The sequence below is a fragment of the Cryobacterium mannosilyticum genome, from assembly GCF_004402705.1.
In the GTDB taxonomy this organism is placed as follows: Bacteria; Actinomycetota; Actinomycetes; order Actinomycetales; family Microbacteriaceae; genus Cryobacterium; species Cryobacterium mannosilyticum.
In genome coordinates, this window is record NZ_SOFM01000010.1 from 169931 (window position 1) to 226366 (window position 56436).

At 63.8% G+C, this 56436-nt stretch carries 57 protein-coding genes, 1 tRNA gene and 4 pseudogenes (1 of these 62 running past the window's edge); 27 read left to right on the forward strand and 35 right to left on the reverse strand.

The features are described 5' to 3' along the window. Positions 1 to 119 precede the first annotated feature (119 nt). The 5 genes and pseudogenes from E3O32_RS04700 to E3O32_RS04720 all read left to right on the forward strand — a co-directional run. Positions 120 to 380 carry a hypothetical protein gene (locus tag E3O32_RS04700; RefSeq protein WP_134507366.1) on the forward strand — a complete coding sequence of 87 codons (261 nt, stop codon included), beginning with the start codon at positions 120 to 122 and terminating at the stop codon, positions 378 to 380. 152 nt (positions 381 to 532) lie between these two features. Then, positions 533 to 1735: a sensor histidine kinase gene (locus E3O32_RS04705; RefSeq protein WP_134507367.1), complete on the forward strand. Its 1203-nt coding sequence runs from the start codon at positions 533 to 535 to the stop codon at positions 1733 to 1735. Between the two features lie 35 nt (positions 1736 to 1770). Then, on the forward strand, positions 1771 to 2409 hold the full coding sequence (locus tag E3O32_RS04710) for a response regulator (protein WP_134507446.1): 639 nt from the start codon (positions 1771 to 1773) through the stop codon (positions 2407 to 2409). 557 nt (positions 2410 to 2966) lie between these two features. Then, a pseudogene (locus tag E3O32_RS17540) lies at positions 2967 to 3244 on the forward strand (transposase); the annotation flags it as partial. Between the two features lie 13 nt (positions 3245 to 3257). Then, positions 3258 to 3803, forward strand: a pseudogene (locus E3O32_RS04720) (integrase core domain-containing protein); the annotation flags it as partial. 95 nt (positions 3804 to 3898) lie between these two features. On the opposite strand, the gene E3O32_RS04725 reads toward E3O32_RS04720, so the two are convergent. The 9 genes and pseudogenes from E3O32_RS04725 to E3O32_RS04765 all read right to left on the reverse strand — a co-directional run bounded on the left by E3O32_RS04725 (position 3899) and on the right by E3O32_RS04765 (position 12066). Next, positions 3899 to 4708 carry a hypothetical protein gene (locus E3O32_RS04725; RefSeq protein ID WP_134507369.1) on the reverse strand — a complete coding sequence of 270 codons (810 nt, stop codon included), beginning with the start codon at positions 4706 to 4708 and terminating at the stop codon, positions 3899 to 3901. Between the two features lie 325 nt (positions 4709 to 5033). Beyond that, positions 5034 to 6440 carry a DJ-1/PfpI family protein gene (locus tag E3O32_RS04730; RefSeq protein ID WP_134507370.1) on the reverse strand — a complete coding sequence of 469 codons (1407 nt, stop codon included), beginning with the start codon at positions 6438 to 6440 and terminating at the stop codon, positions 5034 to 5036. 359 nt (positions 6441 to 6799) lie between these two features. After that, entirely contained in the window at positions 6800 to 7393 is a 594-nt protein-coding gene (locus E3O32_RS17870) for a PadR family transcriptional regulator (protein WP_420898092.1), read from the reverse strand. Between the two features lie 93 nt (positions 7394 to 7486). Further along, positions 7487 to 8095: a cysteine hydrolase family protein gene (locus tag E3O32_RS04740; RefSeq protein ID WP_134507372.1), complete on the reverse strand. Its 609-nt coding sequence runs from the start codon at positions 8093 to 8095 to the stop codon at positions 7487 to 7489. Next, positions 8092 to 8316 (reverse strand): annotated as a pseudogene (locus E3O32_RS04745) (N-acetyltransferase family protein); the annotation flags it as partial. The gene E3O32_RS04740 and the pseudogene E3O32_RS04745, both read right to left, overlap by 4 nt. Continuing rightward, a complete protein-coding gene (locus tag E3O32_RS04750; protein WP_134507373.1) occupies positions 8310 to 9578 on the reverse strand; it encodes an NAD(P)-binding domain-containing protein in 1269 nt (422 codons plus the stop codon). The pseudogene E3O32_RS04745 and the gene E3O32_RS04750, both read right to left, overlap by 7 nt. Beyond that, positions 9575 to 9961: a hypothetical protein gene (locus tag E3O32_RS04755; RefSeq protein ID WP_174776484.1), complete on the reverse strand. Its 387-nt coding sequence runs from the start codon at positions 9959 to 9961 to the stop codon at positions 9575 to 9577. Before E3O32_RS04755 ends, E3O32_RS04750 begins: the two co-directional genes overlap by 4 nt. A 336-nt stretch (positions 9962 to 10297) precedes the next feature. Beyond that, on the reverse strand, positions 10298 to 10780 hold the full coding sequence (locus E3O32_RS04760; protein ID WP_134507374.1) for a hypothetical protein: 483 nt from the start codon (positions 10778 to 10780) through the stop codon (positions 10298 to 10300). 410 nt (positions 10781 to 11190) lie between these two features. After that, positions 11191 to 12066: an alpha/beta hydrolase family protein gene (locus tag E3O32_RS04765; protein WP_166790771.1), complete on the reverse strand. Its 876-nt coding sequence runs from the start codon at positions 12064 to 12066 to the stop codon at positions 11191 to 11193. A gap of 79 nt (positions 12067 to 12145) precedes the next feature. Between E3O32_RS04765 and E3O32_RS04770 the strand changes: the two genes are divergently transcribed. Further along, positions 12146 to 12826, forward strand: a complete 681-nt coding sequence (locus E3O32_RS04770) for a TetR/AcrR family transcriptional regulator (RefSeq protein WP_134507376.1) — start codon at positions 12146 to 12148, stop codon at positions 12824 to 12826. Here E3O32_RS04770 and E3O32_RS04775 read toward each other — a convergent pair. Next, positions 12823 to 13776, reverse strand: a complete 954-nt coding sequence (locus tag E3O32_RS04775; RefSeq protein WP_134507377.1) for an ArsR/SmtB family transcription factor — start codon at positions 13774 to 13776, stop codon at positions 12823 to 12825. The genes E3O32_RS04770 and E3O32_RS04775 overlap by 4 nt on opposite strands. A 55-nt stretch (positions 13777 to 13831) precedes the next feature. Between E3O32_RS04775 and E3O32_RS04780 the strand changes: the two genes are divergently transcribed. Beyond that, entirely contained in the window at positions 13832 to 15088 is a 1257-nt protein-coding gene (locus E3O32_RS04780; protein WP_134507378.1) for an MFS transporter, read from the forward strand. 110 nt (positions 15089 to 15198) lie between these two features. Then, the gene (locus E3O32_RS04785; protein WP_134507379.1) at positions 15199 to 15987 is read left to right on the forward strand and encodes a glycoside hydrolase family 16 protein; all 789 of its coding nucleotides are present in this window, start codon (positions 15199 to 15201) and stop codon (positions 15985 to 15987) included. Positions 15988 to 16089: 102 nt separating this feature from the next. Here the strand turns inward: E3O32_RS04785 and E3O32_RS04790 are convergent, their stop codons facing one another. The 3 genes from E3O32_RS04790 to E3O32_RS04800 all read right to left on the reverse strand — a co-directional run bounded on the left by E3O32_RS04790 (position 16090) and on the right by E3O32_RS04800 (position 18201). Beyond that, positions 16090 to 16944: a carbohydrate kinase family protein gene (locus E3O32_RS04790; RefSeq protein WP_134507380.1), complete on the reverse strand. Its 855-nt coding sequence runs from the start codon at positions 16942 to 16944 to the stop codon at positions 16090 to 16092. Positions 16945 to 17182: 238 nt separating this feature from the next. Then, complete coding sequence (locus E3O32_RS04795; protein ID WP_134507381.1) at positions 17183 to 17404, reverse strand: hypothetical protein; 222 nt, start codon at positions 17402 to 17404, stop codon at positions 17183 to 17185. A gap of 44 nt (positions 17405 to 17448) precedes the next feature. After that, the gene (locus tag E3O32_RS04800) at positions 17449 to 18201 is read right to left on the reverse strand and encodes an MBL fold metallo-hydrolase (RefSeq protein ID WP_134507382.1); all 753 of its coding nucleotides are present in this window, start codon (positions 18199 to 18201) and stop codon (positions 17449 to 17451) included. A 362-nt stretch (positions 18202 to 18563) separates the two neighbouring features. Between E3O32_RS04800 and E3O32_RS04805 the strand changes: the two genes are divergently transcribed. Continuing rightward, positions 18564 to 19994, forward strand: a complete 1431-nt coding sequence (locus E3O32_RS04805) for an MFS transporter (protein ID WP_134507383.1) — start codon at positions 18564 to 18566, stop codon at positions 19992 to 19994. A 149-nt stretch (positions 19995 to 20143) separates the two neighbouring features. Then, positions 20144 to 20899, forward strand: a pseudogene (locus E3O32_RS17445) (IS3 family transposase); the annotation flags it as partial. A 58-nt stretch (positions 20900 to 20957) separates the two neighbouring features. On the opposite strand, the gene E3O32_RS17185 reads toward E3O32_RS17445, so the two are convergent. The 10 genes from E3O32_RS17185 to E3O32_RS17695 all read right to left on the reverse strand — a co-directional run bounded on the left by E3O32_RS17185 (position 20958) and on the right by E3O32_RS17695 (position 28930). Continuing rightward, positions 20958 to 21098 carry a hypothetical protein gene (locus E3O32_RS17185; protein ID WP_166790772.1) on the reverse strand — a complete coding sequence of 47 codons (141 nt, stop codon included), beginning with the start codon at positions 21096 to 21098 and terminating at the stop codon, positions 20958 to 20960. Between the two features lie 47 nt (positions 21099 to 21145). After that, complete coding sequence (locus E3O32_RS04820; protein ID WP_134507385.1) at positions 21146 to 21457, reverse strand: metal-sensitive transcriptional regulator; 312 nt, start codon at positions 21455 to 21457, stop codon at positions 21146 to 21148. A 452-nt stretch (positions 21458 to 21909) separates the two neighbouring features. Further along, a complete protein-coding gene (locus tag E3O32_RS04825) occupies positions 21910 to 22182 on the reverse strand; it encodes a YHS domain-containing protein (RefSeq protein ID WP_134507386.1) in 273 nt (90 codons plus the stop codon). Between the two features lie 52 nt (positions 22183 to 22234). Then, positions 22235 to 24502, reverse strand: a complete 2268-nt coding sequence (locus tag E3O32_RS04830; protein ID WP_134507387.1) for a heavy metal translocating P-type ATPase — start codon at positions 24500 to 24502, stop codon at positions 22235 to 22237. A gap of 46 nt (positions 24503 to 24548) precedes the next feature. Further along, positions 24549 to 25505: a heavy-metal-associated domain-containing protein gene (locus E3O32_RS04835; protein ID WP_134507388.1), complete on the reverse strand. Its 957-nt coding sequence runs from the start codon at positions 25503 to 25505 to the stop codon at positions 24549 to 24551. Further along, positions 25502 to 25714: a heavy-metal-associated domain-containing protein gene (locus tag E3O32_RS04840; protein WP_134507389.1), complete on the reverse strand. Its 213-nt coding sequence runs from the start codon at positions 25712 to 25714 to the stop codon at positions 25502 to 25504. The genes E3O32_RS04835 and E3O32_RS04840 overlap by 4 nt, the downstream gene beginning before the upstream one ends. A gap of 212 nt (positions 25715 to 25926) precedes the next feature. After that, a complete protein-coding gene (locus E3O32_RS04845) occupies positions 25927 to 26418 on the reverse strand; it encodes an FBP domain-containing protein (protein ID WP_134507390.1) in 492 nt (163 codons plus the stop codon). A gap of 30 nt (positions 26419 to 26448) precedes the next feature. Further along, positions 26449 to 27018, reverse strand: coding sequence for a TetR-like C-terminal domain-containing protein (locus E3O32_RS04850; RefSeq protein ID WP_134507391.1), 570 nt, complete (start codon positions 27016 to 27018; stop codon positions 26449 to 26451). 70 nt (positions 27019 to 27088) lie between these two features. Then, positions 27089 to 27304 carry an SGNH/GDSL hydrolase family protein gene (locus E3O32_RS17190; RefSeq protein ID WP_166790773.1) on the reverse strand — a complete coding sequence of 72 codons (216 nt, stop codon included), beginning with the start codon at positions 27302 to 27304 and terminating at the stop codon, positions 27089 to 27091. Positions 27305 to 28336: 1032 nt separating this feature from the next. Continuing rightward, positions 28337 to 28930 carry a DDE-type integrase/transposase/recombinase gene (locus E3O32_RS17695; protein ID WP_134507392.1) on the reverse strand — a complete coding sequence of 198 codons (594 nt, stop codon included), beginning with the start codon at positions 28928 to 28930 and terminating at the stop codon, positions 28337 to 28339. Positions 28931 to 29122: 192 nt separating this feature from the next. Between E3O32_RS17695 and E3O32_RS17700 the strand changes: the two genes are divergently transcribed. The 3 genes from E3O32_RS17700 (at position 29123) to E3O32_RS04875 (ending at position 31296) form a co-directional block, all read left to right on the forward strand. Continuing rightward, positions 29123 to 29293 (forward strand): Ltp family lipoprotein, encoded by a 171-nt coding sequence (locus E3O32_RS17700; protein ID WP_198417527.1) that lies wholly within the window; start codon positions 29123 to 29125, stop codon positions 29291 to 29293. 514 nt (positions 29294 to 29807) lie between these two features. Next, the gene (locus tag E3O32_RS04870; protein WP_166790774.1) at positions 29808 to 30029 is read left to right on the forward strand and encodes a helix-turn-helix domain-containing protein; all 222 of its coding nucleotides are present in this window, start codon (positions 29808 to 29810) and stop codon (positions 30027 to 30029) included. After that, positions 30022 to 31296: a type II toxin-antitoxin system HipA family toxin gene (locus tag E3O32_RS04875; protein WP_166790775.1), complete on the forward strand. Its 1275-nt coding sequence runs from the start codon at positions 30022 to 30024 to the stop codon at positions 31294 to 31296. Before E3O32_RS04870 ends, E3O32_RS04875 begins: the two co-directional genes overlap by 8 nt. Before the next feature lie 354 nt (positions 31297 to 31650). Here the strand turns inward: E3O32_RS04875 and E3O32_RS04880 are convergent, their stop codons facing one another. Both E3O32_RS04880 and E3O32_RS04885 read right to left on the reverse strand, forming a co-directional pair. After that, positions 31651 to 33165 carry a bifunctional metallophosphatase/5'-nucleotidase gene (locus E3O32_RS04880; RefSeq protein WP_198417528.1) on the reverse strand — a complete coding sequence of 505 codons (1515 nt, stop codon included), beginning with the start codon at positions 33163 to 33165 and terminating at the stop codon, positions 31651 to 31653. A 643-nt stretch (positions 33166 to 33808) separates the two neighbouring features. After that, the gene (locus E3O32_RS04885; RefSeq protein WP_134507396.1) at positions 33809 to 34390 is read right to left on the reverse strand and encodes a PDDEXK nuclease domain-containing protein; all 582 of its coding nucleotides are present in this window, start codon (positions 34388 to 34390) and stop codon (positions 33809 to 33811) included. 114 nt (positions 34391 to 34504) lie between these two features. Here E3O32_RS04885 and E3O32_RS17705 point away from each other — a divergent pair, with 114 nt between their 5' ends. Further along, positions 34505 to 34888 (forward strand): Ltp family lipoprotein, encoded by a 384-nt coding sequence (locus E3O32_RS17705; RefSeq protein WP_255455482.1) that lies wholly within the window; start codon positions 34505 to 34507, stop codon positions 34886 to 34888. Between the two features lie 161 nt (positions 34889 to 35049). Here the strand turns inward: E3O32_RS17705 and E3O32_RS04895 are convergent, their stop codons facing one another. Then, positions 35050 to 35745 carry a TetR/AcrR family transcriptional regulator C-terminal domain-containing protein gene (locus E3O32_RS04895; protein ID WP_134507398.1) on the reverse strand — a complete coding sequence of 232 codons (696 nt, stop codon included), beginning with the start codon at positions 35743 to 35745 and terminating at the stop codon, positions 35050 to 35052. Positions 35746 to 35844: 99 nt separating this feature from the next. Here E3O32_RS04895 and E3O32_RS04900 point away from each other — a divergent pair, with 99 nt between their 5' ends. The 9 genes from E3O32_RS04900 (at position 35845) to E3O32_RS04935 (ending at position 42904) form a co-directional block, all read left to right on the forward strand. Then, on the forward strand, positions 35845 to 36357 hold the full coding sequence (locus E3O32_RS04900; RefSeq protein ID WP_166790776.1) for a DUF6326 family protein: 513 nt from the start codon (positions 35845 to 35847) through the stop codon (positions 36355 to 36357). Between the two features lie 21 nt (positions 36358 to 36378). Next, the gene (locus E3O32_RS04905; protein WP_134507399.1) at positions 36379 to 37371 is read left to right on the forward strand and encodes an NAD(P)-dependent alcohol dehydrogenase; all 993 of its coding nucleotides are present in this window, start codon (positions 36379 to 36381) and stop codon (positions 37369 to 37371) included. Between the two features lie 5 nt (positions 37372 to 37376). Then, complete coding sequence (locus tag E3O32_RS17195) at positions 37377 to 37586, forward strand: hypothetical protein (RefSeq protein WP_166790777.1); 210 nt, start codon at positions 37377 to 37379, stop codon at positions 37584 to 37586. Then, positions 37583 to 38308 (forward strand): DUF2306 domain-containing protein, encoded by a 726-nt coding sequence (locus tag E3O32_RS04910; RefSeq protein WP_166790778.1) that lies wholly within the window; start codon positions 37583 to 37585, stop codon positions 38306 to 38308. Before E3O32_RS17195 ends, E3O32_RS04910 begins: the two co-directional genes overlap by 4 nt. Positions 38309 to 38357: 49 nt before the next feature. Next, the gene (locus E3O32_RS04915) at positions 38358 to 39053 is read left to right on the forward strand and encodes a hypothetical protein (protein ID WP_134507401.1); all 696 of its coding nucleotides are present in this window, start codon (positions 38358 to 38360) and stop codon (positions 39051 to 39053) included. A 363-nt stretch (positions 39054 to 39416) separates the two neighbouring features. Further along, on the forward strand, positions 39417 to 39698 hold the full coding sequence (locus E3O32_RS04920; protein WP_134507402.1) for a type II toxin-antitoxin system RelE/ParE family toxin: 282 nt from the start codon (positions 39417 to 39419) through the stop codon (positions 39696 to 39698). Positions 39699 to 39707: 9 nt separating this feature from the next. After that, positions 39708 to 40004, forward strand: coding sequence for a HigA family addiction module antitoxin (locus E3O32_RS04925; RefSeq protein WP_134507403.1), 297 nt, complete (start codon positions 39708 to 39710; stop codon positions 40002 to 40004). Positions 40005 to 40237: 233 nt separating this feature from the next. Next, positions 40238 to 40831: a dihydrofolate reductase family protein gene (locus E3O32_RS04930; RefSeq protein WP_134507404.1), complete on the forward strand. Its 594-nt coding sequence runs from the start codon at positions 40238 to 40240 to the stop codon at positions 40829 to 40831. Positions 40832 to 41002: 171 nt separating this feature from the next. Next, positions 41003 to 42904 (forward strand): ABC transporter ATP-binding protein, encoded by a 1902-nt coding sequence (locus E3O32_RS04935; protein WP_134507405.1) that lies wholly within the window; start codon positions 41003 to 41005, stop codon positions 42902 to 42904. Between the two features lie 284 nt (positions 42905 to 43188). Here E3O32_RS04935 and E3O32_RS04940 read toward each other — a convergent pair whose 3' ends face one another. Then, positions 43189 to 43452, reverse strand: a complete 264-nt coding sequence (locus tag E3O32_RS04940; protein ID WP_241974571.1) for a helix-turn-helix domain-containing protein — start codon at positions 43450 to 43452, stop codon at positions 43189 to 43191. Between the two features lie 532 nt (positions 43453 to 43984). Here E3O32_RS04940 and E3O32_RS04945 point away from each other — a divergent pair. Further along, on the forward strand, positions 43985 to 44470 hold the full coding sequence (locus tag E3O32_RS04945) for a cupin domain-containing protein (RefSeq protein WP_134507406.1): 486 nt from the start codon (positions 43985 to 43987) through the stop codon (positions 44468 to 44470). 31 nt (positions 44471 to 44501) lie between these two features. On the opposite strand, the gene E3O32_RS04950 is transcribed toward E3O32_RS04945, so the two are convergent. The 4 genes from E3O32_RS04950 to E3O32_RS04965 all read right to left on the reverse strand — a co-directional run bounded on the left by E3O32_RS04950 (position 44502) and on the right by E3O32_RS04965 (position 49095). Next, on the reverse strand, positions 44502 to 45530 hold the full coding sequence (locus tag E3O32_RS04950; RefSeq protein WP_134507407.1) for an aldo/keto reductase: 1029 nt from the start codon (positions 45528 to 45530) through the stop codon (positions 44502 to 44504). Positions 45531 to 45837: 307 nt separating this feature from the next. Continuing rightward, positions 45838 to 46980, reverse strand: a complete 1143-nt coding sequence (locus tag E3O32_RS04955; RefSeq protein WP_134507408.1) for an enoyl-CoA hydratase/isomerase family protein — start codon at positions 46978 to 46980, stop codon at positions 45838 to 45840. A gap of 352 nt (positions 46981 to 47332) precedes the next feature. Further along, on the reverse strand, positions 47333 to 48112 hold the full coding sequence (locus E3O32_RS04960) for a hypothetical protein (RefSeq protein ID WP_134507409.1): 780 nt from the start codon (positions 48110 to 48112) through the stop codon (positions 47333 to 47335). Continuing rightward, entirely contained in the window at positions 48109 to 49095 is a 987-nt protein-coding gene (locus E3O32_RS04965; RefSeq protein WP_134507410.1) for a hypothetical protein, read from the reverse strand. Before E3O32_RS04965 ends, E3O32_RS04960 begins: the two co-directional genes overlap by 4 nt. 92 nt (positions 49096 to 49187) lie before the next feature. Between E3O32_RS04965 and E3O32_RS04970 the strand changes: the two genes are divergently transcribed. Then, the gene (locus E3O32_RS04970; protein ID WP_134507411.1) at positions 49188 to 50363 is read left to right on the forward strand and encodes a DUF4238 domain-containing protein; all 1176 of its coding nucleotides are present in this window, start codon (positions 49188 to 49190) and stop codon (positions 50361 to 50363) included. A 591-nt stretch (positions 50364 to 50954) separates the two neighbouring features. Here the strand turns inward: E3O32_RS04970 and E3O32_RS04975 are convergent. Then, positions 50955 to 51031, reverse strand: a tRNA-Pro gene (locus E3O32_RS04975). 290 nt (positions 51032 to 51321) lie between these two features. On the opposite strand from E3O32_RS04975, the gene E3O32_RS04980 reads away from it, so the two are divergent. After that, the gene (locus tag E3O32_RS04980; RefSeq protein ID WP_134507412.1) at positions 51322 to 51795 is read left to right on the forward strand and encodes a hypothetical protein; all 474 of its coding nucleotides are present in this window, start codon (positions 51322 to 51324) and stop codon (positions 51793 to 51795) included. Between the two features lie 73 nt (positions 51796 to 51868). Next, the gene (locus tag E3O32_RS04985; RefSeq protein WP_241974572.1) at positions 51869 to 52462 is read left to right on the forward strand and encodes a GNAT family N-acetyltransferase; all 594 of its coding nucleotides are present in this window, start codon (positions 51869 to 51871) and stop codon (positions 52460 to 52462) included. A gap of 99 nt (positions 52463 to 52561) precedes the next feature. Here the strand turns inward: E3O32_RS04985 and acs are convergent, their stop codons facing one another. The 3 genes in view from acs to E3O32_RS05000 are tightly spaced (each overlapping or abutting the next) and all read right to left on the reverse strand, a layout consistent with a single transcriptional unit that may run on beyond the window. Continuing rightward, positions 52562 to 54538, reverse strand: coding sequence for an acetate--CoA ligase (gene acs / locus E3O32_RS04990; RefSeq protein ID WP_134507413.1), 1977 nt, complete (start codon positions 54536 to 54538; stop codon positions 52562 to 52564). Beyond that, entirely contained in the window at positions 54538 to 56151 is a 1614-nt protein-coding gene (locus tag E3O32_RS04995) for a solute symporter family protein (protein ID WP_134507414.1), read from the reverse strand. Before E3O32_RS04995 ends, acs begins: the two co-directional genes overlap by 1 nt. Next, a protein-coding gene (locus E3O32_RS05000) for a DUF485 domain-containing protein (RefSeq protein ID WP_134507415.1) crosses the window boundary here: on the reverse strand, positions 56148 to 56436 show its 3' portion. It continues 86 nt past the right edge of the window; 289 of the gene's 375 nt are visible here — the last part of the coding sequence; its start codon lies off the right edge, out of view — the gene reads right to left on this strand; the stop codon is at positions 56148 to 56150. The genes E3O32_RS04995 and E3O32_RS05000 overlap by 4 nt, the downstream gene beginning before the upstream one ends.

The window sequence follows — 56436 nt, forward strand, 5'->3', positions numbered from 1 at the left end:
AGTCTGTGAGGTTGCGGTTGTTGGAGCAGGAGAACCGTGTAGTGCCGGGCCTGATCACAGCGGACCTGGAGTGGGGTTAGCCGGCCCTGAGCCGGGTCATCGTTCCCGGCGCAACAAGCGTGAATTCGATCGACCCGCAGCTGGCAGAATGGGCGACAGCCCGCAACATCCCGGCAGACGCGCTGCACGGCCCGACCGGCTCGACGGGCTTCGACGGCGCTCTGGAGGACCTCACCGCGCACACGAATCGTGGCACCGCGATCGCCGCCGCAAATATGATCGACTACCCGACCGCGGGTCTTGAGTTGGCGGCCGGCGGCCTCGCGTGGCGAGCGCCGATCCCGCTCTTCCTGAGCCTCCTATTCTCGGTGGGGGTTTGACTAATTCCGACCATGATGAGGCGAGTGAAGCGAGTGAAGCGAGTGAGGCAGCAAGTAGCCCAGATTTTGCTACTGCCAGCCCGCCGGAACAGCGTCGCATCGCGGTCGCGTGTTCGGGCGGGCTTCTGGTCTCTGGCGATAGAGTTCAGAACATGAGCGGGTCGAGAACTGAGCCGGAACGATCGGCCGCGCCGCGTCCGCCGTCTACGGGCTGGCTCGCATCCCGGCCCGGCGTGACCGATCTTCTCGTTGCCCTCGCGTATGCGCTGCCCGCGTTCGCGGTGGTCCTGGCAGTTGCGTTTGGCGATCACGACGCAATCCAATTCGCCATCACTTCATGTGCAGTTGCGGCTTCAGGGCTGGCGCTGCTCTTTCGCCGCAGGGCACCCGTGCTCGTCTTCGTGCTGACGACGGCAGTGATGTTGGCCACGTTTTGGACTCCGGGTAGTATCGCCGTCATCGCGGTCGGTTGCGCGCTATATGCGGTTACGGTCTACCGCAGCGTGCGCGGCGCAGTCATCGGTTGGGGGGTCGTCGGCGTCCTGCTGGTCGTCGAGGGAGCCCTGCTGCCCCAGTCGGTGGCGAGCGTCGGCGAATCGGTGCAGGCAATCGTGGTGCTCGTTGTCGCCGTACTGGTCGGCCTCAGCGTCAGGAGCAGCCGCCATTTCGCCGCCGTGCAACTCGCCCAGCTGGCCCGCGAGCGCGAACAGGATGTGGCCGCCGCCGCCGCCGCCGAGCGCACCTCGATCGCTCGCGAGATGCACGACATCGTGTCGCACAGCCTCTCGGTCATGATCTCACTTGCTCATGGATCGGCCGAAATTGCGACCAAGGAACCGGATCGTGCCGTTGAGGGGATGCGCGAGGTGGCGCGGACCGGGCGTGGTGCGCTGGGTGACATGAGGCGGATGCTGGGTGTCTTGCGAGACGCCCCCGACGGCAGACCCGCAGACGGAGCGACTTCAACCCCTGGAATCGAGGACTTGCCCGCACTGCTCGAACGTTTCCGTGCCACCGGGTTGCCCGTGAACATGCGCTCCACCGGCGACGCTCCACCGGATGCAGTCATGCAGCTGACCGTGTACCGCATCGTGCAGGAGTCGTTGACCAATGCGCTCAAGTACGCGCGCGGCGCAACACGGGTAGCGGTCACGATCACGTTCGCCCCAGACCTGGTGACGGTGATCGTCGATGACGATGGAACCGCGGATGAGACTGCCGGCGATGATCTGGGTCGTGGTCTTGTCGGCATTGGTGAGCGCGTCGCGCTCTACAGCGGGAGGGTGACCACTGGACCACGTGACGGCGGTGGCTGGGCAATGCATGCCCAACTCATCCCCCAAGTGGCGGCGTGAGCGGGACAGGCGAGGCGGCGGCGCCCATCCGGGTGATGCTGGTCGACGACCAGACGCTCGTTCGAATCGGGTTTCGAATGGTCCTCGACGCGGCGGACGGGGTCGATGTGGTCGGCGAAGCCGCGGACGGAGCCGCCGCGATGGAACTGGCGAACGCACTCGTACCCGACGTTGTCCTCATGGACGTGCGCATGCCACGACTTGATGGGATCGAGGCAACTCGACGGATCGTCGAGGACCAGCCGACCGTGCACGTCATCGTCCTGACGACCTTCGACCTCGACGAGTATGCGTTCAAGGCTCTCCGGGCGGGGGCGAGCGGATTTCTGCTCAAAGATGTCGAACCCGCCGAACTGCTCGCGGCCATTCGTGCCGTCGCGGCTGGTGAGGCGGCGCTGTCATCCCGGGTCAGTCGCCGAATGCTGGACTTGTTTGGCCAGCGACTACCCGCGGATGATCCGGACGGCGGCGACCAGGCAGTCGCGGCGCTCACGCCACGGGAACGGGACATCCTGTTTCTGATCGCGCGCGGAATGTCGAACACCGAGATTGGCGAGCAGCTATTCGTCTCGGAATCCACCGTGAAGACCCACGTCGGTCGGGTACTCATGAAGTTGGGCCTGCGCGACCGCGTTCATGCTGTGATCTTCGCCTACGAACACGGCCTCACCTAACACCGACCGTCATAGAGAAGGCCCTGGCGCTGGGAGCGTTGACCGAGGAAGCCGCACCCTCCCGGTTCATTCAGCTGGCCGCTCCAGACTCGGCAGCGCTGGTTCAGCCCTGATCACCCGGTCGTGCCTAGAATCCCGGCGTCCTGGGCATGGTGATACCGCTTAAAAGACGCTTTGCAGCGGAGCTACATCCGGAGCCGTTTCACGTCTGACATGGAGGAGATCGTCTCCGGCATTCGCTGCGACACAATCAATCGACGATATGGCTCTCCTGACGTAACTGTCGGCGCAGATCACGTATTTTTCCGCGGACGGTGCGGCCTGGATCGCAAGTGTCGTCGCGGAGAAAGCCCCCCAAGGCCATCCGCTGCGCTGATCGTCAACGACGGTTGAATACCCAGCCAGAATCGACGGTTGAAAACCAGTCCACTCGACCACGATTGGATGTGTCCGGACCCTACATCTGGAAGTCCACGGGCCCCCAGAATAGTCACACACAACACTGGACTAGTTTTCGCCCGTCGATCTCGGCCTACTTTTCAACCGTCGTTGACACTGATCCGTTTCACGTCGCGAAATGGGCCACCGACGCCCTCGACGAGGTCCGCCGGACCGCGTGGAACGATGCCCGCAAAGCGGCCCGGCAACACGATGCCCGCTGCACGCGCTGCCGGCCCGCCGTACCCGCGGCCGGCCCGCCGCCGACGCTCCGGCCCGACCGGATAGTGCTCGAGCTGCCGGCATCAAGAACTGCCGCTACGCGCTCAGGAAGAACCCGGAGAACCTGACCGAGAAACAGCAAGCGAAGCTGGCCTGGATAGTGCAGACCGACCCCGGCTGGCCCGCGCTTACTACACGTGGACGTGAAGAAACTCGGCCGCATCCCCGACGGCGGCGGCCACCGCACCCTCGGCCGGCAGGCCGGCAAGCGAAACAGGCGCGCCGGGGTCGGCCATTCCTTCCTGCACTCCGCGATCGACGACCACTCCAGGCTGGTCTACTCCGAGATCCTGACCAACGAGACGAAGGAAACCGCCGCCGGGTCCTGGCAGCGCGCCAACGCGTTCTACGCCTCCCACGGCATCACCGTGCTGCGCGTGATGTCCGACAACGGGGGCCTGCTACCGATCCCGGTTCTTCAACGACACCCTCGGCGACATCAGGCACAAATTCACCCGGCCCTACCGGCCGCAGACCAACGGCAAGATCGAGCGCTTCCACCGCACCCTCGCCGCCGAGTGGGCCTACGCCCGGCACTACAGCTCAGACCAGGCTCGAGCCAACACCTACCAGGACTGGATATCCATAGCTACAATCACCACAGACCCCATACCGGCTTCGGCGGCAAATCACCCATCGACCGCGTTCACAACGTCAGTAGGAACAACAACTAGTCCGTTGGGTATCCGTATTGACTCGAACTGTTCCGCCGGGTGACGGCAGGCAAGTTGATGGTCTTGCCCCGTGATGTCCCTGGGTGCCGAGATCATCAGTTGTCCCACGTGATCCCGTGTCCCAGTGTGGCGGTGAAGAGCACCCATATCACGGCCGTTAGGACAGGTAGCATCGCGTTGCTGGTGAATGGGGTTCCGGTGACCGGCGATGTTCCGCGATGCGGCAGAAACACCAGGAGTGGAAGTCCGGCGAGCCCGATCGCCAATACCGTGTCGAGGAGATTTGTCGGGCCGAGTGGAGAGATCGAAGCGGCGATCGTTACCGCAAGTGTGCCGGCTAGCCAGGAAGATCGAGAGACCTGGCTGGCGAGCGTGGCATGGCCCGCGATCGAAAGTAGGGCGGCGCGCGTGACCGCTGCATTGATGATGTAGAGGGTGGCACCAGCGAGTGCGATAAGTATGCTCATACCGATTCCGGGGGGTCCGAGGGTGTGTGCCAGGAGATCATAGAGGTCTCCGCGGCGAAGGAGCATCGCTTGGATTGCGTAACCTCCTTCCCAGAACCATGCGAACGCGGTCACCAGCGCGAGGTACAACTGCAGCGCGGGTGCGGGCGTGCGCAGTCGAAGTCTGAGCATGAGACATATGAGGCCCACGAGGAGGTTGGCGGCCGGGCCGCCTGCTGCGACGACGGGCGTGGGGACCGTGCACCAAAACATGGACGTCGAGACGACGGTCGGGTGTCCTCCCACGGCGAGGCACATCGATCCGTGTCCGATGAATTCGTGTATGACGGCCGGAGTGATCGCGGCGAGCACCGCCACTGGTAGCACTACTAGCGCCGGGAACCGCAACCGCGTCGCAATAATACCGGACGAGACATGGTCGCCCGATTCGGCCTTCATCGCGGCCGACCATTGGCGATGGACGCGTTGAGCGCGGCGACGACGAATCGGGTTGCGCTCTCCTCGGTGTCCCTGCTCGGCACAGGGAACCGTCCGGATGCATGACTGGCCGCCTTGTCGAGCGCGGGCATTGTTACGAGACGTTCGACATCGCACACACAAACCTCGGGAACACCTGATCGCTTGAGTAGCGAGTACACCTGCTCACGGACCAGCCGTGATATGCCTGTCCTCGCGGGACGTGCGAGGAGCGAGGCTGCGTGATAGGCCCGCCTGGTCGCTCCGACAGGCGGATGTTCCTGAGGAGCGGATCTCGGAACGGTGTTCATGAACTGGACTCTACTGACTCTGCGAGGCGCGAGGTCCCGATCCGTCGCCGACGGATGGCGAGGCGAATGGCTGCGGGAAGGAAACCAACCGCAATGGCCAGGAGGACGCTGGTGAGCAGCAGGAGCGGCGCACGCCAGGAGGTGCCCTCGGGGCTCAGGGCCAGGTGCTTGGTCGGGTAGTCGATCATCTTCGCGGCGCTTTCCGCTGTCGCCTGGTCAGTGTCGTGAGCAATATAGCGAAGTGCAGCGTCGAACCCGTTCTCGCCGGCGGACCGGTTGATGGTATCGATAGGCACGGTGTGTTCGGCGGCCCAGTCGATCATCGCTGGATCCACCTCATCTGCCGGCGTGGTGCCGGGAATGATCAGCCGGTCGATGGTGGGTCCCGTGCCGAGCGCTCTGGTGGAGAGGACAAGTCCATGGCGGGTAGTGATTGTATCTCCCGCTGACACCGCGACGGCTCGCGCCGCGAACGAGACGTTGTAGACCTCGAACAGGCCGGCAATGTCGATTTCGCTGTCACCGTCGCTGAGCCCGACGCCCAGCGTTGGTCGCAGCCACGGCAGAATCGCGTTCAGTGCTACCGGTGCGTCGGCGACGGTAAAGTGTTGGGTCGGGATGTCGGCTGGGCCTTCCAGGGACCACCCCGGATAGTTCAGCGCCTGTCCCACTCGTTCGGCTTCCGCGGGTCCGGCCAGGTCAGCCATGACCTTCAGGGCACCGGGGATGCCCGACGTCACACCTGCAGTGGTGGTTACTGAACCGTCTTGCACGTATCGTTTTCCACGCACCCAGTCAACCTGCGGTCGGCTCTCCTCGAGTGCGCTGATCCTGGACCAGTGGGAGGTTGCGTGCAGGCCGTCAAGGATGCCGGTTTCGGCTAATACCAACGCGCCGCTGCAAATTCCGAGGATCCGAGCCCCGCGATCAGATTGGTCCGTGATGAAGGTGCGCAGCGCGGATTCTTTTGTTCCGGTGGGCTCTTGGACTGCCGGAACCACAACGACGTCCGGGCGGGGAGCCTCGCCTGATTCGACCTGGTCGAACGTGTGCACTGGTAGCACGGCCGGTCCACCCTCCAGCTGAGCGGGCGAGGCGCTAGCCGCGACCGCGTACACCGAGAACTGTGGCGAGCTGGCGAAAACCTCGTACGGTGCCAGGAAGTCGCTTGCGACCGTGGGAGTAGCGCCCAGGGCGATTGCAACAACGATCGGCCCGGCAGAGTTATAGGCGCTCGGGGTGGGCCACACCAGGCCCGGATCCACTGGTGTGGTAGCGGCGGCCTGGCTGGTTGTGACCAGCGCCCCGCCGACTGCAATGGTGGCGATCGTGACGGCTGACAAGCCGATCGCGCCGGTGACGCGAAGCGTGCGGCGAAGAGAAAATGGCATCAAGTACTCCAAGGTGATGAGGGGGAAGGGGCCGCTCCTGGCGTAGCCGCGAACGTAATATCAAGCTACGGAACGGCCATTTCCAGTGAGTCCTCCTCACGGGTGGAGTTAGCGCCCCGTTATGGTCCCTGGGTACGACACCGGGCTTTTCTTCAGAACCCGAATCCTCCAGCCGGTGCGGTGCAAGAGCTGATTGCCGCCGCCGGACGGCGTGCGGTGGGTGAGGGGCGGACTCATCAGGTGACGCGCGCAATCGCGGGGAGTAGCCGTTTAAACACGTGGTTCGAATCGAACCCGTCTAATCGGACAATGCTGGCGTTCCAATCGCCGTGTGACTCACGTTCGACATCCGCCGATAGGGTCCTGCAGGTTCACGGCCGGCCGCGTCCACGCGCGGGTTGGGACGATGTAGCCTCAAGCTTCGCAAGGTCAGCAAGCGCCTCATCCGCCCAGGCAATCGCGGCACGCGCGGAGTGCTCACCCGCCGAGACAGTAAGGAGGATATAGGGAGCGGCCTGGGCAAGCCCTCCATTTTCGGCCACTTCCGTGCGAGCTGCCTCCATGCGCGCGAGAGCGGCCTCCGCTTGCTCCCGCGCCTGCAGCACGAGCTCCCTACACGCTTCAGGACCGAGCTGGCTGCCGAAGAACAACCGAAGCATGAGCCCATTTCGTGGGTTTGGTGCCTGTGGGGGCTCAGCAAGAAGCTCTCGGAGTCGAGTAACTCCAGCGTCGGTAATCCCAAACTTGCTAGAGCGGGAATCGGTAGCCTCTTGCCGTTCAACTAAACCCTTTCGCTCCAGCTCGGCCAGGACGGGGTATATCTGACCGAAACTCTCGCTCCAGAAGTGACCCAACGTATCCCGAATCTCCTCCCGCAACGCATATCCGGTCATCGGCATAATGCTGAGCGCTCCAAGTATCGCTGTCTGGGACTGATCGGAACGCGGCACTAGTGATCCCCTCATATATCTGATAGATACATCACCGTAGTCAGGCTCAGCCTCGGTGTCAAAATCACCGGCACCGCACCTTCAGGCCCGGCCTCCGGGGCGCACTGGCTATCCGGCGGACGGGCGGAGCCGTGGTACCTGTTCGAGCAGATCGGCGGTGGTAACGACCGTGGCGAATTCCCCGTCTAGGTTTACCCCGGTCATCCGAGACAGGACAGCTGCCGCGACGTTCTCACCGTCCTGAGCGATGCGGTCAAAGGTATGGGTGGCGTCCAGGGGGAAGTACACCCGGTAACCGAGGTTGCCCCCCACTCGCGCTGTGGTCTCGCAGCAGTGGTTGGTCGTGATCCCACAGACGACCAGTTCCTCGATGGCGTTCTCCTGCAGCCAGGCGTGCAGGTCAGGAGTGCCATGGAAGCTGGAATTGACGCTTTTGGTGACCAGGAGATCCGGGGTGCCCGTGATGATGTCCTTGAACGCGTTTCCGGGGTTGTCCGGGTGGAGAGGTGAGGAAGGCGCGGTGGAGTCATGGCGGACGAAGATGACGGGTCGACCGGTTTCCCGCCAGCGCGTCAACAGAGCCTCGATGTTCGCCTCGCACGACGGATTATCTCGCGGACCCCAGTAGGCGGTCTCATCGAAGGCTTGTTGGACGTCGACAAGCACAAGAGCGGCGCGCGGATCAAGGGCTCGAGGCAAGGACGGGTTATCAGTCATGGTGTTCCGTTCAGTGAGGTGCGTCGTTCAATGAGGATGGTATCGCGCCACGTGCCATCAGCAGGTCCGTACGACATGAGTGCGATTCGTTCACGTCGGCCGATAACCCGGAATCCGGCGCCCTCGTGCAGGCGCAGGCTGGCCGTGTTCTCCGGGAAGACCGAGGACTGGATCGTCCAGTGCCCATTCTCCTCGGCGGCGGTGATGAAGCTCTTCAGGAGCAGACTGTGGAGCACACAGCCGTCGCAGGCAGCTTGAGTTCGACGTTGCTCGCTGCCGTGATGTCGCCGGCGATCCATGCAGTGATGGAGCGTACCTGTTCGTATCCGGTGGCGAGCAGGAAGGTGGGCGCGCGGCCATAGCTCTTCATTCCTGCCAGGAAGAAACCGGGCTCCGGGTGGGTGAGCTCGGCGAAGCCATGCGGCTCTACCGTCCCGCAGGTGTGCACATTCGGGTCAATGAGCGGCGCGAGGCGCTTGGGCGCTTCAATGATTTCGTCTAGTTCGAGGCGGATCTCCCGAAGCATGGCAAGGTTCGGCCGCAATCCGGTGGCGCTGACCACGAGGTCGGTGTCGTGCTCGACCAATTCGCCAGCGCGAGAGCCATAGACGCGGACTCCGTCGTCGGTGCGGCCTAAGCGCACAATCTCGAATCGGTCGACGACGGCGATGCGCCCGGCGGTGACGAGCGCGTCGACACGACGCCCGATCGACGCCCGCGCAGCGAGTCCGTCGTCGTCGGAAGTCGTAACTCGGACAGCGCTTGCATTCCGGATCAACCACGTGATGCGGGTTTTCGGTTCCTGCTCGGTGAGCTCCGCCAACGCCAGCAGCGTGTTCGCGGCGGAGTGACCTGCGCCGACCACCGTCGTGTGCCGGCCGGCGAACCGCTCGCGGTCCCGGCCGAGCACGTCGGGCAGGGCGTGGCTGACCCGGTCAGTAACGTCGGCGAGTCCGAGTGGATCCAGTCCCGACGAGGCGAGGCTGTTTGGATACGCGTAGGTGCCGGACGTGTCGATCACGGCGCGCGCAGTGAACTCCTCGACGCCCTCAACGGTTCGCGCACGGAGCAGGAACGGCGTCGACGCACGAAGTGCAGTGCGCGTGCGGTCCATGCCCCGCCGAGTCACCGCCTCAACCATGACGCCGGTCCGGATGCGGTGGGCGAGTGAGTCGAGCGCCGCCAGCGGCTCCAGATAGTTCTCCACGAGTTCGGCACCCGTCGGGAGACCCTCGGGGGCCGGCAACTGCCACCCAGTTGCTTCGAGCAGTCGGCGCGACGCGGGGTCAACGACGTGCTTCCACGGCGAGAACAACCGAGTGTGCCCCCACTGCCGAATGCTGGAGGCGATCTCGTCGCCCGACTCGTAGATCACGAATTCGATTCCGCGCTCGACGAGGTTGGCGGCAGCAGCGAGCCCGACCGGGCCCGCGCCGATGATCGCGACCGGCAGGGATTCCGGGCTGCGCTGATGCAGGCTCATTGGGCAGCAAGAACTAGATAGATCGTTGCGAGGGCCAGCGTGGTCGGGGTCATGATGAGGCGTTCAAGTTTGCTGCGGGAGATTCCGTTCATGACAACGCCGAGCACGAAGTATGCCGTCATCACCCACATCGTGATTGCCGTGAAGGATTCGTTGACCACCGGCGGGACAAGGCTTGCCTTGGCCAGGGCCGCATAGGCGAAGAGGACATATATGCCTATGGACAGGGCGCTCCCGGCTCTCAGCTTGGCAGGGAGGACGCGATGCTGTCCGCCCCAGGCCATCCTCCCCAGCGGTGCTCCGGCAATGAGCGCACCTTGGAGAATTGTCAGGCCGGCCAGAACTGCGCAGGCAAGTATTGCAAGAAACTGATCCAACGGCATTACGTGTCCATCCTCTTATCCGGCACACAGCGAGCACTCCCCCGGCTGAGGGAGAATCTCTTTCGGGACGCATGGCTGCGAAAACGCTGCCGGCGCAGCTCCAATTCAGGCTGCTCGGTCGCTCCCCCCTCTGCGGCACCGCTCCTGCACGCGCCGAGCGCCCGCACGGCCCGTCGAAACAAGACGAAACCCGTCAGGAATGCGGTGCCGACAACGAAGGAGCCCCGGGCAAAGGGTGAGAATGACCTCGTCACTGTAGGTTTCAAAGCACATCGCTTTCTATCTGTCAGATATATTGTACTGACATATCTAACAGATATGCCCGGCGATTGTTTCTCATTTCACGCGTCGGGCGCCGGAGCGCATGATTGTGAAGCGGAGAATCGCGGCCAACCCCATCAACGGAATCATTGCTGCATGACTGAGAGTCATCATCGTCCCGGCGGTCATGCTCCCCACCAGGAAGGGACCACTAGTAAGGACCGCAGGAAGAAACATCGCTGCCGACATTTCTGCGATGGCTCCCCAACTGTGACGTTTACAGATCATGTAGAGGGTCATCGGTATGGTCATGTTGAGCGCCATGGCGAAGTTCGACAGGACGGGCAGCCGGCTCCACGGATCGCTTACTCCGGCGAACCCCGCCAGAAGATCGTAGAGTGGGTCCAAGGCGAACATTCCTGCGTACATCAACACGACCATTACGGCGAAATGCCCGACGAGGTGGAAGAGTGCTGATCGGCGCTGCAGGCCAGCCTGACCGATCTCCATCGAGGAATCACGCGAACGGACGCGAAAATACGGCATATGCGACGTCATAGTGTCACCTGCCCCTGGACCGGGATTCCGCAGAGAGGGCGGCGTGAAGATGGCTCCTAATCGTGAAAACATGCGTCTCGATTCATTCAAGGGGTGAAGGGCCGTCGCTCCATGCGCCCGGGTTGCTCTCACGCTACGGAATGCCGCCAACGGGTACATCAGCCTTCGGGACGTTCCCCAGCACATCCAACCGGCACCGCGGTATACCACGCGATCGAGAAATCATGTTGCTGCGTACGTTGGGGTGGTGTTCGACGCACGTGACGGCGCATTCAGACCGCTCCGGGGCCGCCTGTCGGCCCCCAGATGAATCGACGGTCAGGCGCGAGTCGCGGTCAGCCGTCAGGAAGTGGCCTCTGCCGCTGAAGGCGCCGGCCTGGATCCCGCGTCCGGACGCCCGTTTAGAGGGCTCAGCGCCTTTCCACGGATCTCCCCTGGGCGACGGGAAGAGGCGCGGCGATGAACTCGAGGACGGCGTCGAGAGTGAGGTCCGCCGATAGGATTCGCCGATGCCCGAGCCCCTCGGTGGCGACCAGGTGCGAGCGCTCACCGTGGGCGGCGTGAAGTTGTTCCGACTGCTCGATGTCGACGACCGGGTCCACTCGATCATGAAACAGCAGCAGAGCGACCGATGCCGGAAGTGGGTTCTGGACCCCGGAGAAGCGTGAAAGTGCATCGGGTTCGTTCTCGAAGACCCGGCGCACGAACGCTGCGCCCAACTCAGCCGTCGCGGCCGGCCCCAGGCCAAGAGACTGCCCGAAGTAACTGAGCAGGTATCCGGGTTCGGCAACCCCCGAAATTCCAACTACACGGTTCGTGTCCAGGCCATTGGCCACGGCGGAGATTGCGCCGAGCACACCGAACGAGTGGGCGACGACGGCTTCAAAGGATCCGTGCAGGCGCTGCAGCTGGACCATTGCGTCGACGTACTCGCGCACGTCGGTGTAGCGTCCGTCGGAACTTCCGTTGGCGGGCGCATCGAAAGAAACGACGGTGTAGCCTTCGGCGCGTAGCTCACGGATGAGGCGGGCAAACTGGACGGCCCGGCCGCGCCAACCGTGCACGAGCAGCACCGGGCGGGCGCCGGTTCCCCACTGGTAGGTGACGACGTTTTTGTTGTTCACGGTGATGGTTCCCACGCGAGCGCTGTCGTGGGTTGCACGTTCGTCCGGGCGCACGGGCAGACGGCTGCCCACACGCCTGAAGAGGATAAGGGCGAGTCGACCAGCCAGGCGCGGGGAGAGAGTTTCAGCAGCGGAAAAAGCCATTCGGATGACACTAGGCATGCTGGTCTCCTCACCAGAAGAACAATACGGACGACCGTACATGTAACAATACGGATGATCGTACTACTAAACTGATGTCATGAAACCACTCGACGGTCGAAAAGCCCGCGGCGACGAGTCACGCCGCGTCGTTCTGGCTCGTGCCGTTGACATTGCGTCCGTCAACGGGCTTGAGGGGCTCACTATCGGGCGTTTGGCAGCCGAGGTGTCCGCGAGTAAGAGCGGCGTGGCCGCACTCTTCGGCACCAAAGAGCAGCTCCAGCTCGCCGCGATCGAGACTGCCCGCGGCATATTCACCGCCTCCGTCATCGACCTGGCACGCACACAACCTCGCGGTCTTCGCCGGCTGTGCGCCCTCCTTCGAAGCTGGATCGACTACTCTGCCGATCGTGTTTTCGAGGGCGGATGTTTCTTCTTCGCTGTTTCCGCTGAATTCGACTCTCGGCCCGGCGTTGTGCACGACGCCATCGTGCGGGCTGTCGACGAGAGAGACGCATACATTGCCGCCAACATCGGTCACGCCGTCGATCAGGGAGAGCTGCTCGACACCACCGTCAGCCGACAGCTCGTGTTCGAACTCACTGCTCTGATCGAGGCGTCCAACTCGTACTCGCTCCTACGTATGTCTGCGGAACCGTACGAATTCGCTCGCCGCGGCGTCGTATCCCGACTCCTGGCGAGCGGCGCCAACATGACGGTTCTCGCTGAGGCTGGCCTCGTAGATCCGGTCCCCGGCAAACCTGGCACCGGTCGACCTTAGCCGCCGAGAAGCGCGGTACCCAACTCGCTTCGGAAATAGAGTACAACGCGGCCATGGCGCGTCGACGTGACGAGGCGTCCGGCGTGGAGTGCCCGCAGGTGCTGGTTCACTGCGGACGTCGTAACGCCCATACGAAGGCCGAGGTCCGTGGACGAAGTTGGCTCGCTGAGAACCGCCAGCAAGGCCGCCCGGGTTCGGCCGAGTAGTTGGATGGCCCCTGCATCAGTCGCCGACGTGCTTGTCTCCCACATCGCACCCTGGCCGCGTGCCGCGTACAGAATCATCGGCGGCCCGCTGGGATCACTCGGTGCGCTGGCGCCGCTCGTGAAAATGGTAGGCACGAAAGTCATACCGCGCCCTGCCACTGCCTTCGAGGTCGTTAGTTTGCACTCCACCTGCACAGAAAGGACGGCGTCGGCGATGGACACCCTGGTGTCAATGGTATTTATCATCGCGGACAACCCAACCTGAGCAATCTGCCGACCGCGATAAGCAATGTCAGCCTCGAGAAGGGTGCGCATCCGAAGCCAATGTGGTTGAAAGCAACTCTCCCAGTACTGCTCGAGAATGTTGGCCGTTCGGTCGAGAGCGGCTCTCGGATCGCCCCTCAGCGCGGCCGGTATCTCACCATGTATAGCCTCGATCTGCCGCGTGAAAAGCGAAGGATCAGTCGACCGGAATCTGTCCAGCTCGTCGACGATCCGCGTCAGGGGACTTCCCGGTCGCGGATTGAGCAGGTCCGGCGTGCTCAAGCGCGTGTCGATAAGCGCGAGCAGCAGTTCAGTGTCCAGGCGTGAGCGCGCCTTTTCCGTGCGCCTCAGCCAGGGAAGCTGGAGCGGAAATCGGGCAGGGTCCTTGAGGGCACGGAGCGAGAGCCCCATCTCGCACAGGGGTGAAATACCGAACCGCACTTCGCCAACGTCTTCCTCGTTCAGCGTGTAGGTCAGCATGAAGCAATACCCTACATCAGTTCTTTTGCGCACTCACCTCTGGCAGAACTGACATATGCCTACTGAAGCTCCCGCAATCGACCGCATCGAAGTGCACCCCGACGGCCCATCAAGCCACCAGATGTTACGAATTCTCGCCACCCAGATATTCTTGAACTCTCTTGGACGCGGTGTTTTCCTGGCTCTCACCGTCCTGTACTTCACATTGATCGTCGGACTGAGCGTCACGGAAATCGCCGTCATTCTTACTGTCTCAAGCGCGTTGGGCGTGGCCACGTCGTGGCTCGGTGGCAGCCTCGCGGACAGAGTGAGCGCCAAGCGACTCCTTCTCGCGCTCCTGGTGGTGGAAGGGCTTGCCTTAGTGTCCTATGCTTTCGCCTCGTCGTTTATGGTTGCGCTCGTCATAGCCTGCGTGGTGAACGGGGCCAGCAGTGGCAGCAAGGCCGTGAGAGCGACCATCGTCGGCCGGGCCTTCGAAGGCGAAGTCCGGATCAGGACACGAGCGATTCTACTTACTGTAGGAAACGTCGGAATTGCACTTGGCGGCGCGGCGGCGAGCATCCCGCTGTTGTTGGATGCCCCGGACGCGTACCGCCTGACAATCGGTATCGCCGGTTTCGCGACCTTGATCAGCGCCGCGCGTATCGTCGCCCTGCCACGCCGCGTCGACGCTATTGTGCTGTCCAAGGTCGATCGGGCGGCCTCAGCTCACCTGGTTGGCCGGTCACCCTGGCGGGACCCACGCTACCTGGGGCTGGCAGCGCTCTCCGCACTGTTCGGTATCCAGTTCGGTCTCGCCGAAATTGGCCTCCCGTTATGGGTCTTGCACCACACGCAGGCCCCGGTGGTTGTCGTTTCCATAGCTCTGATCGTCAACACGGTTTTGGTAGTCGCCCTGCAGATTCCGCTTTCGCGCGGTAGCCATGACATACGACGCGCAGGAAAAGCGGTTTCCTTGGCGGGCGTATTCATGGCTATTGCGTGCGCCGTCTACGCTGCGTCCGCAGGAGTGTCGCCCGTACTGGCTCTCGCGCTGATCCTCGCCGCAGCTGTTGCCCACACATTCGGCGAAATCCTCTCCTCGGCGGGAATCTGGGGCCTTAGCTATGAGCTCGCCGACCCGCGTAGCGCCGGCGCATACCAGGGACTATTCGCGATGGCGTTCTCAACCGGCACCATGGTGACCCCCGCTGTTATCGCCGTCACCGTTGTAGACAATGGAACAGCAGGTTGGGTCGTACTCGGCGTGATCTTCCTCTCTTCATCGGCCGGCATTCGCGCGATCGCTCATCGTGCCCCGTCGAGCGCATGATCGTGCTGCACCGTTCATGGCGACCGAATGTCAGCCGCAGAACTAGGACGTGACCACGAATTCACGCCTCTTGAGAGGCGACCCGGGTGTGGCATGGATAGGATTCCCCAATGCGTCTTGACCGGTCGGGCTACGAAGTTGATTTTCTCGACACCTTCGAGGGGGACGAACTTGACCGATCGCGTTGGGTTCCGTCGTACCTTCCTCAGTGGGGTAGTCGCGCGTTGTCTGCTGCGCGGTACGCGCAGCAGGATGGCAAACTCCGGCTTCTGATCGAGTCGGATCAGCTTCCGTGGTCGCCGGAGCACAATGGCCGCTTACGCGTGTCGAACCTTCAAACCGGGGTTTTCGCGGGTCCCGTCGGCAGTGAGATCGGCCAGCACCGCTTCGCGGCGGGGTTGCGCGTCCGCGAGGCCCAAGATGAGCAGCGTTTGTACACGCCGCTGTACGGAATCATCGAGGCGCGGGTTGCTGCGATCGCCGATCCGAACTGCATGGTGGCGCTGTGGATGATCGGCTTCGAAGACCAACCCGACCGTTCGGCGGAGATCTGCATCTTTGAGATCTTCGGCAAGGACGTCGCCGCAGACAAAGCGGTTGTGGGCATGGGGTTACACCCGTTCGGTGACACGCGAATTCAGGACGACTTCGTCAAGATCCCCATGATGCTGGATGCCCGTGAGTTCCACACCTACAGCGTCGAGTGGCTGCCAGGCGAAGTCAGGTTCTTCATTGACGATGAGCTGGTCGCATCCATGGAACAGTCTCCCGCCTATCCGATGCAGCTCATGCTGAACGTGTATGAATTTGAGGCGACGGCCGCAGAAAGCTACCCCAAAGTGTTCGAAGTCGATTGGGTGCGGGGCTGGCGACCATTCTCCGATACGACCGGTTCGTGACCACGCGGTGAGCACGTCGCCTTCGCCCTCCACTGAGGACCAGCGATAGGCGACGTTCATCAACCATCGGGCCTACAGGCGCTACTCACCACGGCTCGCAGGCTAGCGCTGTAAAGCCTCGAGGGACGGGTGAAGGTGCTTGGTGCCGAGCGCAACTGCTGCCTGGCGTGTGGCCGCCAAGAGGGCCTCATCAGTGGATGCGCCGGACAGGGTGGCATCCAGATAGCCCGCGAGAAACGCATCGCCGGCGCCGTTTGTGTCCCTGACATCCACCGCCACCGCGTTCACACGGTGAAGCCCGTCGGCGTCGAATGCAACGGCGCCGTCTGCGCCGAGAGTACACACCACTGCATCGGCGCCTCCCTCCACCCGTGCGCGCATGAACGGCACCGGTTCATCCATTCCATCACCGTTCATGAAGATGAAATTGGCCGCCTCGATGAACGGTTTGTGGAATTCGGACAGGCCGTCGTAGTCGTGCACATCCGTCCAGATGGGTATGCCAGTACCCGCGGCCGCGGGGAGGAGAGCTCGGGATGTCTCGGACAGGTCCATCACCAGCGCCGCTGCATCCACACTCATCGCCTCGAATCGGGCGATGTTCGGTGCGATGAATTCGGGTACTGACAGGTAGATCGACACCCGCTCTCCGGCAGGCGTCATCAGGTTCAGGTGCCGTTCGCTGTCGCCGGGAATGTCATCTGCGACCACGGTGATGTCGGCGGACTCGAGCGCCGACCGCAACCGGTCGGACTCGGGGTCGTCGCCCAGCACGGTGTGACATATGACGTGGCGGCCCAGTCCTGAAAGGTGCAGCGCCTTTCCTGCAGACGTTCCGCCGATCGTCTCGAAATGCTCGAGGGCGAACTGAGTGTGGGGGTGAGGCTCCGGCAGCCGGTCGAGGTAGACAAGCTTATTCCACGAGACCGGCCCGCAGATAAGAATGTGATCGTGCACTGCTCGGAGCCTCAATCCTCAAGGGGGTCTGCGGGTCGGACCAGATTGACCCGGGCCGCTACGCGGCGCGTCGCCGACTCCCGGCGATCGCCACTGGCATAACTCTACGCATTGACTGAATCTTCAGCGCACGGAATCGACTCTTGGGAACGGCCATTCCGCGGCACCGCAACCTCGAATCGGAGACCCGTGTCAACCAGGCATGTCGCGGCCAACACACTCGCGCCAAACTGACGCGTCACGAGCGCCAGCGCCACCGTCTAGACCGTGTGCTCAGCTCCGTGAGCAGGTCTTTCAGCCGCCCCGTGACGTCGTGGAGATCGCGGCCGCCGGTGTCGATGTCTCTGCCGACACGGTCGACGAGTTCCCAGTCTCCGTAGCGCTTGCCAGATATGATCGGCCAGCCCATAGCGAGGCTGTGCGCATCGGTGAAATGGATGCTGGGCTGGGGGTCAGTCATGGAGTTGTTCCATTCAGAGTGCCGCCTCTGTCGGCGAGTGGGGCTCATGCCCCAAGGTCCCGCGGCACGCCGGGGGTGAGCCACTTGAGGCGATCAGTCAGACCGGCTCCTGCAAATGAAGCCACGATCTCGTCTTCTGTTTCTGTGAAGTGTTCCCAAGAGGAGTAATGAATCGGTACCACGATGTCGGCTGCGAGAGACGCGGTGAACTTGGCTGCGCTCGCGCTGTCCATACTGATCATCTGGTCCCCGAGGATGGCGAACTTCGCCGCGCCGAGGTGCAGCACCGCTACTCCGATCGAAAAGAGTTCGCTGATTTGATCAAGGTCGCTTTCATAGGTGGTGTCGCCGGAGATGTACAGGACCTTCTCTTCCCCAGGCACCCGGAGGATGAACCCAATCACGTCTCCTGCGGGACCGTGATGTGCAGGCGTCGCTGTGATGATCACAGACTTCTCACCCACCACGACCGTGTGGCTGCTCCAAGGCGCAACGCCCACCGCGTGGCCACCCAGCCGTCCCGCACCACTTTGGGTGGTTATGACGAGCTTGCCGTCCAGCAACCTCCTGCCGGCCTCATCCAGGTTGTCCGGGTGTTCGTCGTGGCTGAGCAGCACGGCGTCAATCGGAGGGAGTTCGCTCGCGGGTATGGCTGGCATGGTGGTGCTCCGCAGGACTACCGGCCCCGAGACATACTCGGTCGGAGCGGGGTCGAACACGGGATCGGTAAGGAACGTCAGCCCCCCGAATTGAACGAGCATTGTTGCTGTGCCGATATGCGTCAGGGTTGTCTGCATGGGTCTTCCTCGGAATCTGGATTTTCAAACGCTCGTACCGTTTGATCGGCACGGCATTCATGGTTAGGGGACAAAAGCCTGCATCGCTGGCGAGAGGGCCAGCAAACGAGCTATAGTAACTATACGCACGATCGTACAGTATGTTGCAAGTTTTTATGAAGTGCGATGAAATCGGGGCCCTCCAGGTCCCCCTCGCGATCTTCGACCTCATGGAAAAGGCGGTCGAGGGCACTGGGCGCTGGGCGTCGCCTTCGACCTCCCGTTAAGGAATCGCGCTTGACGTGGTACCCCATAGGGGTATAGCTTGATACCCCTACCGGGTATCTCTCGGTCTCTACTGTCATTTACTAAAAGGAGCAGCAATGAGTTCGTTTACAGACCGCGGTAGCGGTCGGCGCTGGCTGGGCTTGGCTCTCATCGCCACAGCTCAATTCGTGGTAATCATGGATACGTCGATCATCGGTGTTGCTTTACCGGACATCCAGCGTGAGCTCGGGTTCACTCCCGAGTCGCTGTCTTGGGTTTTCAACGCTTATGTCGTGGCCTTTGGAGGGCTGCTACTGCTCGGCGGGCGGCTATCCGACCTCTTCGGCGCACGGAAGGTCTTCATTGGGGGTTGGGCGACACTGCTCATCGGCTCGGTCCTGGCCGGAGCTGCCGGAACAGTCGCTTTCGAGATCGCGGGCCGGGCTGTGCAGGGAGTGGGTGCCGCATTGATCGCCCCTGCCGCATTGACCTTGCTCATGACCCTGTTCGGGGGAACACCGGACCTCCCGAAGGCCTTCGCGATCTATGGTGCAGCCGCCCCGATTGGAGGAACAGCTGGTGTGTTCCTCGGTGGCGTGCTTACTGAATATGCAAGCTGGCCTTGGGTCTTCTACATCACGATTCCCATCGCTCTGCTCGTCATCATCGCGGCCCCCTTCGCACTGCCGGCCATACCGGCACGCAGCGGGTCAATTGACGTGGGCGGAGCGCTGACAGCAACTGGCGGGCTCACGGCGCTGGTGTATGGGATCGTCCGCGCCCCCGAGGCCGGGTGGGTCGCACCGGAAACTTTGACCGCTTTCATCGCCGGCGTCGTGTTGCTGCTCCTGTTCTTCGTCATCCAATCCCGCAGTCGACAGCCCCTCCTCCGGCTCGGCATCTTCAAGGCGCCACAGCTCGGGGCGGCGAACCTGGCACAGTTGCTTCTCGGCGCAGCATGGATTCCCATGTGGTTCTTCCTGAATCTCTACCTTCAGCAGGTTCTGGGAGCGGGAGCATTCGCATCCGGCGCCGCACTGCTGCCGATGACCGCATTGATCGTAGTCGGCATGATTGCCCTCGCTCCACGACTGCAGGCCCGATTTGGGGCCAAACCGATGATTGTCAGCGGTCTGCTTCTGCTGAGCGCCGGCCTCGGCTGGTTGGCATTCGCGCGGCCAGACGGCAACTACGTGGTCGATGTGCTTCCGGCTTCTCTCGTCGCCGCGCTGGGAATGGCGCTTGCCTTCGTCCCATCGCTCGGAACGGCCATCTCCAGTGCACGGCCCGAGGAAACGGGCACGGCCGCCGGTCTGGTGAACACCAGCTACCAGATCGGTTCAGCAGTCGGGCTCGCTGCTCTCACCGCGGTAGCCGCCGTGTTCACGGGCGCAGCCGGCGATGCGCCTGCGCTCACAGACGGCTACTCCGCCGCCTTCGTGGGGGCAGCCATCATCGCCTTCGTGGGGGCCCTGGTGGTCACTGTTACCCTGCGGCCTGCAGTTGCTGCAGTGCAAGAACCCGCGATGTCGCAAGCAGCGGTCTGAACCGCCCAGTGGGGCAGTGGCACATCATGCCATGCCCCACTGGTCCGCGCCCTTAGGTCGCGTCCCGTTGAGTGGTGGAGTTTGGGACTGCCCCCGGTTTGGTTGACTCCTGACCTGTGGAGATTCGTCTTCGCTGGAAAGATGTCATCATGCCCAAGCCCTACCCACCCGAGTTCCGCCGCGATGTTGTCGCGGTCGCCCGGAAGCACGAAGCCCCGTTGAATCAGATCGCGAAAGACTTCGGCATCTCGGAGTCCTGCCTGGCGAACTGGCTGAAGAAAGCCGACGTCGAGGAAGGCGTCAAGCCGGGTGTGACCGAGAAGGAGTCCGCGGAACTGCGGGATGCCAAGAAGCGCATTCGGCTGCTCGAGCAGGAAGCCGAGGTCATGCGGCGGGCCGTCGCTTATCTCTCTCGGGACGTCAACCCAAAATGATGTACCCGCTGGTCCGTGAACTGGCCGTCGACGGTGTTCTGGCGGCTCTGCTCCCAGCAACGGCTCTGGAGCGTGTTCGCGAAGAAACGCGGCCTGACGCGCAAGGCCGGCCCGCCCGCCCACGACGACCAGGTCAAGCGGAAGTTCACCGCGACACGCCCGAACCAGCTCTGGCTGACCGACATCACCGAACACCGCACCGACGAGGGCAAGATCTACCTCTGCGCGATCAAAGACGTCTACTCGAACAAGATCGTCGGGTACTCGATCGATTCGCGGATGAAGGCGTCCCCGGCCGTCGCCGCGGCCCGGAACGCGATCGGCCAGCGCACCATCGACGGCACGATCCTGCACTCGGACCGAGGCTCCCAATTCCGCTCCAAAGCGTTCCTGCGAGTGCTGAAGACCAACGGCATCACCGGCTCGATGGGCCGCGTCGGAGCATGCGGCGACAACGCCGCCTCGGCAAGCTCACCCCACCGTGCAGGTCAGCGTTTCTGATTCGCCACAGTGAGCTCAGGAACGGGAATCACACCGTGAGTGCGCCGGCGTAGACGCCGGTGGGGGTCTCGTTCAGGGCCTCCAGTTGCCGCATGTAGCGGCGAGTGGAGGCCTCCCACTCGGTGTGTTGCTCGACAAGAAAGCAGGCCACCCCGATCAGGACGACCACGGTCTGGGAGATTGACCGAGTCGTCGACTCTCCGCTTCGAGCTGCGGTCAGGACCGGACGAGGCGGGCGATCGCGTCGCTGGCCTCTTTGATCTTCGCTTGCGCATCGGGGCCGTCCATACGGGCGGCGTCGAGCACACAATGCGCGAGATGGTCATCGAGAAGACCCAAACCAACAGCCTGCAGTGCACTGGTGAGCGCGCTGATCTGCGTGAGGATGTCGATGCAGTACTTCTCCTCGTCGACCATCCGAGAGATTCCTCGAGCCTGACCTTCGATCCGACGGAGCCGCTGAAGATACTTATCCTTGTCCGTGATGTACCCGTGCGGGTGTTCGTGTGTGACGGGCATTGAAGTCATTTCCAGTTCCTTCGTTCTCACGGCCGAGGACGGCCCGGGTGCTCGCTTCGGGGCCGAGATCCATGCGGCGCAACAGCTGCGTTGAGAGCGACCATGACCGTGGACAGAGACATCAGGATCGCGCCCAGTGAATCGTGGACATATCTTGTCCTTCGTGCATCTCGCGGGTGAGATCAGCCACGTGAGGTGCGTCGTGGCCTGGTGACGTCGGCATAGAATCAGGGTATACCCCGTTAGGGTATTAGGGCTAGTTTGCGTTGCCCGGCTCAAGCGGCGCTCCTCGGGGTTACCCCTGCGAGGCCGTTGAACGCTCCCGTAACGATGTTGAGTGCCACAATACCCACGACAACGGCGATCTCGCGGTCGCTGTAGCCGTGGGTAGGGAGGCCGTCGATTTGCTTGTCGGTGATCGACGTCGGCTCTCGACACACCTGGAGGCCGAGGACAATGATCTACGCCATGTTGGCGGCGTACTTGGCGGGATTCGAGTCGAAGGCGGGCCCACATCCGCCGCAGCAGAGGTAGTACCGCTCGCCCTCGTAGTCGCGATACAGACCGGTCGCTTCGGCAGCCTTCTTGCTGACGGGGTTGCCGACCATCACCGGGCAGGTGGTGATGTCTTTCCCCACGCCGCCGAGCAGGTTCTCATGGTTGTTGCTCGCCGCGGCAGGGGTGGGCGCGCTTGCGCTGCAACAGCTGGAGGTCGCCTCGTGGTCGTTCATCATGTTGGGTGATTCCCTTCGTATTCATATTGATGGTGTGGGGTTGGTCGCGTTGTTACTTCGCGACGCTTTTGAACCCGCGCAGGCGCAGGCTGTTACCGACGACGAAGACGCTGGATATCGCCATCGCTCCCCCGGCAAGCATGGGGTTGAGCATTCCAAGCGCCGCGATGGGGATCGCCGCGACGTTGTAGGCGAACGCCCAGAACAGGTTGGTCTTGATCGTTGCGAGCGTCTTGCGGGACAGGCGGATTGCGTCGACCGCGCTGCGCAGGTCTCCGCGCACCAGGGTGATATCGGATGCTTCGATCGCGACGTCAGCGCCGGTGCCCATGGCAAGACCAAGGTCGGCCTGGGCAAGGGCAGGGGCGTCATTGACGCCGTCGCCGATCATCGCTACGACCTTTCCTTCGCGCTGCAACCGGGCGACAACGTTTACTTTGTCCTTCGGAAGAACCTCGGCAATGACTTCCTCAATGCCCACCTCCATGGCGATCCGCCGGGCTACTGCCTCGTTGTCACCGGTGAGCAGGATCGGAGTCAATCCGAGCGCCTTCAACTGAGCGATCGCGTCGGCGCTGGTCGGCTTGACGGTATCGGCGACGACGAGGATGCCCCGCGCCCGCCCGTCCCAGCCCACAGCGACGACAGTCTTGCCTTCACCTTCGGCGCGCGCCTTCGTGGAAGCAAGTTCGCGGCTCAGCTGTTGAGACCACTCGGCGAGCAACGAATCACGCCCCACCAGTACGGCGTGGCCATCGACAATTCCCTGCACGCCCTTGCCTTCGATGTTCGCGAAGTCCTCCGGGGTCGGTAACGTACCGACCTCCTGCGTCGCCCCCTTCGCGATTGCCTGCGCAATCGGGTGCTCCGAGGCGTCTTCCAACGCCCCGGCTAGGCGCAGCAGCTCAGCACGATCCGTGCCGGGCTCAACGACAACGTCGACGAGCGTCATCTTGCCAGTGGTGACAGTACCTGTCTTGTCCAGAAGGACAGTATCGATCTTGCGCGTGGACTCCAGCACCTCTGGGCCCTTGATGAGAACACCCATCTGTGCTCCGCGGCCCGTGCCGACAAGCAGCGCTGTCGGCGTCGCCAAGCCCAGCGCGCAGGGGCACGCGATCACGAGGACCGCGACGGCAGCGGTGAACGCCGCGGTCACGGGGAACCCTGCGCCCAGCCAACCGCCCAGCACGACGAACGCGATCACGATCACGATCGGCACGAACACGCCGGAGATCCTGTCAGCGAGGCGCTGCACCTCGGCCTTGCCCGTCTGAGCATCCTCGACAAGCTTGGCCATCTGCGCCAGCTGCGTGTCTGAGCCGATCCTGGTCGCACGCATGACGAGGCGACCGCCAACGTTCGTCGTGGCTCCGGTGACGGCGTCGCCCTCGGCAACCTCAACCGGCACCGACTCGCCGGTGAGCATGGAGGCGTCCACGGCGGAGGTGCCGGAGATCACTACACCGTCGGTGGCGATCTTCTCCCCCGGGCGCACGATGAACTCGTCACCGACCTGTAGGTCTTCAACCGGGATCTTCGTCTCGATCCCACCGCGAAGCACCGAGACCTCTTTCGCGCCAAGCTCCAGCAGTGCTCGCAAAGCCGCACCGGCCTGCTTCTTTGACCGCTTCTCGAAATATCGGCCGGCGAGGATGAACATCGTCACACCGGCGCCCACCTCGAGGTAGATGTTTGCCGCACCATCGGACGGGGCCAACGCAAACTCAAACTGATGCGTCATCCCCGGAGTCCCCGCGGTGCCGAAGAACAACGCATACAGCGACCAGAGGAACGCGGCGGAGGTGCCAATAGAAATGAGGGTGTCCATCGTCGCGGCCCCGTGCTTGAGGTTCGTCCACGCCGCCTTATGGAAAGGCCAGGCCGCCCACAGGATCACGGGGGCTGCGAGCGCGAGCGAGGCCCACTGCCAGTAGATGAACTGCAGCGCTGGGCTCATCGCCATCGCGATTACCGGCACGGTCAGCACGATCGAACCGATCAGCCGGTTACGCAGCGACGTCAGCTCCGGGTCCGCGTCGTCGGCGTCACCGGAGGCCGCGCCGTCCTTCTTCCTGTTCTTGGGGACGGGCATCGCGGCGGTGTATCCGGTCTTCTCGACCTCGGCGATCAGCAGCGCTGGATCGTAGCCATTTGGGACTGTGACCTTCGCCTTTTCGGTGGCGTAGTTGACTGTCGCGGTGACACCGTCGAGCTTGTTCAGCTTTTTTTCGATCCGCATCGCGCAGGAGGCGCAGGTCATACCGCCGATCTCCAACTCGATGCCTGTGCCCAAACTCGGGGGCGCTGATGTGCTCATGTATTGTTCCTTCTCTTAGCTGTTGGGAAAGGGTGAGACCTGACGCTCAGTGCCCCTCCATATGCGATCCGGTCTCGGCACCCGTGGAGCCGCCGCTGCGGGCGGCATCGAGCACGAACTCGGCGGTGTGGACTTCGCCATTCACCTGAAAGTCCAGGTACAGCAGGTAACGGCCCGCAGTCGGGGCCTCTGCGGCAAAAACGATTTCCGGCCCGGCCGTTTCGCCAACCTTGGGGTCTTGACCCTCGGCGTGCACGTGTAAGAAGGCGAGATCGCCCTCACGCAGCGCAACGAGGTGACCGAACGCTCCCAGGTACGGCTCCAAGGTGGTCACCGGTTCACCATCACGGCTGATGGTGATCATGAGCTCGCTCGACGAGCCCGCCACCATTTCGCCGTCGATCGACACCGTGAAACCAGCGACCTGATCGACCTGAGTCGGCTGCGGCGCCACAGGGGCGAACTCCCCGGCCACCTGAACCGTGCGAGTGAGGGTGATCCCGGAGGCCTTTGCCCCTGCCGGCGTGAAGTCTGCGAACACGCGGTAGCTCCCAGCTTCCGCCCATTGCCAGGGCATCGACCACGTGCCCGATGGCTCGTCCAACACTGGGTGAACGTGACGGAACTGACTGCCATCTGACCGCGCCACGATCAGATGCAGATCCTTGTCGTGTGTGGTCGTGTACTCCGTGACCGGGGCGCCAGAGGCATCCCGAATCTGGAAGCTCAGCTCGCCGAGCTCACCAACAGATGCAGGCGTCTGAACAGGCGAGAGCTCATACCCGTCAACGCCAAGAGCAAGGCCCTTCAGCGTGACCGCGGCGGCAGACTTTACCTCGGCGCTGCCGGCATCGTGGCCCTCTTCATGACCGTTCATTTCGCTCCCTTCCGTCCACCCCGTAACGACGCGGTCAGGCACGACGGCCCCGGCGATCCCAAACGCGCCACCGAACGCCACCACAAGGCCGAGTCCGTAGACGGCAAGACGCACGCCGGTATTCATGCCGCCCGAACCGCCGAGTAACCTGCTTCCTCCACGGCGGCCAGAACCTGGGCATCGTCGACCGGATCAGAGCCTGTCACAGCGAGCTTGCCCGTCTGCGCATTCACCTCGATGCGGTCGACTCCAGCGATCTGGCCGACCTCTTCACGGATCGACATCTCGCAGTGCCCGCAGGTCATGCCTGTCACCTGGTACTCGTTCGTGGCCATTACGTATCCTCTTCCTCCGTCGTGGTACCCCTACCGGGTACATGTATCGGTAACTCTATACCCCGCTGGGGTATTCCGCAACGATAGAAGTCGGGACGGTGGCCACTAATACTCGATGCAAAAATTGCCCTCATCGGTCCCACGAAGCCGTAATGCCACCGCACAGATACGGACAGATTTCCCGAATGACCAGTGCGGCACCGAAGCGCAGATCAGAGGTTGTCGCGGAGGCCCGCGACGAATGCCCGTGAACGGAGTTCGAGCTTTTCGATTCGTTTGAGTCGCGCCGTGTCCCGATCGAAGCCGGTGTAGGCGAGTGGAGGAAGCTTGCGCACGTTGGCTGAGCACTCGAAGTTCGCACAGACCAGGGTTGCCACCGTATCGCCGGCCCGTCCGGCGGGCCCCGTTCTTCTTGCGGTGAAGTAGTGAACGTCATTGGGGAGGGTGACGTCCTCGCACCAGGAACATTGCGGGCGAGAGCGGGCACGGCCGGAGGACTGCCGCATCATGATCCCGGTCGGCTCATCGTCGAGGTGGGTGACGACGTAACCGATGTTGGGGACTTTGGGATCTTTCCATCCCAGGTAGTCGAGGTCTGTCCAGACAAGGTTGTCGAATTCGGGCGGCAGCTTGACGGCCTTGCGTTCTCGAAGGGACGTATTGATGAAGGATGCGCGCACATCAGCAGCGGTGAGCTGTTTCACGTTGGGTCCTTTCTCGGTAGTGAGTGGATGTCAGCTGGATGGCCAGTGACTGAGGGTGAAGTGCAGCGCGTTCAGGGCGCTGTCCCACGATGCACTGGCGGAGCGGGTGCCGCGGCTGAAGCCGCCACCGCGTTCAAGCAGGACAAAGCCGTGGAAGGTGGAGTGCAGCAACCGCACGGCATCCGTTTCGTCGGGTTCGCTCAGTGCGTAGCCGCGCAGGATGGCTCGTGTCATGGCAGCGTGGCGCCCGGCAGCACTTTGCTCGGCGACAGCAGGCTCCAAGGACATTTGCGTCGACGCGTACCGCCCGGGATGATTCAGCGCGTACGTGCGGTACGCGTTGGCGAAGGCGACGAGCGCGTCGCGCCCGGCTCGCCCCGCAAGTGCCGCGCCTACCTGATCCGCAAGTTCCGCCAACGAGAGAACTGCTACCCCGGAACGCAGTTCGTGGAGGCTGCGTATGTGGGCGTACAGGCTGGCGTCTTTGACCTCGACGAGCCGGGCGACCGCGGACATCGACACATTCTCGAATCCGTCCGTGTCGGCCAGGTCTGCAGCAGCGGCGATGATGCGGGCCGGAGTAAGTCCTGCGCGTGCCATGAGCGTCCCTTCCTTCGTTTCCTAGGATAACACTAGTTTTACCTAGGGGTCCTAGTCAACCCTCACATTCTCAGAGGCGGTCGGCGAACGGGCCGACCGGCGAGAAGGCATAGTCGGCGAACCGCTCCCCAACGAGCCGATGACTCGCCGCGTCGGGGTGCAGGGCGTCAGCGAGCGGATGGATGGCGGCATCCGCCGAGTCGTAGAGTCGTGTCCCGTCCAGATAGTGCAGGTTCGAGTCGCGTGAGCGAGCCTCCACGATCGACGCCAGGGCATCTCGGATCACGAGCAGGGTGAGGCGACCGAATTTCGCGATGCCAGCCCGTCAGCTCCACCACCTCAGTGAGGATCCGGGACTTCCCCGAACGGTCAGCGCTCCGATACGCGAGCGCTTTCTTCTTCGTCACAGCCTGGCCGTTGCGTCATCGTCAGCTCGATAGAAACGGGCGTAGCCCAGATCCACCAAGTTGGAAACCAACACCACCAAGCGGAGGTTTTCAAATGAGGCAATGAATACAGCTACGCGGAGGTTTTCTATGAGTCAATGCGGCCTGTTGCCGGCCGTGAGGTTCGATTATGATGCGCCGCAGGGTGCCAGTCGTGCTCACAGAGAAAGTGGTCAAGTCATGTGGTCCACCATCCGCCGTACCGGTTCGGAGGGCGCTGTCCGCCAGCGCCGCCGCGGGCGCACCGCCTTAGCGACAATTGCCCTGTCTGCCCTCGTCCTTGGCGCGTCCCTCGGAGTTCCGGCGACCGCATCAGCGGCGGACGACGCGCCCTTCATCACTGGTCCATCCGACGCTGATCTTGTTGCTGTTTTGAGTGGCGTCAACAACAAGTCAGGTGGACCTGGCACGCAGTTCTGGTGGAATCACACCAATCTGACCGTCGCGGTGACGGCAGCACCCGAGGCGAGCCCTGATGGAGTGCGTGCCCTGCGCGATGCGGTGGCGACGTGGAGTGGAGTGCTTGCACGTCGACTCCCGATGGTTTCGCTGGTTGACGTCACTGGTACCGGTCGCTCGCGAGCCGCTGACATCGTCGTGCACTACGTCCCGCACGCTGGTGGAGTCGCGTGGGGCGGGAACGCGACCTGCGGTTCCCAGCACTGCTCGAATGTGATCATCAAATCGGAGGAGCCGCCCGGCGGGCCGTACCCCGACTTCGATAACCTTCGGATCTATCGGATGGGGTTGCACGAACTCGGACACGCCCTTGGACTCGGACACGCGTCGCCGCTCAACACCTCTACGGACATCATGGCCTACGGGTGGGCGAACGTGACGGTTGACCCTCTGACGGGGAACTACCTCTATGACTACCGCACGCCGATTCTGTCGGACTGCGATATCGCTGGCATCGCCGCGGCCTTCGCATGGGCGTTGAACGGCGAAGCCCCGCATCCGGCAACAGTGGCTTTCGTTACTTGTTGAGCTGTTCCGGAAGCCGAGGCTGTCGCTCGGGTGTAGCCGAGCCGGTGCGGCACTGCCCCCACCTTGACGCGGGTGCAAACAACGCTGTTCGCGGCGAAGAGGGTGATCTGCTCCGAAGCGTACTGGGTGCCGCGGTCCGAGTGGAAGATCACGGTCGCCGGCCGGTCTCCGCGCAGCACCATGGCCTTCGTGAGGGCGTCCTGGATGAGGTCGGTGCGCATATGGTCGGCGATGGCCCAACCGATCACGCGGCGGCTGTGGGCGTCGATGACGGTCGCCAAATACACCCATCCCTCCCCCGTCCTCAGGTAGGTGATATCGCCCACCCAGACCTGGCTCAGCGCCCCGGTGTCCCACTCGCGTTTCACGGCGTCGACCGGGTAGGCGTCAGCGTGGTCGATGATGGTGGTCGTCTTCCATTTCTTCGGGCTGATCCCCGCCAATCCGAGGCGTTTCATGGTCACGGCGTCCCCGCTCACGTTAGACACACTACGTGGCTCTACAGCAGAAACTGCGGGGTCTGACTCCCTGACTTTGGCACTGCCGATCTCGGACGTGTCCGGTCACGCCCTCGTCTCACCTGGCGAGGCGCTCCCGGCGCTCAAACGGTCGGGTGCCAGAGCTCGTCGGGGCGCGCCAAAAGATTCTCTCCTGAGGCCGCCCAGTACGGGGTGGACAACGTTCAAGCTGACTGGAACGCGAATGCTCTCGCCAAGGCGAAGTCTTACCAGGGCCAAATGTCCATGTCCCCCGAGGCAATACGTGACCAGCTCACGAGCGAGTATGGGGAGAAATTCACCCTGGAAGAAGCCGACTACGCGATCCAGCATCTGAACGACTAGCTGCTGTCTCACGAGGAGAACCCTGCCCTTTGGCGGGGTTCTCCTCGTTCCCGGCACAAAAAAATGGCTCGAACCCACGATCCGTGGGTTCGAGCTATTCCGATGTCTTGCGACATCACATGGTCGGGCTGACAGGATTTGAACCTGCGACCCCTTGAAGGTTCTGGCCCTAGTTCAGTCGTTGCCGACTGTGTCCGAAAACCCTCGGATTCCCTTGTGTTTACGGGGAACCGGGCGGTTCACTGCCTCTAATTGTAGGTCATCGTTTTGGGTCAAATAGAGATGAATTGGATGAGTAAATGATGACCATGGGAGCCACTTTAAGCGACACGTCGAGCGCCTGCTTGGCTCGCCCGCACAGGGTTCTGCTGGGGCGAATTACCGATATGGAGTTAGGCACGGTGAGAATACCTTGAGGTAGTCTGCGGACTTGAGACTACCGATCGGTAGTGCGCACCTGGTAGACTACCGATCGGTAGTTTCAGCCGAGGTTGGCCAATCCAAGGGAGTGAACGTGCGCGCGATTATTGAAACGCCCGAAGACCTGGGCAACCTCGTGCGCCGAGTGCGTACCAAACATGGGCTGACTCAATACCAGCTCGCCGAACGCCTAAAAACCTCACAGCGTTACATCTACGAACTCGAGGCTGGGAAACCTAAGCGCGCTGATGCTCGGTACTTCAACCTGCTGGGGCAGCTTGGAATTCAGTTGACGGCAGATGTCGCCAATGAGTGACCGCGACCTGCCCGTCACCCTCTACGGCATCCACATCGGTGAACTCGCCAGGACCGGCGGAGGTGGGACGTTGTTTCGCTGGTCCGATGACGCCGAGGAACGGTGGGGATTCAACTCTCCTGTTCTCAGTCGATCCCTTCGGGTTGGCTTCAGCAATGTTGCTCGGACCGAATCATTCTTTGGTGCGCTTCTTCCTGAGGGCCAGAACCTCGTGAACTTGGCACGGGAAGTGAAGGTAGCAAGTAACGACCTCCTCGGGATCCTCGAGAAGGTCGGCGCGGACCTGGCCGGTGCCCTCCGCGTCGGCAGCGCCCATGAGGCGACCGAGTCGGAGAACCTGACCGGTGACGAGGTTGATGCCCTCCTGGCAAACGCCTCGGGGTTCCTGGTCGGTGGCGGCGGTTCGGCCCTGCCTGGCTTCCAGCGAAAGCTGACACTCACTCGCGGTGCGGACGGCACATGGCTGCGCGGCAACGGAACGATTCCCTCCACGCATATTCTCAAACCTGTCGTCGAGGACTATCGAACGGCCGTGGAAAACGAGAACTACACCTTGGGCCTGGCGCGAGAAGTCGGTTTGCTGGGATTTGATTCCTGGGTGGAGAAGATTGGGCGCCATACCGTGCTCGTCATCGAGCGCTATGACCGCGAGCGAGACGGAAGTTCCATCGCCCGCATCCATCAAGAGGACGGAGCGCAGGCGCTGGGGCTGTCCTGGGGCGGGGACGCGAAGTTCGAGCGCGACGACAGCCGCTCCTCCCTCCGCTCCCTTGCGGAACTCCTCGACACCCAGCGGACTGTGTTCGCGCCATACCGGCCCGACGCTGAGATGCTGCTGCGCTACACCACCTTCAATGTGGCGGCTGGCAATACCGACGCGCACGCCAAGAACTTCAGTTTCCTGCATGACGCGAACGGTGGGACCAGGCTTGCCCCTCTCTACGACGTGACGCCACTCGCCCTCCGCTACGACGTAGACCGGACTATGGCGATGAAGGTGAACGGTGTCCACTGCCAGCCTGACATCACGGTGGACGACCTCGTGGCCGAGGCTGAGGAGTGGGGACTGCCGGAGAGCTCATCGAGGGCGATCGTCGAAGAGCTACTCGAACGGCTCGTGGAAGCCACTCGTCAGCTCGACGCTGATGCTTCCATCCGCTCGCATACGCCTGGTTACATTCGCGGGCAGGCTCAGAATTTGGCCGCGGGAAAGCCCGCGGGCATCATCTCGTCTGAGCCTCTCATGATGCAGAAGAGTCATCCATGATCCAAACGTCACGTGGAAGGGTTCACCCGGTCGCACGTCGTACTCCTGGAAGAACCGACTCAGGACGCCGCCCCGCTCACCGACGGGCACTGATCGAACGAACGCGCCGCACCCACCCTGCGCGAGCGGGCGAAGGGATGCTCGTCCAGCGACAGCACAGCCGGTGCGGGGGGGCTTACTCTGCGTCCTCTCCCGACTCACCTTCGACGGCGCGACGAGTGTGGACGACGCCATGCGACGACTCGCAAAACGGGAGCCCGCGGAGCTCCGCGGCCTCACCCGGCAGTAGCAGGCGACGCTCGCCCGATTGTTGCGCCGCCTGGACGGCCCTGAGTAGTGGTGAGCTGAACTCCGTCAGGCGCCTGGGCGGGCCACGTCATCGATGCGTCCGTCAGTCGTCGGAGTGATCGCGCCCTGGGCGGTAATGTAGGCGAGCAGGTCATTCGCCATCAGATTGCGGGTCACGCCCTGACCATCGGCCAACTCGACGTACCCGTCACCACCGGCGTTGGTGAAGTCGTTCGTCGTCGCGGTGTACGTCGTAGCGTCCTCCGCGACCACCCTGCCGTCGTCGAGCGTCACCGATGTCACCCGCGAACCGGCCGGTTGCGTCGAGTCGTACGTGAAGCGGAATCCGGAGATCTGGAGGAATCCGCCGAACGCGTTCGGTGCCTGGCCGACACTCCGCTCGAGAACCGCCCAAAGCTGTGCCCCGGTGACCGTCCGGGTCAGCGACTGATTGCCGAACGGCAGCACCGAGTAGACATCGCCGATGACGAGGTCGTACGGCGGGCCTGCCGCGTAGCCTGGAGTCGGTCGCCGGAGGGTCGTGTCCTGTGGCAGGTAGGACGAGGGCAGCGGGGAGCGCAGACCACCACCATTGGTGAACGCGATCTGCGTTTCGTAGGCGGCGCGCAGCGCGTCGGCGGTGAGGTCTCCGAGGGCGACCTCACGGATCCGCTCGATGTTGCCGCCGCGCGGAAAGATGCCGGTGGCGACCCCGATGACCCCGTCGAGCTGCGCGGCGAGCTCCGCGCGGTACGGCGCCAGCAACTCGACGACCCTCGGGTCGGGCTGCACCGCGCTGGTCACCGGGACGACGAACTCCGAGCTCGCCGTCACGCTTCCGCCGTGGCGACGGTCGTAGTGCAGCGTCGTCTTGGCGTACGTCGCGCCCTTGCTGAGGTTCTCGAGCACCAGTGCGCCGTTGATCGTGTTCCTGTACTGCACGTTGGTGTGGTCGCCCAGGATGAGGTCGAAGCCGTGCACGTCCTGCGCGAACTCGGTCAGCGGGCCGGTGGGCTCACCGCCCGCGTCGGTGCCCTCGATGCCGAGGTGACCGATGGCGATGATCACCTTCGCGCCGAGCTTTTCGGCTTCAGCGCGGGCGGCGTTCGCGGCCGCCGCGGGGTCGGTGATCTCGATGGTGCCCAGCGCGCCCGGAGCGACCAGCGTCGGAGCCTCGGGATTGGTGACGCCGATGACGGCCACCTTGACGCCGCCGACCTTCTCGATGACGAACGGCGCCACCCCGGTGAGGTTGTCATCGAGGTTGGCGAGGTTCGATGACACATAGCTGAACTCGGCGAGATCGATCTGCTCCTGCAAGTGCGCGAGGCCCTTGTCGAAGTTGTGATTGCCGAAAGTATCCGCATCGAAGCCCGCGTAGTTCATGAAGTCGATGGTCGGGATGTCATCGAAGAACGACGAAAGGGGCGGGCTCGCTCCCACCGCGTCCCCACCTGTCAACAGGAGGGTGTTCGGATTCTCCGCCCGGTCACGCTGCCAGTAGGTGCTCAGCGCGGCTGCCCCTCCGACGTTCACGTTGTTGACGCTGAGCGGATCGAGCTGACCATGGAAATCGGACACGTTCAGAACCTGAATGTCGACCGTATTCGCCCGCGCGCCCGCTGAGGCGGGGAGCGAAGGTACTAGGCCGACCAAGGTCAGACCGGAGACGGCTATCGTCGTCGCGAAGAACTTCAACTGATTGCGCATTTCGCTCCTCCATCGCAGCAGACATCCACAGACTATGTGGCCGTGCGGCGTGCGACAAGACCACAATTCCGCGTCGGAGAGCAGATCGACCCTCCGGCATCGAGCATCTCGGCGATCGTGTGCGTGCCCCATATTGCTTCGAACACGACGAATCGACGTTTCGTCTCCCCCGCGGTCTTCTCGATTCCGTCACCGCGCTGATGGCGGCAGCCGGGATCACGATCGACGCCGTCTGGGCCATCCCCGCCTCGGAGCCCATCGACCTTGAGTTTCAGCTCATCCCAGCTGTCCCGCTGCCCACTGCCCGGCACGATCTGGTCGCCCGACTTCGGCTGCCAGTCGAGGGGCCCGGCCAGCAGGTCAAGCGCGACGTTCTCCCATTGCGCTTCGGAGAATCCCAGCGGAGTTGTGGTGGTTATCGGTCATCCGTTCGGCTGCTGGTGGTGTCGGCGCCAAGTTCTGCACCAAGTTCTGCTTCAAGGGTTTCGATCGACGGCAGGCTGGAGGCGAATTCCTAAGGAAGCGAGTTCGTGATGGCGCTCTTCCACTCCGCGACGCCGATCGGCGCCGAGTAGTCGCGGAGCGCATACTCCGCGACGACATTGTTCTTCGTCTTGCAGAGCAGCAGGCCGATGGTGGGCTTGTCCCCCGGCACGGCGAGCAGGTCATCGACGGCGGCCATGTACATCCCAAGCCGGCCGAGGAACCCGGGGTCGAACGCCGTGGCCTTCAACTCGATCACCACATAGCAGCGCAGGGTCAGGTGGTAGAAGAGCAGGTCCGCGAAGAACTCGTCGTTGCCGATCTCGAGCCGCACCTGCTCGCCGACGAACGCGAAACCCTGCCCGAGTTCCAGCAGAAACTTCTGCACATGGGTGACCAGCTGGGTCTCGAGCTCGCGCTCACTGCGCCGATCGGTGAGGGCGAGAAAGTCGAAAACGTAGGGATCTTTGGTCAGCTGCTGCGCGAGATCCGAATCCCCGGGTGGCAGCGTTGCCGCGAAGTTCGTGACGGCGCGCGCCGATCGCTCGTGCAATCGCGTCTCGATCTGGTGAACAAATTCCTCCCGCGGCCAGCACTCGGCAAGTGCTCGCATGTATTTCAGGCTGCGTGGTGAAAAGCCTCGAGCCTCGGGAAGCTGTGAACGCAGCCCGCCGCGGTGGCGCCGGTCCCCTCAGACGAGCCGGCTGCGACGACGGAACCGAAACCGGTGGAGACCACGGAGCCCATTGCGGAGCCGATTCCAGCTGAGGAAACGCAAGCCCCCGAGCCTCCGGCCCCAGCCGTCCCTGCCGAGTTCACCTCCGCGTCGATCAAGGCCACGAGCTACTCGCAGAACATGCACATGAGCAAGGTGGGACTCTACGGTCAACTCACCTCGGAGTACGGGGAACGATTCTCGCCGGAGGCCGCACAGTACGGGGTGGACAACGTGCAGGCCGACTGGAACGCCAACGCCCTCGCCAAAGCGAAGTCCTACCAGGAGAACATGGCCATGTCACCAGAGTTGATTCGCGAGCAGCTCACCAGCGAGTATGTGGAACAGTTCACGCCAGTGGAAGCCGACTTCGCAATCCAGCACCTAAACGACTGAACGGTTTTCAATTTCGCGCATCTCGCCGTTTGCGGGCACGCCTGTCGAGCCTCGGCCAAGGCCTCTGGCGGATCAAGGATCGCAGCTTCGTCGTTCAGCACCAACTGCATCCGGGCGAGCTCGCGGCAGTTGGGATAGGAGCCGCGACGTTCGTAGGGTCTTTACGGCTTTCGCCGGGTGCCTCGATTAGAACGCTCGGGCAGCGCGGGGCTCGCGTCGGCGACCCGACGCTCCAAGCCCTCCAGCAGCAGCTCCAACCCGTAGTCGAACTCGTCCGCGAACGCGTAACCGCCATCGCCGAACAGCTCGGCGCGCGACAAAGCAATGTGAGGATACAGCTCCGCCGGCGCCGCGACCTTGACGGCGAACGCCTCCTCGGCGCCGTCCCCCGGTTCGAATGGCAGGCTCGTCTCGGTCAGCGCGAACCCGTACACGTAGGCGTCGATGGCGGAGAACGCGTGTGTCGCGAGCGCGGCGCTGAAGCCGTCGGTCATCAGCACGCCAAGTAGCCGGTCGTGGTGCTGCAGCAGCGCCGGGCCGGGGGTTGGGCGCGATTCCATCATCCCCAGCGCCCACGGATGAGCCGTGAGCACCGATCGTGCCGATCGTGCCCGGGCGGTCAGCGCCTCCCGCCAGGTATCGCCGACCTCGGGCAGCTCGATCCTCTCGAACACCCAGTCGGCGAGGTCGTCGAGCAGCGCCTCCTTGCCTGGCACGTGATGGTAGAGCGACATCGCCTCAACGCCGAGCACCTTCGCGACACTGCGCATGCTCACGGCGGCAACACCCGCATCGTCAGCGACGGTAGCGGCGGCGGTGATGATCCGCTCCCTGCTCAGCGGTGTGCGCGACGTCATTCTCCCATCCTTGCGCACTTACGCTCGTAAGGCTACGCTGGGGACCGGTTCTTACACCCGTAAGTCCCGATCTAACGAATCAAGCCAAGGAGCATTGTGATGAGAACGCCTCAATTCCACACCGCACTAGAGAATCCGCCGTCCCAGAGCACGCTGGAAGATCTGCGCAGGCCCGTGCAGGCCAAGCTTGCGGCAGCCTGGACCAGCCTCATGTTCCTCGTCATCTACATTGACTACTTCCACCTCTACCAGCCTGGCGAAATCGACGAAATCCGGGGTGGCGTCATCTTCGAGTTCGACATCAGCGGGACATTGATGTCCATTTTCTTCGCGATCATCGCGATCCCGGCCCTGATGGTGATGCTCTCCATGACGCTGCCCGCCCGTGTGAATCGCGCAACGAACCTCGTCGTTGCAGCGCTGTACATCCCCGTCATGGTGTTCAACGCGGCAGGGGCGTCCTGGGACTGGGCCTTCTACTACGGCCTCACCATCGGAGTCGAGGTGCTGATCCTGGCCTTCATCCTGCGCTCCGCCTGGACCTGGCCACGCCACACCGCATCACCGGCGATCTTGGCAGCCAGCCTCGACAGAGCCGGTCAACGGACTTGACCCCGAGGGGCGCTGAGAACGGTGAAGGCGATAACCCAATACCGCTACGGCGGACTCGACACTCTCGAATACGAGACTGTTGCCCGGCCCGTAGCGGCTAAGGACGAAGTCCTCATCCGGGTTCTGGGAGCATCCGTCAACGCGGCCGATTGGCTGCTCATGCAGGGTGAACCCTTCGTTGCGAGGTTGGCGTTCGGCCTGCGGCGGCCCAAGGTCCGGGCGCGAGGCAGGGATGTGGCCGGCGTGATCGAGGCTGTGGGCGACAACGTGCGCCGTTTCAGCGTGGGCGATGAGGTGTATGCCGAGGTGGATGCCGGCAGCTTCGCCGAGTACACCGTCGCCCACGCGAAGCGCCTCGCTCACAAACCTTTGCGAATCAGCTTCGGCGAGGCGGCTGCCGTGCCGATCGCCGCAACGACGGCGCTGCAGGGGGTGCGGGATGTCGCGAAGATCAAGCCGGGCGACAAGGTGCTCATCAACGGGGCGTCCGGCGGAGTCGGCTCCTTCGCCGTGCAGCTGGCCAAGGCGTTCGGGGCCGAAGTGACTGGGGTCTGCAGCACCGCAAATCTCGAGTTCGTGCGGTCGTTGGGCGCAGACCACGTCATCGACTACACGACTGAGAACTTCACGACGGGCGAGGCTCGCTACGACGTCATCTTCGACCTCGCCGGCAACCGATCGATAGCCGAGTGCAGGCGGGCCCTCACTCGTCGCGGAACTCTTGTGCTGGCGTCGGGCAACGGGGGGCGAGTGCTCGGTCCGATCCGACGGATGCTTGCAGCGATGCTTCTGGGCATGTTCGTGACCCAGAACCTTCGACCTCTCTCCGCAGCCGCGAGCGGGGCCGACCTCGAAGTTCTTCGGGAGCTCATCGACGCCGGCACCATCACGCCGCCAGTCGACCGCAGCTACCCGCTCGCTGAGACGCCTGAGGCGATCCGCTACTTCGTGGAGGAGCACGCCAGGGGAAAGGTCACCATCACCGTCACCAGCCTGAACAACACCAAGGAGTAGGACCAGTGAACACCACCGCCACAACGTTGAGAACGCCCATGCTCGTGGCCCACGATATCCGCGAGTCCTACGGCAAGGGCACCGCCCGGTTCGACGCGTTGGCTGGTGTCGCCCTCTCGGTGCCTGCCCGGGAGACGGCGCGATGCGACCGCCAGCTCTTCATCCGCGACGGGCGCGCTATGCGCTCCCTCGACACCCCAGGAGAGGCACCATGAACCCCCTCGACAAGAGCTTCTCGATCGACCAAGAGATGACCGCCACCCGCCCTATTGCTCAGCAGAAGGGCGAGCGGCAGCGGCCGAGGAGCGGATGGCTTGCCATAACCGGCCTCTTGATCCTCAGCGCCCTTCCCGTGCTCGGCGGTGTGCTTCGCCTGCGGGACGGGGTCGCTGGGCCCGAGAGCGAAATTCTGTTGGCCACATCGGTGGCGATCGTTGCGCACATCGTGGCCATGAGCGTGTTCTGCATTCTCGGCGCATTCCAGTTCTCTCCAGCACTGCGAATTCGGCGCGGTTGGCACCGTACCGCCGGCCGTGCACTGATCCCCGCTGGATTCATCGCGACACTGTCCAGCATCTGGCTCGCAGTCTTCTTCGGTGGGCCCCCTGATGAGTTCGCACTCGCGATGATTCGCCTCGTCTTCGCTGTACCGATGACAGTGTTTCTTGTGCTCGCGGTGATCACGATCACGCGTCGCGACTTCGCCGCGCACGGAGCATGGATGACGCGCGCCTACGCGATCGCTATCTCCGGCGGAACCCAAGCACTCGTCGTCACACTGTGGACGCTCAATGTCGGTGAGGTCAACGCATTCGGCGAGGCATGGCTGGTCGCCGCGGGCTTCGTGATCAACAGCGCCGTGGCGGAGTTGCTCATCCTGCGACGGACCAGCCGGCGGAGGCGCGGTCGTGCGAGGCGTGGCGCGCTCACATCATGAACCCCCTCGACAACCCGCCGGGCATCCGACCGCAACTAAGGAGTAAGAGATGAGATCACCGAAGAACACCGCCAGCACGCCAGCACGCAGTGCGTTCGCTCGAGGCCGGCTCGTCGGTGCCGCCTCGATCGGGTTCGCAGTGTTGGTGGTGATAGAGAACGTGTTGTTTGCGGTAACGGGCGCTCCGGGCTATGGCGATCCGATCGAGGAAGTGCTGGCCTACTACGCGACCAACCGCGACGCGGTCGCGATCATTTCTGGTCTGGTGGCCCTGTACCTACCGCTGCTGCTGGTGTTCGTGACGGGCCTGCACGGCCTCGTGGGGCGGCGCGGCGGAGCGGGCGCCGGCTGGTCGCGCGTCGCCTTGGCCGCTGGCGCGACGCTGGCGGCCATCTTCGTGCTGTTCAACGTCACGCAGATCGGGCTCGCGCTCTCCGCTGGCGGGCTCGCCGAGCCGACGCCCGCTTTCGAGCTCGTCTGGCAGATTCACGCGGCGGCGTTCGCGCTGGCGCTGCCGCTGATCGGCACCACCTCCTTCGGCGTGGCTCTCGCCACGCACGCGAGCGGGTTGACTCCGGCTTGGCAGCGCCTGCTGGGCCTGGTGGGCGGGAGCCTGCTGCTCGCCGCGGGGCTCGGCAGCCTCGCGATCGCCGACGGCTCGGCACTGATCTTCGTCGGGCTCCTAGGATTCGCCGCCTGGCTCGTCTGGCTGCTCGCGACCGGCGTGCGCCTCGTCCGATCGTGACCGAAAGGAGGGCGGCGCCGAGGTCGCGCACGCGGGCGAGGACTCCGTGGAGGGTCGCCTGCTGGTGCCGGGGGCGAGTCCGGACCGGCGCCTAAATGTGTGAGTGGCGCCGATGGGTTGCGCCCGGCATCTTCCCGGGCAGGACTTTTGTCCCTTCGCCAGCATTCGTGCCGGTGAGATGATCTCAACTGCCCGCCGTCGGCGATTTGCCGTGGTTCCAACGAGAGGAGCAGACCAGGTGACACAGACAACAATCAGGCAGTACCGAGACACGCAAGTCGATGTGAAACTCGTGGCGTCCACGTGCCCTGCATGTAACTAATAACGCTTGACGATAATAACGCTGCGCGTTATGCTAATGGTGTGATCCAGACGTTCGCGGAAAAAGACACTGAGCGCGTCTGGCAGCGGGTCCATGTGCGCAAGTTTGGCCCCGACTTGCAGCGAATCGCGAATCGAAAGCTACTGATACTCGACGCCGCTGAAACCATCAATGACCTGCGCGTTCCACCGGGCAACCGTCTCGAACAGCTGCAGGGCAACCGAAAAGGCCAACACAGCATCCGAGTCAACGACCAATGGCGCATCTGCTTCACGTGGACACCCGCTGGGCCAATAAATGTCGAAATCACCGACTATCACTGAGGAGATATTGTGACTGCCGCACACGAGCCCATTCACCCCGGCGAGATTCTTCTCGAAGAATTCCTCACTCCGCTGGGCATCAGCCAATACCGTCTTGCCCAGGCGATCGCCGTGCCCCCGCGCCGCATCAACGAGATCGTTCACGGCAAACGAGGTATCAGCCCGGACACCGCCCTTCGGCTGGCACGAGCACTCGGCACAACGGATCGATTTTGGATGAACCTCCAGACCCGATACGACCTTGACGTGCAATCTGCTGCTCACGCGGGAGAGCTCAACCAGATCCAGTCGCTCCTGAGCGCCTAGCGAGGCCGAAGCACGCCATTGAGGGTTCCCAAACGCGACTCCCCCGAGACTTCGGAATCTACGCGACTTGGCGCTGAATCCGCGTCCGTCGAGGTCCGATTCGCGGACCAACAAGGGCGGTCGCCGTGGAGCCGGGGGCGAGTTGTAGGGTGGTGCCGAGCCCGCCCAGCGCTAATTCAAAAACCTAGCGTGTAGGAGTTCCCCACAATCGTGGCTCGGCGAAGGGAGTGGTCATGGCCGGCCGGTTCGTTTACTGGATGAATGTCTCGCTTGATCTCTTCATCGAGCGCGAGGTGGGTGAGCACGGTGACATCGGGGGGCCCAGTTGGATCCGCCTGGGCGAGCCGCTGCATCGCGAATTCAACGCTCGGGCGCGGGCGCTGACGATGATAGTTCAGGGCCGCAAAGTCTACGAGTTGATGGATCCGTTCTGGCCGAACGCTCGCACGGACGAATCCCTTCCGGGCTTCCTGCGCGAGTACGGCGAGATCTGGACGGACATGCCCAAGGTGCTCGTCTCGCGCACGCGCACCATGGCCGAACACAACACGCGCATCATCGGCGGCGACAACGCGATCGAACAACTCGCCGTGCTGCGACAGGAGACGGACGGAGAAATCGGCATCGGTGGCGCGAACCTCGCGACCCAGCTGATGCGGGCTCACCTGCTCGACGAGCTCTGGCTGTTCACACACCCTGTCGTGCTCGGAGCCGGCCGGCCGCTCTTCGACACTCTCGACCAGCCTCTCGAGCTCGACCTCTTGGAACAGGATTCGTTCGACCAAGGAGTGACGATGCACCGCTACGCGGTGCGCGGGGCACGTTAGGGCAACCGTCTTGGCTTCTACCTCGGAGCCGGCGCACAGTCGTGGAATGACCGCGGACCGACGCGGTCCGTGACGCTGATCGGCGCACCGAGCGTCACCTCGGCAGCCGCGTCGCAAAGCTCGGGCGACTCGCCATCTAAGCTGGGCCTTCTGCCCACGGAAGGAACGTCAATGAGCATGGAAGGCGCGGCCTGGAGCTCGCTGCACAAGATCTCTACCGCCAGGGACGGCAAGCACGGCTTCTCCCGTGAGTCCGTGCGGCGGATCACGACGTTCGCGGTGCCCTACCGGTCCAAGCTGCTGATCTTCATCACCCTCTCCATCGTGGGAGCTTTCCTCGCGGTCGCGACGCCGGTACTCGCCGGCCAGGTGGTCGACGTGATCGTCGCCCGGGGCGAGGTCACCACGATCGTTTGGCTCGCCGTCGTCATCGCCCTCGTGGCCGTGGCCGACGCCGCCGTGTCACTCGTGACGCGCTGGTACTCGGCGCGGATCGGCGAAGGCGTGATCCTGGACCTCCGCACCTCCGTCTTCAACCACGTGCAAAAGATGCCGATCGCGTTCTTCACCCGCACGCGGACGGGCGCCCTCGTGAGCCGCCTCAACAACGATGTGATCGGCGCCCAGCAGGCCTTCAGCGGCACGCTGTCCGGCGTGGTCACGAACCTCGTGGCGCTGACCCTCACCCTGATCGTCATGCTCAGCACGTCCTGGCTCGTGACAGTTCTCGCCATGATCATGCTCCCCATCTTCCTGGTACCCGCGCGCCGCATGGGCAGCCGCCTCGCCGCGCTGCGCCGCGAGGCGGCCGATCACAATTCCGCCATGAGCACGCAGATGACCGAGCGCTTCTCAGCGCCCGGCGCCACCCTCGTCAAGCTATTCGGCCGGCCCGACGAGGAGGCCGAGGAGTTCCGCGTCCGCGCCGCCCGCGTCCGCGACATCGGGGTCCGGACCGCGATGCTCCAGTTCGTCTTCTTCACCGCACTGATGCTCGGCTCCGCTCTCGCCCTCGCGCTCGTGTACGGGCTCGGCGGCTCCCTCGCACTCGCCGGCCAGCTGAACACCGGTGACGTGGTCACCCTGGCACTCCTCCTCACCCGCCTCTACGCGCCGCTCACCAGCCTCGCAAACGCACGGGTCGAGATCATGAGCGCGGTGGTCAGCTTCGAGCGCGTCTTCGAGGTGCTGGACCTCGACCCGCTCATCAAGGAGAAGCCCAACGCCGCCGCCGTCCCCGAAGGCCCAGTGGCCGTCGAGTTCGACAACGTCCGCTTCGCCTACCCGTCCGCGGACAAAGTGTCCCTCGCCTCTCTCGAGGAGGTTGCCACGCTGGATACCCGCGGCGGCGAGGAGGTGCTGCACGGCGTGTCCTTCAGGATCGAGCCGGGGCAGACCGTTGCCCTCGTTGGTACGTCCGGTGCCGGCAAGTCCACAATTGCGCAGCTCCTCTCGCGCCTGTATGACGTCGACAGCGGCGCCGTGCGCCTCGCAGGGACGGATGTCCGCGATGTCACTTTCGCCTCCCTGCGAAACACCCTGGGCATGGTGACGCAGGACGGCCACCTGTTCCACGAGACCATCCTCTCCAATCTGCGCCTCGCGAGGCCGGAGGCATCCGACGACGAGGTGTGGGACGCCGTCCGCCGCGCGCGGCTCGAGCCGCTCATCCGGTCCCTGCCGGACCAGCTGGACACCATGGTGGGAGAGCGTGGCTACCGGCTGTCCGGGGGCGAGCGCCAGCGGATGACCATCGCAAGGCTCCTACTCGCCCAGCCGCGCGTCGTCATCCTCGACGAGGCGACGGCGGCACTGGACTCGACGTCTGAGGCCGCCGTGCAAGCGGCGCTCAGCGAGGCGCTCAAGGGACGGACGGCAATGGTCATCGCACACCGCCTCTCCACCATCCGCAGCGCGGACCTGATCCTCGTGGTTGAGGACGGCTCGATCGTGGAGCGCGGTACGCACGAGGAACTGCTGGCTGTGGGTGGGCGGTACGAGGAATTGCACCGGACCCAGTTCGCCGTGCAGAAGAATGTTGCGGCCGACGAGGAAGCGCTGAGCCGCACCTAGTTGTACTGAGCTCGGTGCCCCTGCCGAGCGTCTCGGAAAGTCGTCTCGTCACGTTTGGTGTCTCACCGCTCTACATGGGGTTTTTCGAAGCGGAACAGGATGGAGACGTCCAACGTCCAATTGGCCTGTACCCTCGCCATGCACGTGCTTCATTTGAACCAGCGACCGACTGAAGGTTGAGGCCGTAACTTGACGGTCCGAGCCTCGAACCGGCCGGACGGCGTCACCCGCGTGGTGATGTCGCCGAAGGTGCTGATCGTCAACCGTGGCCGCGACATCTCAGCTCACCGGCGATCGGTGCGCCGGGGCGGGCTGGACGGCTCACGCTGCTCGGCAATCCAGGCCCGCACATCGGAGATGGCGAACTTCAGATGTTTGCCGAACCGGTAGGCCGTGGGGCATTTGCCGTGCACACGCCAGTCGTAGACCGTGGACATCGGTATGCCCAAGTAGGACGCCAACTCGTTGATGTCCATCAGGGGTTCCAGACCCCACGCGTCGGTGGCGGGGGTGGGAGAGGAGGGTGGGTAGTCGTCGTGGATGCTCATACTCAGAAGGTGTGCGCCACGATCCCGGACGATCGGAGCGGACCGAAAACGACGCCGCCGCCTCGGATGGAAAGGCCGTCTCACCGGCTCCGGAGAGGAGTAAAAGATGGGTTTGTGATGGGGTAGTCAATTCATTTACCAAAAAAATCCCGGAAACCCTTGAGATTCCGGGACATTTGGTTTGGTGGGCTGATTGCGAAAGCCAACAGGGCGCGCATGGTCCGTGACTCTGGAGCTCTATTTCCTCCGCAGCCCGCGGTCTTTTCCTCGATATCGTGCGAGGCCCGACCGCGGGCTTTCGGTCATCACCAGGCGAGGTTCTGCACGGTAGCCAATCACGGCCAATTCAAGGAGACTGGAGGCGAGCCCACGCCTCGAGGATTTCATCCGCGCCGCGGCGTCCTTCCGGGCGGTCTCCCGCGGAAGAACCCGGGGTGCGGCCGGGGCGGAACCGGCACGTCGCGGAGCAACAGGATTCAGATACACCTGGCCAAAACAACGATGAAAGACCCGAGAAAAAGGATCATCCAACATGACTCGCAGTGACATCGGCCCCCACCCGGACTCCTTCGATCTGGAGACCGCCACCATCGAGAACACCAACTATCGAACCGTCGCCTGGACCGGCCTGTATTTACAGGTCACCCTGATGTGCATCCCGGCCGGAGAATCCATCGGTCTGGAAATGCACCCCGACACCGACCAGTTCCTGCGCCTCGACGCCGGCACCGGGAAGGCTCAAATGGGGCCCGACAAGGACAAGCTCGTTTTCGAGCAGGATGTGTCTGACGGCTGGTGCATCCTTGTCCCCGCGGGCACCTGGCACAACGTCACCAACACCGGTGACGGTCCCATGAACCTCTATGTGATCTACGCGCCGGTCCATCACGCCGCCGGTAATATCCACACAACGGCCGACGCCGCCGCCGAGGACGAGAGCGCCGGCACGGACACTCCACCGGCGTGGACAAAGCAACCCGCCACGTCCCACCCCGACCAGGCAGCAAGCGACCAATAGCAGCAGCGTTTGCTGAGGCGTCGGACTCGATTCAGTCTGGAAGGCGACCGCGGGAGCGTTGCGCGACCGCGGCCTCCCCATACGGATAGTCGGAGACGACCGGAGAGCTCAGGGCTCCCAGCCGGTCCAGCTGATCAGCACTCAGCTGCACGTGGGCCGCGGACAGGTTCTCGGTGAGCTGTTCGACACTTCGCGCTCCGAGGATCACCGAGGTCACCCCCGGTTGCGCCTCGAGCCAGGCCAAAGACACCTGTGCGCTCGTGGCACCGAACTCGGTCGCGACCTCGGCGACGGCATCGATGATCCGCCAGGTGCGTTCCTTCTTATTACGCGGGGCCCACGCCTCCATTCCACGTGCGGGGTCTTCGCCCAGCCGCGTCGCACCGATGGGATCGGTGTCGCGCTGGTACTTGCCCGATAGCCACCCGCCGCCGAGCGGCGACCAGGGCAGAAGTCCCAGACCCGCATCGAGCGCCGCCGGCACGATCTCAGATTCGATCTCGCGAACGAGCAGGTTGTACTGCGGCTGGAGTGTGACCGGCGCCGTGAAGCCCAAAGCCTTCGCCACGTGCACGGCTTTGGTCAGCTGCCAACCGAGAAAGTTGGAGAAGCCGTAGTAGCTGATCTTTCCGCTGCGGATGGCGTCGTCGAGAAAGCGCAGCGTCTCCTCCAACGGCGTCAACGGGTCCCAGGCGTGCAGTTGATACAGGTCGATGTGCTCCGTTCCCAGCCGACGCAGTGAATCGTCGAGGGCCCGGTGCAAGTGCCGACGACTGGTACCCCGATCGTTTGGGCCGTCTCCCATGGCGAACCGGCCCTTGGTGGCGAGAACGATCTGCTTCCTTTCGGTCGGGTGAGAGGCCAACCACGACCCGATCATCTCCTCCGAGGTTCCGGAACTGTAGACATCCGCAGTGTCGACGAGGGTGCCGCCGGCGCCCACATACGTGTCCAGGAGCGCGTTGGCCATCTCCTCATCGGCTTCCGCCCCAAAGGTCATGGTGCCCAGTGCGTAGGTCGAAACGACTGCGCCGCTGTTGCCGAGTGTGCGATATCGCATCTACCGGTCCTCATCTTCTTCAAGGCGAGAGACCCGCAGGGTAACAATCTGAACGGCTCGAAACATTGAGCTGCACTCCATTATCCGTGGGCGTCATGACCGCGGCAGATGCGATCGTGCCCTCGCAGACGTCGGTCTCCATGATCTGCCCCATCACGAAGCCGAAATACACCGAGACCGTCGCCCCGGATTACCGGGGAGGCCTAACGTCGTTTTCCTCCGCCGAGAGGCAATCCTTCCTCCCCCTCCACATGTCTACCTATGGAGCAGGAGCTATCATTCCAGGCCGGATTCCCTGGGGCTATGACTAGCGCGAACGCCGGGCTGCACGTGGCAAGCGCAGCTCACGCTCCCCCAACGACGCGAAGTGCGCCTGCACGTCCCCGTCCGTCACCGCCTCAATGGTTCGGGGTTGCCAGACCGGAGTGCGGTCTTTGTCGATGACCTGAGCACGAATGCCCTCGACCACATCGGGGCCGGCCACCATGCGCAGCGACACCCGGTACTCCTGCTCCAGCACGTCTTCGAGGCTGCCGAGGTCGCGGGCCCGGCGCAGTGAAGCGAGGGTGACCGAGACGGCGGTCGGCGACTTGGCCAGAATTGCGGTCGCTGCATCGCGCGCTGACGCAACAGGCGACTGCTGCAACCGGGCGATGATCGTGGGCAGGTCGTTGCCGGCGTAGCATTCGTCGATCCAGGCGCGTTCGGCCAACAGCGAGGCCGGTGGCACGGTCGACGCGGCGTGCTCGGCGATGGCTGCGGCAGCGGGTATCCGCTTCAAAGTGTCCACCAGAGAATCAAGCCGCGTCGAGTTGACGAAGCTGTCGGCGAGGCCGAGCGCGATGGCATCGGCGCCGGTCATGGTCGCAGCGGTCAGGGCGAGGTGGGTGCCCAGGTCGCCAGGAGCGCGGGAATAGAGCCAGGTTCCGCCGACGTCGGGCACGAAACCGATCGTCGTCTCGGGCATGCCCAGCTTCGTGCGTTCGGTCACGACCCGGTGCGAGGCGTGCCCGCTGAGGCCGACTCCCCCGCCGAGCACGATGCGATCCATCAGAGCCACAAACGGTTTGGGATACCTTTTGATCTGGGCGTTCATCGTGTACTCATCGGCCCAGAACTGCGCGTTCTCATCGGGATCGGTGCGGGCGTCGCGGTAGATCGACACGATGTCGCCGCCGGCACACAGGGCGCGGTCGCCGCTGCCGGTGAGTAGCACGGTGTGCACGGTGGGGTCGTCGGCCCACTCGGTCAGGGCCGCAGCGATCTCGCAGATCATCGGGTGGGTCAGCGCGTTGAGCGCCTTGGGCCGGTTCAGAATGATGCGGGCCAGCTGGCCCTCCCGCTGCAGCAGCAGGTCAGGTTCAGTGACAGCGGATGCCGCCGTGCCGCCACTCGACGCCTCTGCCCCGCGCGTGTCTGAGGAGTTGTGGACCGCGCCAGTGCTGGGCATAGAAGACCTTTCCGCGGCGATTCGGGTGTCGATTCGAGAATAGAGCCGATTGTCCTGACTCAGTCTATGGAAGGGATTTTTTGTGCCGCGACTCCGCATCGCTCGTTGCGGTATGTCTCAGAATGGGTGACAAAGGTCGGGCTGACAGGATTTGAACCTGCGACCCCTTGAAAGTTCAGGCCTTAACTTGAACTTCACCGAGTGTCTCGGAAAACCCTCGGATTCCCTTGTGATTACACGGAACCGGGCGGTTCACTGCTTTCGAGTGTACGCGGCCGTATCCGGACTTTCATGATTGATTTCGATGGGAAAATGGTGGGGAAATGCTCGTAGGTCAAGCGTTCACTTTCCTTCAACGAGGATCCGTCACGTGCCGACGGATAAGCGCAACGAAAAGCGTGCCGGGCACGCCCGCGTCGCGGATCGGGGCGCTTCTCTTGATGGTCTCGGTGAGCTCGTGGAGGATGCGAGCGGCGTCAGAGCGGGAACCGGACATGGTCGCTTCGCTGAGTTTCCATCCGCCGATGGTGTTCGCGTCGTGCTGGTTGACGATGAGGAAGAAGTTGTAGAGGTCGGTGATGTCTTTCGCTTCCAGGCGTGAGCGTGTCGCGTACGCCTTCAGGATGATCGCAGTCTCGACACTCGGAACAGGAACGGTGAATTGCCGTGTCGATCCGTCGCGGAAGGTCACGCGGACGTCGACGAGTATCCGGTGACCGCTGAGCGCGAGCCGAAGGCCCGGGACGGCGTCGAACGCACGGCCGCCGTGCTCAGCACGCCCGAAGGTGCTGCTGTCGGCTGGCACGAGCAGGTCCACAGCGACCTCTCCACCTGCTCCTCGCTCGTAGTGGTTGCCGCTCACCGCCTCGTACCCCGCCGCGATGAGTCTGTCATGCACGGTCCCGGATGCCGCGATGGCGGTCGTCATCGCGGCATCCGCGTCACCGGTGCGCCGGGCGAGTGACCCGGTCGCCGGGAACGCTGTCAATAGGAGGGATGCCATCTGCCCGCCGATGACGAGGATGTCGTCGAGATCAAGGGCGATCGCGGCCACATCCTCGAGCGCCTGGAATGCAGCGTCGTCAGCGTCAGAGGTCGACACGGTCTCTGCAACCACCTGGGTCGTTGTCATCTCAGGGCCCTCTGAAGCACTCGCCTGGCCAGGCGATCGATCGCTTCGCCCGCGTCCGGGCCACCGGTTCGCCGGACGTCCCACGCCGCGAGCACCGGATCCACCGTACGTGGATGCGCTGACCAAGCTGCGGCAGTCGCCCAGATGGTCGGATCGGCGGGGATGACGACTTCGAGGCTGGCTTCATCTCGCGCCGCCTCGGCGAACTTGGCGCGGGCCAGCGGCAGCCCCTTCTTCGCGTAGACGAGGGCCTTCCTGGGCACCCGCCACGGCGCGATCGTGTCGGCGGCCGCGTCCCCTGAGAGCAGCACGTCCGGACTGGTGGCCTGGGCGTCCTCGGCCTGCTTGATGATCGGGTCAAGGCTGTACCAGGACTCTGTGATGCCACCGGGGCCCGGGTAGGTGTCCAGGAAGCGGTCCCAGAGCCTCTCTGGCTCGACGGCGCGCCAACGGCCGTTGGCCTTCTCGACGGTGCCCATCCAGTCTTTGAGAGCCTTGGAGACCGCCGCCTGCGAGGTGCCTATCTGCGCCGCAAGTTCCACCTGCGTGCGCGGCTCATCGGAAAACAGAAGCACCCGCATCAGCGCATGGCGACCCCACGATGGTCGACCCCTCGGCCGGCCCACGTCCTCGATGTCGTCGACGAGGCCGAGGAACTGCGTCTTCCTGCCCCAGATCAGAATGCTGTCGTTGACGCCGGCGACGGCGAGGTCTGGCGTGGCCTCGGCGAGCGTGCGAATCGACGTCGGAACGCTCGGCATCACGATCAGCAGTCGTCTGTTCGTGCTCTCATTCCGCACCCCGCGCTGACGAGCCCGATCGAGCATCCTCATCACGTCGGACGGTGAAGGGGTGCGGGCGCACACCTTCAACTCGACGGGGACGCCGTTGACGACGAGGTCGCTCGCACTGTCGATGGCCACATTCAGGCCGAATGACGTGAGCAGGTCGATACCAGCGTCCGCTGTCAAGTGAGGTGCCATGCCCCAATTCTATAACTTAATGCGGCAATTTCTACCTTTAGTTATGACGCGTGCGGATTCGTTACGGACGGCCGGTGCTTTAGAGTTGCGCCGTGACGAAGCGGAAGCGTGCCCGACCTGCCCCTCAGAAGCAGCCGTACGAGCTGGCCGCCGAAGCGATGACGGCCGCTGGCCAGGAGCCCAAGGGGCATCACCTGGTGCCAAGATTTTACCTCGAGCGGTGGGCGGTGAATGATCGCATCCGTGTTACAGACATGGTCAACGATCGCCGCACCTTCGAGCTGTCCCCGAGCAAGGCCGCGCGCGTGAATGACTTCTACCGGTCGGAGGATCATGAGGCGGGCGACCAGTCCCCCGTGGTCTATGAGGCGTGGCTATCTGAGATCGAGGGGAAGGCTGCCGGGGTGATCGCACAGATCCTCGAGGACGGCATCAACTCGATGTCAGCACAACAACACTCCGATCTCTGCCACTTCTTGGGGATGCAGATCACCCGTACCCATGCCGCACGGATCGGGCGTCGTTCTGTCGCAACTCATGGACTCGCCCACCTGAGCGCCGACGGCCACGACGGAGCGCTCCGTCAGTTTCTGGTCAAACTGGGCCGTGAACCGACTCCGCAGGCCGTGCGCGATATGCGCAACCAACTCCCCGACATGATCGCTGACCCTATGAAGTTCCCGCTTAGCCGCATGGAGGACCTGCGAATGTCGAGCATCTCAGGCGGTCACGCTGCGATCTTCATCGGAAACCGAAACTTCGCAATCTACGAGACGACCCGCGCGCTCATCACGTGCGACGAACCGGTCATTGAGCTCGCCGAGGACATGGGGGTTCATCCCGAAATCGGAGCACTGTGGGGCGCGCCGATCTATGTCTTCCCACTCGACCCGCACCATGTCCTCGCAATGTTCCGCCGCGATTTGCCGGCACCCGGACCGATCGAGTTGACGACAGCGGAGACGTTGGAGCTCAACGCTGTGATCGCTGGCAGCGCCCGCCATTATGCGTTCTCGCGCCCAAGCGACAAGCTCGCCACGAAGATCTACTTGCCTCCCCCGGCGCCGCCCGGCGCGTCTCAGATCCACAAGAACCCGGCTGACGCCACCAGCGAGCTAATTCAGTTCTGGACGCCGAAACGATGGCATGGCGATGAACGGGCGCCGGTGCGCCCGGTTGAGCACTGGTGGCCCGCTGTAGTTCCGTCGCCGCCGATTCCGACTCCCGACGAGCGCGAGATGATGAAGAGGCAGAGCCGCGAGCGGTAGCGGGGCCACGACCGATAACCAGACACGTCTCGTGCCACAAGGGACAAGGTTCGCTCTCTCATCTTCTGCCCTGTGCCGCAGACCTCGCGGTTCATCAGCGCCACGTAGGATCCGGTCGAGAGCCTGCCGACAAGAGTGTCGAAGTGATGCGCCTACGGAAAGCTGATCCGCGTACCCAGACGTCGATGCCTCGCTCGCCTCGGCCCGAAGCGTCGAGAATCGCTGGCAGAGGCACGCTGCGATGAAATCCTCGATGGCGTCACCGCCGGGTTTTGCGAGTGCTGTCCAGTCGTTTTGTCCCATGACATGTGTAGAGCGGGCCAACGCTCTCTCAAGAACGATGGGTCGGTCCGGCTCAGGAACCAATACTGCCCGAGAGGGCAAGGCACCCAGCATTCGAGACAATCCGACGAGCGCGGAAACGGCTGAAAACACGCTCAGCAGCCGAGAAGACAACCACAACTCAAGAATCGCGACCGAAGCCGGACGCGAGAACCCCATAAACCAGAAATCACTCCTGAGAAGCCTCAGGAGCGATTTCTTTTTGTTTCGACCGGACCGTTTCGTGAAGAGTTTCGCGAACGGCCCCTTTGGTCGGGCTGACAGGATTTGAACCTGCGACCCCTTGACCCCCAGTCAAGTGCGCTACCAAGCTGCGCCACAGCCCGCCGCTCCCACAGACGATTTCAAGGAACAAAACCAGCAGGAGACAACTCCGATAGCTTACCGCCTTCGGTGGGTGCCCGCGCACCGCTGGCGCCCCACAATCGCGACTCAGACGGCTCAAACCGAAAGTAGCAGGGCGGAATCGCAGGTACAGGATGCCGCTGAGCGCGCGAAAACGCATCCCGGCCGAGCGCTTCCGGGCCAATCCCCTGACCACGCATAGGAAATCCATAGAACGCGCCCGTAGCGTGACGCGAGGCTGGTCTCGGCCGCTCCCCCAACGAAGGAAACCATGTCTCGCAATAATTCTGACGTCCTGGCGAAAATCAACGTGCCCCTCGCGCTCCTGTGGCTGGCCGGGTTCGTCGTCACCGCGGTGGGCTACCTGGTGATGACGTCCTCGAATGCCGCCCAGGCTCAATTCGCCAGTTCAGGCTCGCAGGATTATGCGACCTACTTCACGGCGCAGTCCGGGAGCACCCTGGGCACCACGCTGATGGGGGCCGGCGTGCTGGGGCTCCTGCTGGCGCTGGCCGCGCACGTGAAGACCCACCCCGCCGGGATCGCTGCAGGCGTGGCCGACGCGGAGCCGGCCGAGGACTCCTTCGACGATGAACTCGACCTGTCCGGTGAGGATCTCGACGCCGACGAGATCGACGCCGACGACGCGGTCGAGACGACCGGCATGGCCGGGACCGACGACGAAGCCACCGCCTTGGGCGAGGCCGCGGCCGAGCCCGAACTGGAGCCGACGACCGCGCGCTGAGACACCGAAAAATGGCGGCGGCGAGTTCGACCCAAAACCCCCGTGCGACGCCCTGACGCGGTAATTTGAACGCGTGACGCCGAACCCTGAGATCACCATCGCATCCGTCGAGACGGTGCCCTGGGACGACGTGCGCACGGTGTTCGGCAACCGCGGCGACCCGCACCGGTGCTGGTGCCAGTTCTTCAAGCTTCCCAACAAGGCGTGGGAGACCGCGGAACCGGCGCAGTGCGAGCAGCTGTTGCAGGACCAGGTGCGCGCCCACGACCCGGCGCCCGGCGTGATCGCGTATCAGGGCGACGAGCCCGTGGGCTGGTGCGCGGTCGAGCCCCGGCCGAACTATCCGCGGCTGCGGCGGGCGAAGGTGGTCACCGAGGGCAGCCGGCAGGATGCCGACGACGCGTCGGTCTGGGCGGTCACCTGCTTCGTCGTGAGGGTCGGTTTTCGCCGGCACGGGATCGCGGCGGACCTGTTGGCCGGCGCGGTCGAGCAGGCGCGCCGGCTCGGCGCGCGGGTGATAGAGGGTTATCCGGTGGACACGGCCGAGCGGGTGAAGGCGCCGGCTGCGGAGCTGTACCACGGGACGGTGTCGTTGTTTCTCGGCGCGGGGTTCGAGGTTGTGGCACGGCCGACGGGTGATCGCGCGGTGGTCGAGCTGGTTCTGTAGGGGGCCTGGGGTCTCGACAAGCTCGACCACCGGTGCCCACAGTGATCGAGCCTGTCGAGATCCTGGATTGGTCTCGACAAGCTCGACCACCGTCACGAGCTACGCGGACGCGGTCGCGCCCGCCAGGCTCGTCGCGATGGTGCGCATCGACGTGGTGTCCGCCAAGGTGGCGACGTCGCCCACGTCCCGGCCCTCCGCCACGTCCCGCAGCAAACGGCGCATGATCTTCCCCGAACGCGTCTTCGGCAGCTCGGGCACGATCAGGAGGCGCTTCGGCCGGGCGATCGGCCCGATCTCCGCGGCTACATGCGCCTTGAGCACGGCGGCGACCGACTCATTGTCGAGCACGTCGTCGTCGTTCCGGTCACGGAGAATGACGAACGCCACGATGGCCTGCCCGGTCGTCGCATCCGCGGCTCCCACCACGGCGGCCTCCGCCACCATCGGATGCGAGACCAGCGCCGACTCCACCTCCACCGTGGAGATGCGGTGGCCGGAGATGTTCATCACATCGTCGACCCGGCCGAGCAGCCAGATGTCACCGTGCTCGTCGTACTTCGCCCCGTCCCCGGCGAAGTAGAAGCCCTGCGCCTTGAACCGGTCCCAGTACACCTCCTGCGCGCGATCCGGCTCGCCCCAAATGCCGCGGGACATGGCCGGCCAGGGCTTGTCGATCACGAGATACCCGCCCCCGCCGGATTCCACGGTCTCGCCGTGGTCGTCGACGACCCGCACCGAGATGCCGGGCAACGCCTGGTGCGCCGAGCCCGGTTTCGTGGCGGTGAGGCCGGGCAGCGGCGAGATCATGATCGCGCCGGTCTCCGTCTGCCACCACGTGTCCACGATCGGTGTCGTGCTCCGGCCGATGTGGGTGTGGTACCACATCCACGCCTCCGGGTTGATCGGCTCCCCCACGCTGCCGAGCAGGCGCACCGACTCGAGGTTGTAGCCCTGCGGGATGTGTTCGCCCCACTTCATGAACGTGCGGATCAGCGTCGGGGCGATGTAGTAGATCGTCACCCCGTATTTCTCGATGATCTCGAAGTGCCGGCCCTCGTGCGGTGTGTTCGGGGTGCCCTCGTACATCACCTGGGTCGCCCGGTTCGCGAGCGGCCCGTAGACGATGTAGCTGTGCCCGGTGATCCAGCCCACGTCGGCCCCGCACCAGTACACGTCGGTGTCCGGCTTGAGGTCGAACACGGCCCGGTGCGTGTACGCCACCTGGGTGAGGTAGCCGCCCGAGGTGTGCAGGATCCCCTTGGGCTTCCCGGTCGTGCCCGACGTGTAGAGGATGAACAGAGGATGCTCCGCGTCGAACGACTCGGGCTCGTGCTCGGCCGACTGGGAGCCGACCAGGTCGTGCCACCAGAGGTCGCGACCCTCCTGCATGGCGACGGGCTCCCCCACCCGGCGCACCACGATCACCTTCTCCACGGTTTCGGCGCCCCCCAGCGCCTCGTCCACGTTCTCCTTCATCGGTGCGCCGACCCCTCGCCGGTACTGACCGTCGGAGGTGATCACCACTCGCGCCGCGGCGTCGTCCACCCTGGCGCGCAGCGCCGCCGGCGCGAATCCGCCGAAGACGACGCTGTGCACGAGACCCAGCCGCGCGCAGGCGAGCATGGAGACGACCGCCTCCGGGATCATCGGCAACTGGATGACAACCCGGTCGCCGGCGACCAGCCCGAGGGAGCTCAGCGCGTTCGCCGCCCGGCAGACCTCGTCGGTGAGCTGCGCGTAGGTGATGTCCCGGGTGTCGCCCGGTTCGCCCACCCAGTGCAGCGCAACCTGGTCGCCGTGCCCCGACTCGACGTGCCGGTCGAGGCAGTTGTACGCCACGTTGAGCTTGCCGCCGTGGAACCAGCGCGCGTTGGGCGGGTTCGACCAATCGAGCACCTCGTCCCAGGGCTGGGTCCAGACCAGGTTCTCGGCCTGGGTCGCCCAGAAGTGCTCGCTGTCCCGGTCGGCGTGCTCGTAGTGCGACGCGTCGGCATTGGCCTGCGCCTGGAACTGCTCGGTCGGTGCGAAGAGGCGCGGGACATCCGGACCGGTGTGGGTGATGGTTTCCCTGTTCATCAGTGGCTCACCGCCTCCTTCTCGGCGCCGACGCCGGTGAGCGAACGCACCTCCATTTCGACCTGCTTGGCCTCGTCGCGTGGAACCTTGTCCAGCACGGTGCCGAGCCAGCCGAGCACGAACGCGAGCGGGATGGAGATCAGGCCCGGGTTGCTGAGCGGGAAGATGGCGAAGTCGGCGCCGGGGATCATCGACGTCGGTGAACCGGAGACGACCGGGGACAGCGCGATCAGGAGGATGGCCGAGGACAGTCCGCCGTACATGCTCCACACGGCGCCCTGGGTGCTGAACTTCTTCCAGAACAGCGAGTAGAGAATGGTGGGCAGGTTGGCGGAGGCCGCCACGGCGAACGCCAGGGCCACCAGGAACGCCACGTTCTGACCGTTGGCGCCGATGCCACCGATGATCGCGACGATGCCGATGATGATCACGGTGCGGCGGGCCACCTTGACCTCGTCCTCCGGACGGGCCTTGCCCTTCTTGAAGACGCTCGCGTAGATGTCGTGGGCGAAGGATGCCGCGGCAGTGATCGTGAGGCCGGCCACAACGGCGAGGATCGTCGCGAACGCGACCGCGGAGATCAGGCCGAGCAGCACGGGCCCGCCGAGCTCGAAGGCCAGCAGCGGGGCCGCGGAGTTGACGCCACCCGGGGAAGCGAGGATGCGGTCGGCGCCGATCAGTGCCGCCGCGCCGTAGCCCAGAACCAGGGTGAAGATGTAGAACCCGCCGATGAGCCAGATCGCCCACACAACCGAGCGACGAGCCTCCTTGGCCGTCGGAACGGTGTAGAAGCGCATCAGCACGTGCGGCAGCGCCGCGGTGCCGAGAACCAGCGCCAGGGCCAGGGAGATGAAGTCGAGCTGGGTGATGTCGGACAGGCCGTACTTCAAACCGGGGTTGAGGATCTCGGGGTTGCCCGCGGTCTCCACGGCGTGGTCGAGCAGGGTCGAGAGGTTGAAGCCGTGCAGCGCCAGCGTCCACACGGTCATCACGGCGGCGCCGGCGATGAGCAGAACGGCCTTGATGATCTGCACCCAGGTGGTGCCCTTCATCCCGCCGATGAGCACGTAGACGATCATCAGGGTGCCGACGATGGTGATCACGACGGACTGGCCGACCTTGTCGTTGATGCCGAGCAGCAGCGAGACGAGCCCGCCCGCTCCGGCCATCTGGGCCAGGAGGTAGAAGAAGCAGACGACCAGGGTGGTGATCGCGGCCGCGATCCGCACCGGACGCTGCTTCAGTCGGAAGGAGAGCACATCCGCCATCGTGTACTTGCCGGTGTTGCGCAGCAGCTCGGCGACGAGCAGGAGCGCGACGAGCCAGGCCACGAGGAAGCCGATGGAATACATGAAGCCGTCGTAGCCGGTGATGGCGATGGCTCCGACGATGCCGAGGAACGAGGCTGCGGAGAGGTAGTCGCCGGCGATGGCGGTACCGTTCTGGCCGCCGGTGAAGGAGCGGCCGGCCGCGTAGTAGTCGGCCGCGGTCTTGTTGTTGCGGCTGGCCCGCAGAACGATGATCAGCGTGATGGCGACGAACGCGCCGAAGATGCTGATGTTGAGAACCGGGTTACCCGGGGACGATGCCGCGGCGGCGAGGTGGATGTTCACTTGGACTCCTTCGTGGCTGCGGCGAGCGGGCCCTCGATCTCATGACGGATGCCTGCGGCGATCGGGTCGAGCCGGCGGCCCGCGTAGCTGACGTACCAGGTGGTGATCGCGAAGGTGCTCACGATCTGAGCCAGGCCGAGCAGCAGTCCGATGTTGATGCTGCCGAACACCTTGGTCGACATGAAGTCGTGGGCGTAGCCGGCCAGCAGCACGTAGGCCAAGTACCAGAGCAGGAATGCAATGGCCACGGGGAAAACGAAGCTGCGGTGGCGTTTGCGCAGTTCC

Coding starts and splice junctions, on each gene's coding strand:
- E3O32_RS04965 (WP_134507410.1), bottom strand. CDS start 49,095: ATGGCACCTCACTTGACAGCGGACGCTGGTATCGACCTGCTCACGTCA.
- E3O32_RS04805 (WP_134507383.1), top strand. CDS start 18,564: ATGAGTTCGTTTACAGACCGCGGTAGCGGTCGGCGCTGGCTGGGCTTG.
- E3O32_RS04930 (WP_134507404.1), top strand. CDS start 40,238: ATGGCCGGCCGGTTCGTTTACTGGATGAATGTCTCGCTTGATCTCTTC.
- E3O32_RS04780 (WP_134507378.1), top strand. CDS start 13,832: ATGCCTACTGAAGCTCCCGCAATCGACCGCATCGAAGTGCACCCCGAC.
- E3O32_RS17870 (WP_420898092.1), bottom strand. CDS start 7,393: ATGAGGGGATCACTAGTGCCGCGTTCCGATCAGTCCCAGACAGCGATA.
- E3O32_RS04850 (WP_134507391.1), bottom strand. CDS start 27,018: ATGGCACGCGCAGGACTTACTCCGGCCCGCATCATCGCCGCTGCTGCA.
- E3O32_RS04950 (WP_134507407.1), bottom strand. CDS start 45,530: ATGCGATATCGCACACTCGGCAACAGCGGCGCAGTCGTTTCGACCTAC.
- E3O32_RS04895 (WP_134507398.1), bottom strand. CDS start 35,745: ATGACGTCGCGCACACCGCTGAGCAGGGAGCGGATCATCACCGCCGCC.
- E3O32_RS04785 (WP_134507379.1), top strand. CDS start 15,199: ATGCGTCTTGACCGGTCGGGCTACGAAGTTGATTTTCTCGACACCTTC.
- E3O32_RS04750 (WP_134507373.1), bottom strand. CDS start 9,578: ATGAGCCTGCATCAGCGCAGCCCGGAATCCCTGCCGGTCGCGATCATC.
- E3O32_RS04840 (WP_134507389.1), bottom strand. CDS start 25,714: ATGGCCACGAACGAGTACCAGGTGACAGGCATGACCTGCGGGCACTGC.
- E3O32_RS04825 (WP_134507386.1), bottom strand. CDS start 22,182: ATGATGAACGACCACGAGGCGACCTCCAGCTGTTGCAGCGCAAGCGCG.
- E3O32_RS04915 (WP_134507401.1), top strand. CDS start 38,358: ATGAGATCACCGAAGAACACCGCCAGCACGCCAGCACGCAGTGCGTTC.
- E3O32_RS04835 (WP_134507388.1), bottom strand. CDS start 25,505: ATGAATACCGGCGTGCGTCTTGCCGTCTACGGACTCGGCCTTGTGGTG.
- E3O32_RS04940 (WP_241974571.1), bottom strand. CDS start 43,452: ATGAGCATCCACGACGACTACCCACCCTCCTCTCCCACCCCCGCCACC.
- E3O32_RS04875 (WP_166790775.1), top strand. CDS start 30,022: ATGAGTGACCGCGACCTGCCCGTCACCCTCTACGGCATCCACATCGGT.
- E3O32_RS04800 (WP_134507382.1), bottom strand. CDS start 18,201: ATGCAGACAACCCTGACGCATATCGGCACAGCAACAATGCTCGTTCAA.
- E3O32_RS04945 (WP_134507406.1), top strand. CDS start 43,985: ATGACTCGCAGTGACATCGGCCCCCACCCGGACTCCTTCGATCTGGAG.
- acs (WP_134507413.1), bottom strand. CDS start 54,538: ATGAACAGGGAAACCATCACCCACACCGGTCCGGATGTCCCGCGCCTC.
- E3O32_RS04765 (WP_166790771.1), bottom strand. CDS start 12,066: ATGCCTAGTGTCATCCGAATGGCTTTTTCCGCTGCTGAAACTCTCTCC.
- E3O32_RS04955 (WP_134507408.1), bottom strand. CDS start 46,980: ATGCCCAGCACTGGCGCGGTCCACAACTCCTCAGACACGCGCGGGGCA.
- E3O32_RS04795 (WP_134507381.1), bottom strand. CDS start 17,404: ATGACTGACCCCCAGCCCAGCATCCATTTCACCGATGCGCACAGCCTC.
- E3O32_RS04770 (WP_134507376.1), top strand. CDS start 12,146: ATGAAACCACTCGACGGTCGAAAAGCCCGCGGCGACGAGTCACGCCGC.
- E3O32_RS04760 (WP_134507374.1), bottom strand. CDS start 10,780: ATGACGTCGCATATGCCGTATTTTCGCGTCCGTTCGCGTGATTCCTCG.
- E3O32_RS04980 (WP_134507412.1), top strand. CDS start 51,322: ATGTCTCGCAATAATTCTGACGTCCTGGCGAAAATCAACGTGCCCCTC.
- E3O32_RS04960 (WP_134507409.1), bottom strand. CDS start 48,112: ATGACAACGACCCAGGTGGTTGCAGAGACCGTGTCGACCTCTGACGCT.
- E3O32_RS04740 (WP_134507372.1), bottom strand. CDS start 8,095: ATGACTGATAACCCGTCCTTGCCTCGAGCCCTTGATCCGCGCGCCGCT.
- E3O32_RS04900 (WP_166790776.1), top strand. CDS start 35,845: ATGAGAACGCCTCAATTCCACACCGCACTAGAGAATCCGCCGTCCCAG.
- E3O32_RS04710 (WP_134507446.1), top strand. CDS start 1,771: ATGCTGGTCGACGACCAGACGCTCGTTCGAATCGGGTTTCGAATGGTC.
- E3O32_RS04935 (WP_134507405.1), top strand. CDS start 41,003: ATGAGCATGGAAGGCGCGGCCTGGAGCTCGCTGCACAAGATCTCTACC.
- E3O32_RS04910 (WP_166790778.1), top strand. CDS start 37,583: ATGAACCCCCTCGACAAGAGCTTCTCGATCGACCAAGAGATGACCGCC.
- E3O32_RS04755 (WP_174776484.1), bottom strand. CDS start 9,961: ATGCCGTTGGATCAGTTTCTTGCAATACTTGCCTGCGCAGTTCTGGCC.
- E3O32_RS04705 (WP_134507367.1), top strand. CDS start 533: ATGAGCGGGTCGAGAACTGAGCCGGAACGATCGGCCGCGCCGCGTCCG.
- E3O32_RS04725 (WP_134507369.1), bottom strand. CDS start 4,708: ATGAAGGCCGAATCGGGCGACCATGTCTCGTCCGGTATTATTGCGACG.
- E3O32_RS04830 (WP_134507387.1), bottom strand. CDS start 24,502: ATGAGCACATCAGCGCCCCCGAGTTTGGGCACAGGCATCGAGTTGGAG.
- E3O32_RS04885 (WP_134507396.1), bottom strand. CDS start 34,390: ATGCGAGCACTTGCCGAGTGCTGGCCGCGGGAGGAATTTGTTCACCAG.
- E3O32_RS04820 (WP_134507385.1), bottom strand. CDS start 21,457: ATGACTTCAATGCCCGTCACACACGAACACCCGCACGGGTACATCACG.
- E3O32_RS04775 (WP_134507377.1), bottom strand. CDS start 13,776: ATGCTGACCTACACGCTGAACGAGGAAGACGTTGGCGAAGTGCGGTTC.